50 protein-coding genes and 2 tRNA genes (1 of these 52 cut by a window edge) are annotated in these 56,473 nt (G+C 63.7%); 14 read left to right on the top strand and 38 right to left on the bottom strand.

The window, feature by feature from the left end; translation table 11 throughout:
* From AB5Y51_RS17740 to AB5Y51_RS17720, 5 genes are all read right to left on the bottom strand, one after another.
* Window positions 1–395 carry the 5' portion of a hypothetical protein gene (locus AB5Y51_RS17740; protein ID WP_039039859.1) on the bottom strand. Its footprint begins 196 nt before the window's first position, so 395 of the gene's 591 nt are visible here — the first part of the coding sequence; the start codon lies at window positions 393–395; its stop codon lies off the left edge, out of view.
* An 11-nt stretch (window positions 396–406) separates the two neighbouring features.
* Window positions 407–1,753: an MATE family efflux transporter gene (locus AB5Y51_RS17735; RefSeq protein ID WP_010674075.1), complete on the bottom strand. Its 1,347-nt coding sequence runs from the start codon at window positions 1,751–1,753 to the stop codon at window positions 407–409.
* A 122-nt stretch (window positions 1,754–1,875) separates the two neighbouring features.
* Window positions 1,876–3,699 (bottom strand): SulP family inorganic anion transporter, encoded by a 1,824-nt coding sequence (locus AB5Y51_RS17730; RefSeq protein ID WP_039039857.1) that lies wholly within the window; start codon window positions 3,697–3,699, stop codon window positions 1,876–1,878.
* Between the two features lie 70 nt (window positions 3,700–3,769).
* A complete protein-coding gene (locus AB5Y51_RS17725) occupies window positions 3,770–4,354 on the bottom strand; it encodes a nucleotidyltransferase family protein (RefSeq protein ID WP_324045046.1) in 585 nt (194 codons plus the stop codon).
* A complete protein-coding gene (locus tag AB5Y51_RS17720; protein ID WP_041212700.1) occupies window positions 4,344–4,601 on the bottom strand; it encodes a GNAT family N-acetyltransferase in 258 nt (85 codons plus the stop codon). The genes AB5Y51_RS17725 and AB5Y51_RS17720 overlap by 11 nt, the downstream gene beginning before the upstream one ends.
* A gap of 154 nt (window positions 4,602–4,755) precedes the next feature.
* Here AB5Y51_RS17720 and cysM point away from each other — a divergent pair, with 154 nt between their 5' ends.
* Window positions 4,756–5,646 carry a cysteine synthase CysM gene (cysM, locus tag AB5Y51_RS17715; RefSeq protein ID WP_323941750.1) on the top strand — a complete coding sequence of 297 codons (891 nt, stop codon included), beginning with the start codon at window positions 4,756–4,758 and terminating at the stop codon, window positions 5,644–5,646.
* Between the two features lie 18 nt (window positions 5,647–5,664).
* Here cysM and AB5Y51_RS17710 read toward each other — a convergent pair whose 3' ends face one another.
* The 4 genes from AB5Y51_RS17710 to AB5Y51_RS17695 are packed head-to-tail and all read right to left on the bottom strand — an operon-like array spanning window position 5,665 to window position 9,409.
* Window positions 5,665–6,846 carry an iron-containing alcohol dehydrogenase gene (locus AB5Y51_RS17710; RefSeq protein ID WP_368178848.1) on the bottom strand — a complete coding sequence of 394 codons (1,182 nt, stop codon included), beginning with the start codon at window positions 6,844–6,846 and terminating at the stop codon, window positions 5,665–5,667.
* Between the two features lie 16 nt (window positions 6,847–6,862).
* The gene (locus tag AB5Y51_RS17705) at window positions 6,863–7,390 is read right to left on the bottom strand and encodes a hypothetical protein (protein WP_041212703.1); all 528 of its coding nucleotides are present in this window, start codon (window positions 7,388–7,390) and stop codon (window positions 6,863–6,865) included.
* On the bottom strand, window positions 7,380–7,970 hold the full coding sequence (locus AB5Y51_RS17700) for a TetR/AcrR family transcriptional regulator (RefSeq protein WP_010674082.1): 591 nt from the start codon (window positions 7,968–7,970) through the stop codon (window positions 7,380–7,382). Before AB5Y51_RS17700 ends, AB5Y51_RS17705 begins: the two co-directional genes overlap by 11 nt.
* A gap of 8 nt (window positions 7,971–7,978) precedes the next feature.
* Window positions 7,979–9,409 (bottom strand): coniferyl aldehyde dehydrogenase, encoded by a 1,431-nt coding sequence (locus tag AB5Y51_RS17695; RefSeq protein ID WP_368178846.1) that lies wholly within the window; start codon window positions 9,407–9,409, stop codon window positions 7,979–7,981.
* A 212-nt stretch (window positions 9,410–9,621) separates the two neighbouring features.
* Between AB5Y51_RS17695 and AB5Y51_RS17690 the strand changes: the two genes are divergently transcribed.
* On the top strand, window positions 9,622–9,915 hold the full coding sequence (locus AB5Y51_RS17690; protein WP_010674084.1) for a hypothetical protein: 294 nt from the start codon (window positions 9,622–9,624) through the stop codon (window positions 9,913–9,915).
* A 54-nt stretch (window positions 9,916–9,969) separates the two neighbouring features.
* On the opposite strand, the gene AB5Y51_RS17685 is transcribed toward AB5Y51_RS17690, so the two are convergent.
* The 8 genes from AB5Y51_RS17685 to AB5Y51_RS17650 all read right to left on the bottom strand — a co-directional run bounded on the left by AB5Y51_RS17685 (window position 9,970) and on the right by AB5Y51_RS17650 (window position 17,990).
* Entirely contained in the window at window positions 9,970–10,419 is a 450-nt protein-coding gene (locus AB5Y51_RS17685; protein ID WP_029314241.1) for a C40 family peptidase, read from the bottom strand.
* A 106-nt stretch (window positions 10,420–10,525) separates the two neighbouring features.
* Window positions 10,526–11,440, bottom strand: coding sequence for a hydrogen peroxide-inducible genes activator (locus tag AB5Y51_RS17680; RefSeq protein WP_010674086.1), 915 nt, complete (start codon window positions 11,438–11,440; stop codon window positions 10,526–10,528).
* Window positions 11,441–11,737: 297 nt separating this feature from the next.
* Complete coding sequence (locus AB5Y51_RS17675) at window positions 11,738–12,703, bottom strand: alpha-L-glutamate ligase-like protein (protein WP_039039849.1); 966 nt, start codon at window positions 12,701–12,703, stop codon at window positions 11,738–11,740.
* A gap of 3 nt (window positions 12,704–12,706) precedes the next feature.
* On the bottom strand, window positions 12,707–14,245 hold the full coding sequence (locus AB5Y51_RS17670; protein ID WP_010674088.1) for an inactive transglutaminase family protein: 1,539 nt from the start codon (window positions 14,243–14,245) through the stop codon (window positions 12,707–12,709).
* A gap of 3 nt (window positions 14,246–14,248) precedes the next feature.
* The gene (locus AB5Y51_RS17665; RefSeq protein ID WP_010674089.1) at window positions 14,249–15,007 is read right to left on the bottom strand and encodes an ATP-dependent zinc protease; all 759 of its coding nucleotides are present in this window, start codon (window positions 15,005–15,007) and stop codon (window positions 14,249–14,251) included.
* Window positions 15,008–15,089: 82 nt separating this feature from the next.
* Window positions 15,090–16,067, bottom strand: coding sequence for a tRNA 5-methoxyuridine(34)/uridine 5-oxyacetic acid(34) synthase CmoB (cmoB, locus tag AB5Y51_RS17660; protein ID WP_368178844.1), 978 nt, complete (start codon window positions 16,065–16,067; stop codon window positions 15,090–15,092).
* Between the two features lie 3 nt (window positions 16,068–16,070).
* Window positions 16,071–16,808: a carboxy-S-adenosyl-L-methionine synthase CmoA gene (cmoA, locus tag AB5Y51_RS17655; RefSeq protein WP_039039846.1), complete on the bottom strand. Its 738-nt coding sequence runs from the start codon at window positions 16,806–16,808 to the stop codon at window positions 16,071–16,073.
* 333 nt (window positions 16,809–17,141) lie between these two features.
* A complete protein-coding gene (locus AB5Y51_RS17650) occupies window positions 17,142–17,990 on the bottom strand; it encodes a DUF72 domain-containing protein (protein WP_368178842.1) in 849 nt (282 codons plus the stop codon).
* 428 nt (window positions 17,991–18,418) lie between these two features.
* On the opposite strand from AB5Y51_RS17650, the gene aspS reads away from it, so the two are divergent.
* From aspS to AB5Y51_RS17635, 3 genes are all read left to right on the top strand, one after another.
* Window positions 18,419–20,185 (top strand): aspartate--tRNA ligase, encoded by a 1,767-nt coding sequence (gene aspS / locus AB5Y51_RS17645; RefSeq protein WP_045525291.1) that lies wholly within the window; start codon window positions 18,419–18,421, stop codon window positions 20,183–20,185.
* A gap of 100 nt (window positions 20,186–20,285) precedes the next feature.
* Window positions 20,286–21,026, top strand: a complete 741-nt coding sequence (locus AB5Y51_RS17640; protein ID WP_039039845.1) for a YebC/PmpR family DNA-binding transcriptional regulator — start codon at window positions 20,286–20,288, stop codon at window positions 21,024–21,026.
* A 444-nt stretch (window positions 21,027–21,470) separates the two neighbouring features.
* Complete coding sequence (locus AB5Y51_RS17635) at window positions 21,471–23,096, top strand: phosphoethanolamine transferase (RefSeq protein WP_042017349.1); 1,626 nt, start codon at window positions 21,471–21,473, stop codon at window positions 23,094–23,096.
* A 193-nt stretch (window positions 23,097–23,289) separates the two neighbouring features.
* Here the strand turns inward: AB5Y51_RS17635 and AB5Y51_RS17630 are convergent, their stop codons facing one another.
* The 3 genes from AB5Y51_RS17630 to nagB are packed head-to-tail and all read right to left on the bottom strand — an operon-like array spanning window position 23,290 to window position 26,464.
* Window positions 23,290–24,504, bottom strand: a complete 1,215-nt coding sequence (locus AB5Y51_RS17630) for an ROK family protein (RefSeq protein WP_010674096.1) — start codon at window positions 24,502–24,504, stop codon at window positions 23,290–23,292.
* Window positions 24,505–24,508: 4 nt separating this feature from the next.
* Window positions 24,509–25,654: an N-acetylglucosamine-6-phosphate deacetylase gene (nagA, locus tag AB5Y51_RS17625; RefSeq protein WP_039039842.1), complete on the bottom strand. Its 1,146-nt coding sequence runs from the start codon at window positions 25,652–25,654 to the stop codon at window positions 24,509–24,511.
* A gap of 9 nt (window positions 25,655–25,663) precedes the next feature.
* A complete protein-coding gene (nagB, locus tag AB5Y51_RS17620) occupies window positions 25,664–26,464 on the bottom strand; it encodes a glucosamine-6-phosphate deaminase (protein ID WP_010674098.1) in 801 nt (266 codons plus the stop codon).
* Between the two features lie 272 nt (window positions 26,465–26,736).
* Between nagB and nagE the strand changes: the two genes are divergently transcribed.
* The 3 genes from nagE (at window position 26,737) to glnS (ending at window position 32,981) form a co-directional block, all read left to right on the top strand.
* Window positions 26,737–28,191: an N-acetylglucosamine-specific PTS transporter subunit IIBC gene (gene nagE / locus AB5Y51_RS17615; RefSeq protein WP_039039841.1), complete on the top strand. Its 1,455-nt coding sequence runs from the start codon at window positions 26,737–26,739 to the stop codon at window positions 28,189–28,191.
* A gap of 122 nt (window positions 28,192–28,313) precedes the next feature.
* Window positions 28,314–30,977 (top strand): beta-N-acetylhexosaminidase, encoded by a 2,664-nt coding sequence (locus AB5Y51_RS17610; protein ID WP_039039840.1) that lies wholly within the window; start codon window positions 28,314–28,316, stop codon window positions 30,975–30,977.
* Window positions 30,978–31,319: 342 nt separating this feature from the next.
* On the top strand, window positions 31,320–32,981 hold the full coding sequence (glnS, locus tag AB5Y51_RS17605; protein WP_041215537.1) for a glutamine--tRNA ligase: 1,662 nt from the start codon (window positions 31,320–31,322) through the stop codon (window positions 32,979–32,981).
* Window positions 32,982–33,080: 99 nt separating this feature from the next.
* Here the strand turns inward: glnS and fur are convergent, their stop codons facing one another.
* Window positions 33,081–33,509, bottom strand: coding sequence for a ferric iron uptake transcriptional regulator (gene fur, locus AB5Y51_RS17600; protein ID WP_010674102.1), 429 nt, complete (start codon window positions 33,507–33,509; stop codon window positions 33,081–33,083).
* 231 nt (window positions 33,510–33,740) lie between these two features.
* On the opposite strand from fur, the gene AB5Y51_RS17595 reads away from it, so the two are divergent.
* Entirely contained in the window at window positions 33,741–34,214 is a 474-nt protein-coding gene (locus AB5Y51_RS17595) for a DUF4442 domain-containing protein (protein WP_010674103.1), read from the top strand.
* Window positions 34,215–34,282: 68 nt separating this feature from the next.
* Here AB5Y51_RS17595 and fldA read toward each other — a convergent pair whose 3' ends face one another.
* From fldA to AB5Y51_RS17575, 4 genes are read right to left on the bottom strand one after another with little or no spacing between them, the layout of a single operon-like run.
* A complete protein-coding gene (gene fldA, locus AB5Y51_RS17590; RefSeq protein WP_010674104.1) occupies window positions 34,283–34,807 on the bottom strand; it encodes a flavodoxin FldA in 525 nt (174 codons plus the stop codon).
* Window positions 34,808–34,847: 40 nt separating this feature from the next.
* The gene (ybfE, locus tag AB5Y51_RS17585; RefSeq protein ID WP_005325670.1) at window positions 34,848–35,144 is read right to left on the bottom strand and encodes a LexA regulated protein; all 297 of its coding nucleotides are present in this window, start codon (window positions 35,142–35,144) and stop codon (window positions 34,848–34,850) included.
* Between the two features lie 20 nt (window positions 35,145–35,164).
* Window positions 35,165–35,386 carry a DUF2788 domain-containing protein gene (locus AB5Y51_RS17580; protein ID WP_010674106.1) on the bottom strand — a complete coding sequence of 74 codons (222 nt, stop codon included), beginning with the start codon at window positions 35,384–35,386 and terminating at the stop codon, window positions 35,165–35,167.
* Between the two features lie 55 nt (window positions 35,387–35,441).
* Window positions 35,442–36,206: an alpha/beta fold hydrolase gene (locus AB5Y51_RS17575; protein ID WP_201925366.1), complete on the bottom strand. Its 765-nt coding sequence runs from the start codon at window positions 36,204–36,206 to the stop codon at window positions 35,442–35,444.
* Window positions 36,207–36,497: 291 nt separating this feature from the next.
* On the opposite strand from AB5Y51_RS17575, the gene seqA reads away from it, so the two are divergent.
* Both seqA and pgm read left to right on the top strand, forming a co-directional pair.
* Window positions 36,498–37,007: a replication initiation negative regulator SeqA gene (gene seqA / locus AB5Y51_RS17570; RefSeq protein ID WP_010674108.1), complete on the top strand. Its 510-nt coding sequence runs from the start codon at window positions 36,498–36,500 to the stop codon at window positions 37,005–37,007.
* Between the two features lie 53 nt (window positions 37,008–37,060).
* A complete protein-coding gene (gene pgm, locus AB5Y51_RS17565) occupies window positions 37,061–38,710 on the top strand; it encodes a phosphoglucomutase (alpha-D-glucose-1,6-bisphosphate-dependent) (RefSeq protein WP_010674109.1) in 1,650 nt (549 codons plus the stop codon).
* A gap of 74 nt (window positions 38,711–38,784) precedes the next feature.
* Here pgm and AB5Y51_RS17560 read toward each other — a convergent pair whose 3' ends face one another.
* A complete protein-coding gene (locus tag AB5Y51_RS17560; protein ID WP_368178840.1) occupies window positions 38,785–39,666 on the bottom strand; it encodes a DMT family transporter in 882 nt (293 codons plus the stop codon).
* Between the two features lie 94 nt (window positions 39,667–39,760).
* Between AB5Y51_RS17560 and AB5Y51_RS17555 the strand changes: the two genes are divergently transcribed.
* Complete coding sequence (locus AB5Y51_RS17555; RefSeq protein ID WP_201924985.1) at window positions 39,761–40,243, top strand: MarR family winged helix-turn-helix transcriptional regulator; 483 nt, start codon at window positions 39,761–39,763, stop codon at window positions 40,241–40,243.
* Between the two features lie 45 nt (window positions 40,244–40,288).
* On the opposite strand, the gene mltB is transcribed toward AB5Y51_RS17555, so the two are convergent.
* The 10 genes from mltB to AB5Y51_RS17505 form a co-directional block, all read right to left on the bottom strand.
* Window positions 40,289–41,386 (bottom strand): lytic murein transglycosylase B, encoded by a 1,098-nt coding sequence (gene mltB / locus AB5Y51_RS17550; RefSeq protein ID WP_045525304.1) that lies wholly within the window; start codon window positions 41,384–41,386, stop codon window positions 40,289–40,291.
* Window positions 41,387–41,481: 95 nt separating this feature from the next.
* Window positions 41,482–42,084, bottom strand: a complete 603-nt coding sequence (locus tag AB5Y51_RS17545) for a CDP-alcohol phosphatidyltransferase family protein (RefSeq protein ID WP_202014268.1) — start codon at window positions 42,082–42,084, stop codon at window positions 41,482–41,484.
* Complete coding sequence (locus AB5Y51_RS17540) at window positions 42,077–42,739, bottom strand: ATP-binding cassette domain-containing protein (RefSeq protein ID WP_368178838.1); 663 nt, start codon at window positions 42,737–42,739, stop codon at window positions 42,077–42,079. The genes AB5Y51_RS17545 and AB5Y51_RS17540 overlap by 8 nt, the downstream gene beginning before the upstream one ends.
* A 4-nt stretch (window positions 42,740–42,743) precedes the next feature.
* Entirely contained in the window at window positions 42,744–44,354 is a 1,611-nt protein-coding gene (locus AB5Y51_RS17535) for an ABC transporter permease (protein WP_368178836.1), read from the bottom strand.
* Window positions 44,355–44,402: 48 nt separating this feature from the next.
* Window positions 44,403–45,572, bottom strand: coding sequence for an ABC transporter substrate-binding protein (locus tag AB5Y51_RS17530; RefSeq protein WP_368178834.1), 1,170 nt, complete (start codon window positions 45,570–45,572; stop codon window positions 44,403–44,405).
* Between the two features lie 19 nt (window positions 45,573–45,591).
* Window positions 45,592–47,748, bottom strand: a complete 2,157-nt coding sequence (locus AB5Y51_RS17525; protein ID WP_368178832.1) for an FAD-dependent oxidoreductase — start codon at window positions 47,746–47,748, stop codon at window positions 45,592–45,594.
* Window positions 47,745–48,320, bottom strand: a complete 576-nt coding sequence (locus AB5Y51_RS17520) for a carboxymuconolactone decarboxylase family protein (RefSeq protein ID WP_039039829.1) — start codon at window positions 48,318–48,320, stop codon at window positions 47,745–47,747. The genes AB5Y51_RS17525 and AB5Y51_RS17520 overlap by 4 nt, the downstream gene beginning before the upstream one ends.
* The gene (locus tag AB5Y51_RS17515; RefSeq protein WP_368178830.1) at window positions 48,310–49,020 is read right to left on the bottom strand and encodes a DUF1499 domain-containing protein; all 711 of its coding nucleotides are present in this window, start codon (window positions 49,018–49,020) and stop codon (window positions 48,310–48,312) included. The genes AB5Y51_RS17520 and AB5Y51_RS17515 overlap by 11 nt, the downstream gene beginning before the upstream one ends.
* Before the next feature lie 127 nt (window positions 49,021–49,147).
* A complete protein-coding gene (locus AB5Y51_RS17510) occupies window positions 49,148–49,426 on the bottom strand; it encodes a peptidylprolyl isomerase (RefSeq protein ID WP_039039827.1) in 279 nt (92 codons plus the stop codon).
* A 59-nt stretch (window positions 49,427–49,485) separates the two neighbouring features.
* Window positions 49,486–49,881, bottom strand: a complete 396-nt coding sequence (locus AB5Y51_RS17505; protein WP_042878109.1) for a hypothetical protein — start codon at window positions 49,879–49,881, stop codon at window positions 49,486–49,488.
* A gap of 536 nt (window positions 49,882–50,417) precedes the next feature.
* On the opposite strand from AB5Y51_RS17505, the gene AB5Y51_RS17500 reads away from it, so the two are divergent.
* Window positions 50,418–52,193 (top strand): autotransporter assembly complex family protein, encoded by a 1,776-nt coding sequence (locus AB5Y51_RS17500; protein ID WP_104452689.1) that lies wholly within the window; start codon window positions 50,418–50,420, stop codon window positions 52,191–52,193.
* A gap of 76 nt (window positions 52,194–52,269) precedes the next feature.
* Window positions 52,270–56,043, top strand: a complete 3,774-nt coding sequence (locus AB5Y51_RS17495; protein ID WP_368178827.1) for a translocation/assembly module TamB domain-containing protein — start codon at window positions 52,270–52,272, stop codon at window positions 56,041–56,043.
* Between the two features lie 204 nt (window positions 56,044–56,247).
* Here AB5Y51_RS17495 and AB5Y51_RS17490 read toward each other — a convergent pair.
* Both AB5Y51_RS17490 and AB5Y51_RS17485 read right to left on the bottom strand, forming a co-directional pair.
* Window positions 56,248–56,332 (bottom strand) — tRNA-Tyr (locus AB5Y51_RS17490).
* Between the two features lie 43 nt (window positions 56,333–56,375).
* Window positions 56,376–56,460: transfer RNA gene (locus AB5Y51_RS17485), tRNA-Tyr, on the bottom strand.
* Between the last annotated feature and the right edge of the window lie 13 nt (window positions 56,461–56,473).

Genomic DNA, 56,473 nt, shown 5'->3' with positions numbered 1-56,473 from the left:
TGACCGATGTGGGCCACCAGGGTGCCGTTCATGATGAGCTCGCCGACGATCTCCTGGGTGGGGATGCCCTTGCCGTAGGTGAGGCCCTGCGGGTGCTTCTTGCCGACCAGGGGCTCTTGGCTTGCGGGCATCAGCTTGGTGCGGATCAGCCACTTGGGCGATTTGGTCTTGCCCACCGCCTTGCCGGTCTGGTACTCGTTGATCTTGATGGTCTTGATCATCTGGGCCGTGAACTCCTTGGTCAGGGCCTTCTGGGCTTCGCTGGTCTCGTCGATGACGATGGGGGCCACATACCAGGTCTGGGGAGCCTGCGCCTTGGGGGTCGCCGGGGCGGTTTGCGCCATGGCGAGCGGGCTGAGCAGGATGGCCGTCAACAAGAGTCCGATTTTCTTCATGGTGATTCCGCTTATGTTTCGACAAGAATTTTGTTTTGCCAGCGACGACTGCGCCAGCGCCAGAACATGGCCAGACCGCGCACCCACTCGTCGCAGGCGAGGGCCAGCCAGATGCCTACCAGGCCATAGCCCTGCATGATACCAAGGAAATAGGCCAGGGGAACGGCAATGCCCCACATGGAGACGAGCGCCATGTAGAGCGGGAAACGGGCATCCCCGGTGGCGCGCAGGGCGTTGATCACCACCAGATTGAAGGTGCGACCGGGTTCGAGGATGAGGCTGATGAGGAAGAGCTGCGCCACCTGGGTGATGATGTCGGCGTCGTCGGTGAACAGGCTGATGATGGCGCGGCCGTTGAGGGCGGCGGCGATGGCGATGGCGGCGGTGACGATGAGGCCGAGTTTCAGGCTCTTCATCAGTTGGCGATAGGCCTGATCGAAGCGTCGGGCCCCCGCCAGGTGGCCGATGATGATCTCGTTGCCAAGGCCGATGGAGAGGCCGAACAGCAGGATGAACAGGCAGATCTGGAAGAAGTAGGACTGGGTCGCCAGCGCCTTGTCGCCGAGCAGGCCGACGAAGGCGGTCACCACCATGAACTGCAGCATCCAGGAGAGGTTCTCCCCCGCCGCCGGCAGACCGATGTGCAGCACCTTGTCCAGCATGGCGCGGCTTGGGCGGACGATCTCGGGCAGACGCAGCCGGATGCCGGTCTTGCGCGCCACCAGCCACACCAGCAGCACCACCCCGACGATGCGCCCCGCCACCGTGCTGATGGCGACCCCGGCGACCCCGAGCTGGGGCAGGCCGAACCAGCCATAGAGCAGCAGCAGGTTGCCGACGAAGGTGATGAGGTTGACGATGAGGGTCACGTACATAGCCTGGCGGGTGTGGCCGTGGGCACGCAGGGTGGCGGCCAGGCAGAGGGCCGCCGCCTCCGGCAGCAGGCAAAGCCCGATGATCTGCAGGTAGAGGCTGCCGTCGCTCATCAGGTGGGCAGGCAGGTTCATCAGCGCCAGCATGGTGCCGGCCCCCGCCATGACGCCGACCGCGGCCACCAGTCCCACCAGCAGGTTGAAGCCGATGGCGGTGTGGATGACGACGCGGGCTTTTTCCTTGTCTCCCGCCCCCAGATACTGGGTGATCACCACGCTGGTGCCGATGCTGACGAAGCTGAACAGGGTGATGGCGAGATCGAAGACCTGGTTGCCCACCGCGAGGGCCGCCACCCCCTGATAGGAGACATGGCCCACCATGAAGGTGTTGAGGGCCCCGGTCAGAAAGTGAAGGGCCAGATCGATGAACAGTGGCCAGGTCAGGGCGAAGAGGGAGCCCGGGCCCGCGTGGGATTGAGTCTGCATGGGATATCCAGGTGCTGGCGATGGCCCTCGTCAGGGCCAACTGGAGGGGCATTTAACACCAAGCGGGGGCGGGGTGCAATCCTGGTCGCAGGAGGAGGGGACCTGCGACCAGGGGATGTGTCTCAGACCGGCGTGGCGCCGGCCTCCTGCTCGCTGGGGCGGGTGAGGCGCGCCGAGTCGGGCAGGTCGTCATCGTGCGGCCAGCGGGTGAGCAGGGCATCCGTGGTGCTCTCCACCCCCTCGTCGTCCCGGAACACCGGCTCCCGGTAGCAGCGGGTCATGCGCAGGGCCTGGTACATGTCGGGGCAGAGGATGATGCCATCCTCGCCGACCCGGATCCCCGCCTGTTTGAACCACTGGCTCATCTGGCCGTGCCGACCGGCCATCACCATGTGGATGCCGCGCCGCTTGAGCTCCTTGTGCAGCTCTCCCACCATGCTCATGACGCTGATGTCCTGATGGGTGAAGCAGGCCACCGCATCCACCACCAGGCACCTGGGATTGTGGGGATCCTGCACCAGCAGTGCCAGCACCCGCCGCTTGAAGTAGGGGGCGTTGAAGTAGGTGAGCGGGGAGTTGAAGCGGTAGACCAGGATGCCGGGAATCGCCTTGGCCTGCTCGTTGTCCCCCAGGGTACGCACCACGCCCTCGTCGTCCATGCCGAGCAGTTGGTCGGTGGGGCGCATCACGTTGCGCAGGAACTGGAACAGCCCCAGCAGGACCGCGAGGGTGATGCCCGGAATGACCCCCATGGTGAGCACGCTGACAAAGGTCACCAGGGCGAGCCAGAAGGCGGCGCGGTCCGAGTCGCGCAGGGCCCAGAGGCCGCGAAAATCCGTGAGCGACAGGGAGGCCATCACCAGCACCACGCCGAGGGCGGCGGTGGGAATGTACTGCAGCGGCGCCGTCAGGTAGAAGGTGACCAGGGCGATGACGGCGGCGGCGATGATGGAGACCAGCTGGCTCTTGCCGCCGTTGGCGTCGTTGACCGCGGTGCGCGAATCCGCCCCGCTGATGGCAAACCCCTGGGAGGCGGCGGCGGCCAGGTTCGCCATGCCCAGCGCCCTAAACTCCTTGTCCGCATCAATCTCGTAGCCGTTCTTGGCGGCAAAGCTGCGGGCGGTGAGCATCATGGAGACGAAGCTCACCATGGCGAGGTTGAGGGCGGGCAGCACCAGCTCACGGATAAGCCCGGGGGGAAAGTCCGGCATCTGGAAGGCGGGCAGCCCCGAGCCGATGGTCCCCAGGGTGGCGATGTCGACGCGGCCGAGATTGAACAGCCACACCAGGGCCGCCGTCACCACCATGGCCACCATGGAGGAGGGCCAGGCCGGTCTGTAACGCTTGGCCAGCAGCAGGGTGAGCAGGGCCGTCAGGCTCATGGCCAGGGTGGGCAGATGGGTCTGGGTAATGTAGCTGGTGCCGTTCAGGATCCGCTCTATCAGGTAGCGCTCGCTGAAGGTGAAGCCGAAGATCTTGGAGAGCTGGCCCACCATGATGGTGATGGCCACCCCGTTGAGCAGCCCCATCAGGATGGGGCGGGAGAGAAAGTCTGCCAGCACCCCCAGTTTGAAGCGGCTGGCGATGAGGCACCAGAAGCCGGTCATGGCGGTCATGGTCATCACCAGTTGCCAGTGACGGGTGGGATCCCCGGCGGCGAGCGGCGTTACCACGGCGGCGATCACCGCGCAGGTGGCGGCATCCGGACCGACGATGAGCTGACGGGAGGTGCCAAAGAGGGCATACACCACCATGGGCAGGATGCAGGAGTAGAGGCCGACGATGGCGCCCACCCCGGCGAGCTCCGAATAGGCGATGGCCACGGGCAGGGCCACGGCGGCGACCGAGAGGCCAGCGCGAAGATCCGGCATCAGCCAGGCCCGCTGGTATTGCAGCAAGGCGGCGAGCCCCGGCAGCCAGCGCTCGAGAGAGAAGAAGTCGCGCATTATTTAACCCATTGAGTTACAAACATCTTTTTCTTAGTGTGCCCAAGGTTGTCGACCCTTTGCAATCCGCTCATGGCCAGTTCACCACAAGGTCAGGCCAGATGCGTTGCCACTCCTTGGCCCTGACCCGTTCGCTAAAGATACGGCTCTCCTGGCGACAGCGCGGATTGGGGCTCACCACCAGGGACCAGTTGGGGGCAAAGCCGTAGGGGGCCAGCCACTCGAACGCATCATCTGCCAACAGGCGGACCCCGATGCAGGTGGGTATCTCCACCCAGTGGCTGAGGGCCGAGAGCGAGCTGGCAAAAGGAGGCACCTGCTGGCGCAGATGCATGCGGGCCTGGTTGCGCACCTCCCACAACTGGCCCGGCATCCTGGCGGCGAGCCAGGCTTCGTGATCGGCCTCCTTCAATCCAGTCGGATCAGCGCTGTCCAGATAGATAAGATCGATGTCGTTGAGTGGGGTGGGCTCGGCCTTGTCATGGAGGTGATCCCAGATGAGGTTGCGCACGAAGCCCGCCCCCAGGGCCCAGTCGGGCAGGGCCAGCTCCCGCGCAGCCCGGAGGCAATCCATGCGCGGGTGATCAGCCCGCAGCAGGGCCTCGGTGCAGGCCCGCAGGTGCGCCTCCCGCAGCGCCCCGGCTTCAACCGGCATTGCGGCGCAACCAGACGTCGATGTAGCTGCAGCTCGGCACTATGGTGAGCCCCTCAGAGAGGGTCCAGTCGTAGAAGCGGCGGGCCAGCTTGTCGGCAATTCCCTGTCCGCGCAGCTCGGGGGGAACCTGGGTGCTGTAGGCGTCCACCGTGGTGGCGTCCAGCCGGCGATAGGCAAGGCGGGAGAGCTTGCCGTCCACGGTGCAGACAAACTGCTGCTGATCGGCCTGGTGAAGGATGTCGCTCATCGGGAGTCCTCTCTGGGTGAATGGGAAGATCAGAACATGGCGGACAGGGTTTGCCAACGCCATTCTTTGCGCCCATGGCGGGCTCGCTTACACTGGCCGGCCTGCGAATGGTCGCAAGGCAAGGTATAGAACATTGAGAGAGGATGGATCCGTCATGGCCTTCGCCACCCTGGACGATCTGATAGGCAACACCCCGCTGCTGGCGCTGCGCCGCATCAATCCGCACCCCGGCGTCACCCTGCTGGTGAAGCTGGAGGGCAACAACCCCGCCGGCTCCGTCAAGGACAGGGCGGCGCTGAACCTCATCAGGCAGGCAGAGGCGAGTGGTCACTTAGTGCCAGGAGCCCGGCTCATCGAGGCCACCTCCGGCAATACCGGCATCGCGCTGGCCATGGTGGCGGCGTCCCGGGGTTACCGGATGCGGCTCATCATGCCGAGCAACATGAGCCAGGAGCGGCGCGATGCCATGCAGGCCTACGGCGCCGAGCTGGTGCTGGTGGAAGAGGGCATGGAAGCGGCGCGAGACCTCGCCCTGGTCATGCAGGCGCGGGGGGAGGGGCTGGTGCTCGATCAGTTCAACAACCCCGCCAACCCGGATGCCCACTACCGCTCCACCGGCCCCGAGATCTGGCGCCAGAGCGGCGGGGCGGTCACTCACTTCGTCTCGGCCATGGGCACCACGGGCACCATCATGGGGGTCTCCCGCTACCTCAAGGAGCAGAACCCGGCGGTGGCGGTGATCGGCCTGCAACCGGCCGAGGGGAGCCAGATCCCCGGCATTCGCCGCTGGCCCGAGGCCTACCGGCCCGCCATCTTCGAGCCTGCGCGGGTCGATGGGGTGCTGGATGTGACACTGGAAGAGTCCCTCGTCATGATGCGCCGCCTGGCGCGGGAAGAGGGCATCTGCTGCGGCGTCAGCTCGGGTGGCGCCGTGGCCGGGGCCTTGCGGGTGGCGGCAGAGATCGGGCAGGGGGTGGTGGTGGCGATCATCTGCGATCGGGGGGATCGCTATCTCTCCACCGGGGTCTTCACCCCCGATGTCTGACGGGCAAGGGACCAGCTACTACCAGGCCCGCTCCAGCAGGGCCAGCAGCTGGTCCCTGTCTGCATCCTTGCGGTTGTAGAGCAGGGCGCCGTCGTTGATGGCGAGATCCCGGATCCCGGGCAGCAGCGCCTTGTCGGTGAGGCCCGCCTCCCGCAGGGTGCGGGGCAGCTTGACCGTCTGCCACAGGGTATCGCGCAGTGCCTGCAACGCCTCGATGGTGGCCTGGGGTCTCCCCTCGGCCGGGGTCGCGGCAAAGCGCTCCGGCCCCACCAGGGGCAGCAGCAGGCGGGCCAGCTCGGGGTCGATGCCGGGCCGGTTGTAGTCGAGCACGGTGGGCAGGAAGAGGTTCATACAGAGGCCATGGGGCAGGTGGCAGCGCGCCCCCAGACTGTGGCCGAGGGCGTGCACCAGCCCCACCATGGAGTTGGAAAACGCCATGCCCGCCAGGGTGGAGCCCTCCGCCAGTTGCAGCCGCAGGCCCTTGTCCGTCGGGTGGGCCAGCACCCTGGGCAGGGCGGTGGCAATCTTCTCCACCGCCATCAGGGCCAGGGCGTCACTGACCGGGTTCTTGCCGTTGCCGATGAAGGCCTCGATGGCGTGGGTCATGGCATCCATGGCGGTGGCGGCGGTGATGGGCAGCGGCAGCCCCAGGGTGAAGCGGGGATCCAGCACCGCGAGCCGGGGCAGCAGGAAGGGGGAGGTGAAGGGCACCTTGCGCCCGCTCCCTTCGTCCTTGATCACCGCCACCAGGGTCACTTCGGAGCCGGTCCCCGCCGTGGTGGGGACCACCGCCAGGGGGTTGAGGGGACGGGTCAGACAATCCGCTCCTGCATAATCGAGCAGCCGCTCGCCCCCCAGGGTCGCCAGTATGTTCACCGCCTTGGCGGTGTCGATGACGGAGCCGCCGCCAAGGGCCAGCAGGCTGTCACAGCCCAGCTCCCGGTAGTGGCGTGCGATCCGCTCCACCACGGTGGTGGAGGAGTCCGCCGGGATCTCGTCCCAGATGGCGGCGACCGGCAAGGCCCCTTCGGCCATCACATCGGCCAGCAGGGTGACGAGCCCGCTGCCGCTGACCCCCTTGTCGGTGAGCAGCAGCGGGCGGCCAGCTCCCAATCCCCTCAAGGCATCCGGCAACTGTTCCAGTGCCTGCTCCCCCGCCATCAGCTTGACCGGGCAGAAAAAATCGTAATAACGGCTCATCCCGTTCTCCTCGTGTTCAACCGGTCAGAAGACCCAGATAGATGTGGCAGGCCCGCGCGAGCTTGCGATGCGGGTCCGGGTAGTGGCGAAGCAGGGGCCGCGCGATGAAGGCGGGCAGGATCAGGCTCTGCAACTGCTCAAGCGCTCGCACCAGGTGCATGGCCGCGTCGAGATCCCCCTCCACCAGCAGCCGGTTTTCGCAAAAGGCCTGGTTGATGCCGAGGCGAAAACTGAGGGCGCGAAAGGCGACGGCGGGGTGCTTGAAGCGCACCCGCAGGGGGTGGGGGCCGTCATGGGCACAGGTCGAATGCGCCCTGCCAGCCTCCTCACCGCAGTGCCAGCGCCCCGCGAACTTGTAGAGACTCAGCCCCCGGGTCATGCCGTTTACCTCCAGCCTGATGGTGAGGCCATCCGGCAGGGGGGCAAGCTCGCGGCGCACCGCCTCGTCGACCCGGGCGGCGCGGCACAGGGTGCGGCCGATGATCCAGAGCAGGCTGCCAATCCAGAGGCGCCTGCCGGTGGCAAGCAGGGCGTCAGGGCGCATGGGAACCTCCGCTGATGGCGGACCAGAAGAGGGTGAAGGCGCTCTCCTGCCAGTGGGGGTCTTCTCCCAGTTCAGGCTGATCGACAAAGAGGGAGGCGCAGGCCAGAAACTGGCCCTGGCACACCTCCAGCATCAGGGCCGGCGGGGCCGACATCAGCTCGCCGCTGGCCTGGCCCCGGGCGAGCAGGCTCGGCAGAAAATGCAGGGTCTCTGCCAGGATCTGGCTGCGCAGGGGGCGGGCCAGCAGGGGGGAGTGGAAAAAGCCCAGCACGAACCTGAGCTCACGGGGGTGGGCCTGCATCCAGCCCATGGCCTGGTGCCAGTAGTGGCGGGCCTGCTCCTGGAGCGGCAGGGCGGCATCGGCCTCGGTGATGGCGGCGCCAAGGCGCAGCTTGATGTCCTGGTAGAGGCTCTGGATCAGCACCTCCTTGCTGGGAAAGTGATGAAACAGGGTGCCATTGGCCACCCCGGCCGCCTTGGCGATGCGGGCGGTGGCGGCGCCCTGCAGGCCATCCTCCGCGCACAGGGCCAGGGCGGCATCCAGGATCTGGCGGCGTTTGTCGGTCATGGTTTCTCGCATCTCGCCTCCTAACGCAGGAACAGGGCCATCATCAGCCGCTGGTACCAGCGCCGATAGGGGGGGTGAATGAGGGAGCCTGTGCTGAAGCGCCCGCGGCGCAGCACGGTCTTGGCCTTGGAGAAGGTGAGAAACCCCTCGCGGCCGTGATAGTGGCCCATGCCGGAGGGACCGATGCCGCCGAAGGGGGCATCGTCCGCCGCCACCTGGAACAGGCTCTCGTTGATGGCCATGCCCCCGGCGTGGGTCTCCCGAATGAGGCGGCGCTGCAGCGTCTCGTCCAGGCTCATGAGATAGAGCGCCAGGGGGCGGGGCCGGGCCGCCACATAGGCCAGGGCCTCCTCGATGTCGTCATAGGGCACCAGGGGCAGCAGGGGGCCGAAGATCTCCTGCTGCATCACCTGGCAGTGGCCGGGCACCTCGGTCAGCAGGTGGGGCACCAGTTTGCGGGTGGCGTCATCCCGGGTGGGCGTGACGCAGGGGTGGATCTGGGCGCCGGCCTGCCTCGCCTCCTCCAGCCAGGCGGTGAGCCGCTCGTACTGGGGGGCGTTGATGATGGCGCCATAATCCGGGCTCTCGAGCCCTTTGGGGTAGAGGCGGCGAAAATGGGCCTGATAGGCCTCGATGAAGGCCTGCTCCTGCCCCCTCGGCAGCAGCACGTAGTCGGGGGCCACGCAGATCTGGCCGGCGTTGAGGCTCTTGCCGAAGATCATCCGCTCCACCGCCAGGGCCAGGGGCATGTCGGGGGCGATGAGACAGGGGCTCTTGCCGCCGAGCTCCAGGGTGAGGGGGGTGAGCTGGGGGGCGGCCGCGGCCATCACCAGCCGACCCACCGCCGTGGAGCCGGTGAAGATGAGATGGTCGAAGGGGAGGGCGCTGAAGGCGGCCGCGATCTCCGCATCCCCCTCGATGACCACCACCTCGTCACCGCCGAGGGCCTCATCGAGCAGGGAGCGCAGCACGGCGTTGGTGTGAGGGGTGAACTCGGAGAGCTTGATCATGGCGCGGTTGCCGGCGGCGAGGGCGCCGATGAGGGGCCCGAGGCTCAGCATCACCGGGAAATTCCAGGGCACCATGATGCCGACCACGCCGAGGGGCTGATAGTGCACCTCGACCCTGGCGGGGGCCAGCAGCAGGCCGGAATGACGGCGCTCCGGTTTCATCCACCCCTTGAGCCGTTTCAGGGTGTAGTTGATCTGCATGACGCAGGGGAGCACATCGGCGATCAGGCTGTCGTAGTCGCTGCGCTGGCCGTAGTCCCGGGCCAGGGCCTGACACATTGCCTGTTTGTGGCGCAGCAGCCCCTGCTTGAGGGCGTCAAGTCTGGCGCGGCGGGACGCCAGATCCGGCATGGGAGTGGCCTGGCTGGCCTGCCTGAGCCGATGCAGTTGCTCGGGGAGGGAGAACTTGTCCGTTGAGGCGGGGGTGACGGTGGTGTCCATGGCATGCTCCGCACGAAAAGTGACCGACTGATTAGTCGGTCTAAATCTAGCGATTCGTTGCCGACTTGTAAACCGGGCGAGGGCAGAGGGTGGCTACCAGTGGGGAGCGTTGTCCGGAACTGTGTCCGGGCTCCCATTTTTGAGGCATCCAGATTGGTCTTCTATCTAATAAGGGGTAATTGTGGGTCACCAACTCGGAGGGAGAACCGCACATGACCAGGGAATTGCATAGCCTGCTGGCCCGGCTGGATGACGTGATCGCGCGCATGCCGGACAGTTTCAATACCTATGAGTTTGCCCAGAAGCTGGCGCTGCAACATCAGCAGGAGTATTTCGCCGCAGGCCACTCCCTGGCGGGCCAGGAGAAGAACCTGCTGCGCCTGCTCCACGAGAAGATTGCCCTGGCGCTGGCGAGCCATGAGGGCGTCATCGAGGGGGCCCTGCTGCCCTGCATGACCCCCTGGGGAGAGCGCGCCACCTCGCCCCGCTGGCACCGCAAGCACTGACCCGGCAACAACATGAAAAGGCCCCTCGGGGCCTTTTCATGTTGGGGGTCGCACCTACTGGACCAGCCTGCGGGCCTGCCAGTAGCGGCTGTTCCAGTAGACGTTGTCGAGGCGCGAGCGGATCACGCCCTTGCTGGTGGAGGCGTGGATGAACTCACCTGCCCCGGTGTAGACCCCGACGTGGTACTGCTGCCAGCCGGTCTTGAAGAAGACCAGGTCCCCGTGCTGGAGACGGTATCTGTCCACTGGGCGGCCGAGGCTCGCCTGGGATTCCGTGGTGCGGGGCAGGGTGAAGCCCAGCACCTGGCTGTAGGCGAGCTGGGTGAAGGCGGAGCAGTCGAGACCGGCGCGGCTGGTACCGCCCATGCGATAGGGCACGCCGCGCCACTGCTGATAGAAGTTGTCGAATGCGCCGCTCTGGCGCACGGGAGGGGGAGGCTCCGGCGTGCTGGAGCAGGCGGCGAGAAGCAGGGCCAGCAGGGGCAGCAGCAAGGTGCGAAACATCTCAACTCCTTGATAGGGCACGGGGTTCATCATAGACGATGATCCTGCCTGGAACCTGAATGACAACGGCATTGAGGAATGGCCGCCTGTGGGGGCAGCCACTGGATCACCCCGCCGGTTTGGGGGTAATGAGCGGCGTCAGCAGCTCGGCAATCTTGTAGAAGGTCTGCACCCGGGTGGTGCTGGGACGCCACACCAGGCCTATCTCCCGATAGGGTTTCTCCCCGGGCAGGGGGATAGCCACCAGGTCCGTGTTGTCGAGGATGCCCGCATCTATGGCCATCTGGGGCAGGAAGGTGGTGCCAAGACCGGCCCCCACCATCTGCACCAGGGTGTGCAGGCTGGTGGCGGCGAAGGGGTTGATCTTGCTCTTGTCCCGCAGCCGGCAGGCGCTCACCGCGTGCTCCGTCAGGCAGTGCTCCCGCTCCAGCAGGAAGATGCTCTGGTTGGGCAGCTCCTTGTAGTCGAACGGCATGTGCAGGCCCGCAGCCATGTGGGAGGGCATCACCATGTGGAAGGGATCCTGGCCGACGGTCTTGCTGTGGAAGCCGCCGATCTCCACCGGCAGCGCCAGGATCAGCAGATCGAGCTGCCCCTGCTCCAGCTGCTTGAGCAGATTGGTGGTGGTGTCTTCCCGCAGCAGCAGCTCCAGATCCGGATAGGCCTTGCCGCACACCTGCAGCAGCTTGCTCAGCAGGAAGGGGGCGATGGTGGGGATGCAGCCCAGGCGTACCGTGCCGTGCATGACGCCCCCCTGCTGCTGCCCCAGCTCCATCAGGTCCCGGGCATCGGAGAGCAGGTTGCGCGCCCGCGCCACGATTTCCATGCCGACCGGCGTCATGATGAAGCTCTTGTGATCCCGCTCCACCAGTTGCAGGTTCATCATGTCCTCCAGGGTCTGGATCCCGGTACTCAGGGTCGACTGGCTGACATGGCAGGCCTTGGCGGCGCGGTTGAAATTCTTGTGCTCGTCCAGAGCGACCAGATACTGGAGCTGCTTCAGGCTGGGCCAACGTTGCATAGGAGAAACCCGATCGATGCTATCTATTTGATTTGATTAATCTACCATCGAGAAGCCCCGTTGTCGCCGACAAATCGGTGCCCCCTGGCAGGCGCACTGCCTCACGCACATGGGGTGGCCTGCGCCGATGAGCTGGCGACCCCTGATGCGTCAGGAGCTTATCCCCTTGTGCCGCGCCATTGAAGGGGCGCCGCCATGGGATGTGACGGGGATCGGCCTTCGGGCGGGGCGCCCTGCGCGCAGGAGCGGCCATAAAAAAACGCGCCGGTGGGCGCGTTTTTGCAGAAGGGGGGCGGACTATTCGTCGAAGATACCGAAGTGATCCTTGGCGAAGTTGACCCGCTGCTCCACGTTCATCTTGACCTGACCCAGCTTCTCGATGGTCTTGAGGTTGGGCACCAGGCCGCGACCGTTGGCGATCTGGATGGCAAGGCCCGGACGGGCGTTGAGCTCCAGCAGCATGGGGCCGCGGAACTTGTCCAGCACCATGTCGGTCCCGATGTAGCCGAGACCGGACATCTCGTAGCAGGAGGCCGCCAGGTTGAGCAGGGTGTCCCAGTGGGGCACCTTCAGATCATAGAGATCCAGGCCGGTGTCCGGGTGGTGGCGCAGCGGGTTGCCAAACTGCACCGCCCGCAGGGCGCGGCCGGTGCGCAGGCACAGGCCCACCCCCACGGCGCCCTGGTGCAGGTTCGCCTTGCCATCGGAAGCCGAGGTGGAGAGGCGCATCATGGCCATCACCGGGAACCCCTTGAAGATGATCACCCGGGCATCGGGGACCCCTTCGAAGGAGTAGCCGTCGAACACGTCGTCGAAGTTGATGAGCCCTTCCACCAGCGCCACGTCGGGCTTGCCGCCGAGGGAATAGAGCCCCGCCAGGATGTTGGAGACATGGCGCTCCAGATCCTGGCCGTTGGCGGCGCTGCCGTTGGGCTTGTAGAAGAGGCCGTCCTCCTGGCGCAGGATCACCAGGATCCCCTTGCCGCCGGAGCCGCGGGCCGGCTTGATGCAGAAGCCCGGCCAGTCCTTCACCAGCTCGGTGATGCGAGTCACGTCGTGCTGCTCGCGGATGGTGCCGATGAGTTCAGGCACCGTCACCCCCGCATCCAGCGCGATGCGCTTGGTCTTGAGCTTGTCATCCACCAGCGGATAGAGGCGGCGCGGGTTGTAGCGGCTGATGTAGGAGTGGTTGCGCTTGTTCATGCCGAGGATGCCTGCCTGGGACAGGCTCCACGGACTGGTGTATTTCTGCCAGAACCACATCTGTTACTTGTCCTTACCCGGGGTGGCACCAGACTTCATCTCGTCCACCAGCGGCTTGAAGCGCTTGAGCTCGCTCAGCTTGTAGCCGGTGTAGTTACCCATCAACAGCACGGTCGCCATCAGCACCAGCTGCAGGCCGAGGAAGTTGAAGGTGAGGTGACGAATGAGCTCGTTGTCCATGGCCAGGTAGGCGATGACCGCCACCAGCAGGGAGCCGCCGCCCTGGCGGAACACCTCTTTGGGACCCTCTTCTTCCCACAGGATGGACATGCGCTCGATGGTCCAGGAGAGGATGATCATCGGGAAGAAGGTGATCTTCATGCCGTCGGTCAGCCCCAGCTTGAAGGCGAACGCCGAGAAGATGCCGATCATCGAGATCACCATGATGATGATCGCCGATATTCGGGCGACCAGCAGCAGGTTGAGCCTCGAGAGGTAGGAGCGGATCACCAGGCCGGTGCCGACGATCAGCAGGAAGCCGATGAGGCCGGTGACCAGCGAGGTCTGGATGAAGGCGACCGCGATCAGCACCGGCATGAAGGTGCCGGAGGTCTTGATCCCCACGATGACCCGCAGGAACACCACCATGAGCACGCCGATGGGGATGAGCAGCAGACCCTTGAACAGGGCTTGCTCTTCCAGGGGCAGGCTGTGGATGGAGAAGTTCATCATCTCGGATTTTTCGAACTTCTGGGCCAGGGCCACGTTGACCGGTTGCTCCTGCTCGATCATCGAGAAGGTGACGCGGGAGTTGTGACCGCCGGTGACGTCCAGGAGGGCGCCGGAGTTGTACTCCCACAGCAGCAGGTTGGCCGGTTGACCCTGTTCACCGCTTTGCGGGTTGAACAGCTTGTAGTCGGTCGGGCTGTTGAAGACCTGCAGGTAATCCACCAGCTCCTGACGGCGGCGGCCATCTTCCAGACTGAGGGCGTGAACCACCCGGGCCGGGACGTCCGCGTTGTTGAGCAGCTCGGCAATCAGATTGGCGCGGCTCTTGTGGGACTTGAGCAGCTCGGCGTTCTGTTCCTGCTTCTCGATCTCCTTGATGATCTCGCGGGTCAGGGTGTAGCCGTCGGCGGAGCGCTCCTGGGCGCGCTCCAGGATCTGCTTCATGGCCGTGGCGTAGGGCTCGCTCTCGATCTGCTTCTCGATGGCGGGCGGCTGCGGGTTGGCGGCGGGCTTGGCATGGGCATCGGCCATCATGTCGACCCGGTAGTAGAGCTCCTGACGGCCGGAGGCGGTGCGGATGGACCACTCGGCGCGGGCATCCCCGTCTTTTTCCACGAACGACAGGCCATAGCCCGGGCTCGCGGCGTTCTCGTTCATCAGGGTGAAGCCGGGCTGGGTGCCCGGAATGGCCAGGGAGGCGATGACCGGCTCGCCGGTGGCCTCGAATTCGAGCTTGGCTTCGATGGACCAGATCTGGCGCTTTTCACCCGGCGTGAGCGGGACGTCCAGCGCGATGTGATGATAGAAGGTCATCCCCAGGCCGACGATGTAGAGCAGGGCGACCAGCAGATAGAACGGCTTACGGGAAACCATGGATTATTTCACATCCTTGAGCTTGGGTTTGGGTTGGATATATTCGCGGGCCACGTCGACCACGGCGATGTCTTTGAGGAATTCACGGCCCAGCAGCACGGGGAAGGTCATGTCGCTGCGGTCCTTCAGGGTAAATTCGGCCTTCTCGGTCATGTCGCCGATGCGCACGGCGAGGCGGACCACGGGGCGACGGTCGAGATCGTCGGCGGAAGCCTGACGGACCCGCACGTGACGCACCAGGGGCGCTTCAATCTGGATCTTGTCGTCCATCTCCTGGTGGCTCAGGAAGAAGCGCACCCAGTTCTTGCCGTTGCGCTCGAAGATGGTGATCTCCTGGGCGCTGATGGAGGAGGTGGTGGCGCCGGTGTCGACCCGGGCCTGGAAGGCGTCGTTGGCGGCGTCAACCCAGATCCACTCCGCTTCACCCACCAGCAGCTTGCCATCGACGGTGTGGCCCTGGCTCGGCGCCGGGCACTTCTCGGTGGGAATGGGCATGGCCTTGGGCGGCTCGGGAGGCAGGGTAGCCAGCTTGCTGTCGACTTTCTTCACGGACTCTTTCATGTTGGTGACATCGGTGTTGAGCTGAACCAGCAGGTGCTGTTGCTGCACATACTGCTTCTGTTGCTGTTCCATGGATGTTTGCAGACGTTGCTCGCTCAACGAGATCTCGTTGCGCAGCTCGGCCAGCGTCAGGGTCGGGGCCGGGGGGGCTTTTTCCATACTGACACACCCGCCGAGACTGAGCAGGGAGAGCAGGGTCATTCCTTTTAATTTGCTTTTCATGTCATTCATTTAACTGTGCTTCCTGGAATTGGGTCAGTGTAACTTCCACAGCCGCCATCGGCTAGTCTTTGGCCTTTCTGGCGATCAGTACGGCACGTTTGGGTGCCGGGTATCCTTCGACCGTGAGTGCAGGATTGTGTGGATCCAGATAGTCACTCAGGGACTCGTTAATCATCCAGTCGGTACGACGCTGTTCGTCGGTGCTGGTCATATTCTCGTCGACGATGCGCACCTCGGTGAACCCGCAGCGCTCGACCCAGCGTGTGAGGGCCGCGCTCGAGGGGAGGAACCAGACGTTGCGCATCTTGCCGTAGCGATCGGAAGGCATCAGCACCTGGTTTTCGTTGCCGTCCACCACCAGGGTCTCGAGCACCAGCTCCCCATCGTCTTTGAGCTGGTTGCGCAACTGCTCGATGTGCTCGATGGGGGACTTGCGATGATAGAGCACCCCCATGGAGAAGACGGTGTCAAAGGCGCGCAGCGCCGGCAGCTCCTGGATACCGAGGGGCAGCAGGTGGGCGCGCTGGTCGTTGCCTGCGAAGTGGCGAATGGCTTCGAACTGGCAGAGGAACAGCGGGCTCGGGTCGATGCCGACCGCCAGTTTCGCCCCTTCCCCCACCATGCGCCAGAGGTGGTAGCCGCTGCCGCAGCCCACGTCCAGCACGTAGCGGCCCTGGAGCGGGCTGATGTGGGGCAGCACCCGATCCCACTTCCAGTCGGAGCGCCACTCGGTGTCGATGTGGATGCCGTGCACATGGAAGGGGCCCTTGCGCCAGGGCATGAGCTGGCGCAACAGGCTCTCGGTCTTCTTGCGCTCACCCTCTCCCAGGCTATCGGGGCCGCCGATGGCGACCCGCTCTTTGAGCTCGATCCGGCCGGGGGCCACGACGGGCAGCTTGGCGAGGGCGCGGTTCCAGCGCGGCAGATCCCCGTGCAGGTTGTCGTGCTGCCAGGCGTGCAGCTGGGCGGGCAGGGTGTGCAGCCAGTGGCTCAACCGGTTCTTGGCGATCAGTTGATAAAAATGGGCGAAATCGATCATGGCTTAGTTGGTGTCGCTGGCTTTGATGGCAATCATGGAGCCGAAGTTGAAGCACTGGAACCAGAGGTCCAGGTGGGTGAAGCCGGCGTCCCGCAGGCGCGCCTGATGGACCGCCAGGGTGTCGGTGCGCATCACGTTCTCAAGGGCGGTGCGCTTCTGGCTGATTTCCAGCTCGCTGTAGCCGTTGGCCCGCTTGAAGTCGAGGTGCAAGTCGATGAGCAGCTCGTTGACCTGCTCGTCATCGAAGCGGAACTTTTCGCTCAGGATGAGGATGCCGCCGGGGCGCAGACCGTCAAAGATGCGCGCGATGAGGGCGGCCCGCTTCTCGGGGGCGACGAACTGCAGGGTGAAGTTGAGCACCACCACGGAGGCGTTCTCGATGGGGATGTCGCAGATGTCCGCCTCGATGAGTTCCACCGGCACCTCGGACTTGAAGCCCGAGAGGTGAGCGCGGGCCCGCTCGATCATGGGGTGGGAGAGATCCACCGCCGTGATGTGGCAGCCGGGCTGGGTGACGTGGCGGCGCATGGCCTGGGTCGCGGCGCCGAGGGAGCAGCCGAGATCGTAGAGGCGGCTCTGGGGCTGGGCGTAGCGGGCGGCCATCATGCCGATGGCGGAGATGATGTTGCTGTAACCGGGCACCGAGCGCTGGATCATGTCGGGGAAGACATCGACGACCTGCTCGTCAAAGCAGAAGTCTCCCAGACGGGCGATGGGGGCGGCAAAAATCTGATCGTGCATGCTGACGCAACCTGACAGCCGGTGTGGTAGGCGGCTGTTTTATTCAATTGAATCTTGGGTGGACGGGCATCGAAATGGCGTCGTCACCGGTTGACGAACGGGGTGGCTTGCTCCGGGATCCTTCGGGCTGCCCCTGTTCGCAACGGGCCATGGTCCGGGCCCTCAGGGTGCCGGGCTGGGGTGGGCAACGCATTGCCATGCACCCAGGCCCGGGACCTTACTTGGGGCGCTAGTGTAGAGGAAAGGCGGGCGTTTGTCTTGACGCCAACCCCGGTGGGACCACAAAAAAAGCGGCTTTTTTTGGGGACGGAGAAGGGGCGGGGAGGGGGCCGCTCAAAAGGGCAGCACCCCCTGGCGGGCGCGATCGTTTTCTCCCGGCCAGGGGGCCATCTCCTGGCCGAGCAGGCGGCTGATCTGCCGTGCGAGTTCGGGGGCCAGGGCATTGTCTGCGGTGTGGACAAAGAGGTAGAGATCCTTGCCCTCCTGGAGCCATTGTTTCCAATGTGGCAACCATGGTGGCAAAAAAGGGTGATTGTCCTCGATTTGAGGCAAACCAATCAGGCGCACCACCGGGGCACCCCCCGTGGCCAGCAGATGGACCGGCAACCTGGGTTTCTTGCCCTGGGCATCGATCATGGCGGCCGTGGTGGCGGGCACCGAGAAGAGCGGACGGCTGTCGAGCATGATGCGATTGATGCCCCGCGCCATCAGCATCCGGTTGAGGGCCCGTTCCGCCTCCCCCTTGGCGAAGAAATCGGGGTGGCGCACCTCGAGGGCATAGGTGAAATCCTGGGGCAGCCGCGCGAAGAAGGCATCCAGACGGGCCAGCCCCTCTGGCCCGAAGCGGGCGGGCAGTTGCAGCTTGAGCAGCCCCAGCTTGTCATGCAGGGGGGCCAGCAGGCGGATGAAGTCGCTCACTTGCTTGTCCGCGCTCACCAGATCGCTCTGGTGGCTGATCTCCTTGGGAAACTTGAAGCTGAAGCGAAAGTGGTCGGGGACCGCATCGGCCCAGCGCTGCACCGTCTCCGGGGTCGGCGAGGCGTAGAAGGTGGTGTTGCCCTCCACGGAGTTGAACACCCGGGCATAGTCGGCGAGGTGCTCGGCGGGCCTGGCATTCATCCCCAGCAACTGGCCGGGCCAGGCCGGGTGTGACCACTGGGGCAGGCCCAAATAGAGGCTCATGATGGTTCCTGTCGGCAGGTTGGCGCACTTTTGCCCTCCTTTTTGCGCCAGAACAACAAAAAACAGGGTAAAGGGGGCTGCGGGCCATTTTACCCAAATGGAGGTTTTCCTCTATAATGCCAACCCTTTTGTTTGCCACATTGTCGTAATGCGCGCGACCGAGCCCCCGGGTGACGATGATCGCGGCCCGGCAGTGGCCAGACAACGACGCCAGCCGATACCCCGGCGCCCACTCGTCATCCCGGTCGGGATCGGGGGCATGCCTGGGGCGGCGGCAAGAATCCGGCTCGGGGAGCCGGATGACCCGAGACAGATTTCAAACCGGGCAAGAAGCAGGATCTGGCCAGCTGTGAGACAGACGGTGCTTGCCAGTCGTGCCCGGCGACCCAGGATGAACCGTCTCTCTACCATTTCGAAGGAAGAAGTCCATGCGCTCTATCTATTGCGGACAGGTCAATGAGGCCCATGCCGGGCAGACCATTACATTGTGCGGTTGGGTCCATCGTCGTCGTGATCTCGGCGGCCTCATCTTTATCGACATGCGCGACCGCGAGGGCATCGTGCAGGTGTTCTTCGATCCGGACAAGCCGGACGCCTTTGCCCTGGCCTCCGAGCTGCGCGGCGAGTTCTGCATCCAGGTGACCGGTGTGGTGCGTACCCGCCCCGACTCCCAGCGCAACAGCGACATGGCCACCGGTGCCATTGAGGTGTTCGCCCACGAGCTCACCATCATCAACCGTGCCGAGCCGCTGCCCCTTGACTTCAACCAGGTCAACAGCGAAGAGGTGAGCCTCAAGTACCGCTACCTGGACCTGCGTCGTCCCGAGATGGCCAAGTACCTGAAGACCCGTGCCAAGGCCAGTGCCTTCGTGCGCCGCTTCATGGACGAGCACGGCTTCCTCGACATCGAGACCCCGATGCTGACCAAGGCGACCCCGGAAGGGGCCCGTGACTACCTGGTGCCGAGCCGCGTGCACAAGGGCAAGTTCTACGCCCTGCCGCAGTCCCCCCAGCTGTTCAAGCAGTTGCTGATGATGTCCGGCTTCGACCGCTACTACCAGATCGTCAAGTGCTTCCGCGACGAAGACCTGCGTGCCGACCGCCAGCCGGAATTCACCCAGATCGACGTGGAGACCTCCTTCATGACCGCGCCCCAGGTGCGTGAAATCATGGAAGAGATGATCCGCAAGCTCTGGCTGCACATCCTGAACGTGGACCTGGGCGACTTCCCCATCATGACCTTCGACGAGGCCATGCGCCGCTTCGGCTCCGACAAGCCGGATCTGCGCCTGCCCATGGAGCTGGTCGATGTGGCAGATCTCTTGACCGAGGTGGAGTTCGCCGTGTTCGCCGGCCCCGCCAAGGATCCGAAAGGCCGTGTGGCGGCTCTGAAGGTACCGGGCGGCGCTGAGCTGTCTCGCAAGCAGATCGACGAGTACACCAAGTTCGTCGGCATCTACGGTGCCAAGGGCCTGGCCTGGATGAAGGTCAACGAAGCCGGGAGCGGCCTCGAAGGGGTGCAGTCCCCGGTGGCCAAGTTCCTCTCCGATGCCATCGTGCGCGAGATCCTGGCCCGTACCGGCGCGATGGACGGCGACATCATCTTCTTCGGGGCCGATTCCAAGAAGGTGGTGTGCGATGCCATGGGCGCCCTGCGCCTGAAGGTGGGCCGCGATCTGGGCCTGGTGGAGAACGTCTGGAAGCCGCTCTGGGTCATCGACTTCCCCATGTTCGAGGAAGATGGCGAAGGCGGCCTGGCGGCCATGCACCACCCCTTCACCGCCCCGAGCAACCTGGGCCCGGCCGAGCTGAAAGCGAACCCGGTGGGCGCTTACGCGAACGCCTACGACATGGTGATCAACGGCTACGAAGTGGGTGGCGGCTCTGTGCGTATCCACAACAGCGAGATGCAGTCCACCGTGTTCGACATCCTGGGGATCACCCCGGACGAGCAGCGCCTGAAGTTCGGCTTCCTGCTGGATGCCCTGAAATACGGCACCCCGCCCCACGCCGGCCTAGCCTTCGGTCTGGACCGCCTCAGCATGCTGCTGACCGGCACCGACAACATCCGGGATGTCATCGCCTTCCCGAAAACCACGGCGGCCGCCTGTCTGATGACAGACGCCCCGAGCTTTGCCAACCCGGCCCAACTGGGCGAGCTGGCGATTGCGACCACCGTCAAGGGTGACGAATAAGCCGTTATCGGCAACAAAGGCCGCAGCGATGCGGCCTTTCCCGTTTCCCTCTGGGCGCAACCAGTGTTACTGAAATTTCCAACTATAACGGAGAGTCCCTATGGCAGGTCACAGTAAATGGGCCAACATCAAACACCGCAAGGCGGCGCAAGACGCCAAGCGCGGCAAGATCTTCACCAAGCTGATCCGCGAAATCACCACCTCCGCGCGTCTGGGTGATGCCGATCCTGCCAACAACCCCCGCCTGCGTGCGGCGGTGGCGGCAGCCCTGACCAGCAACATGACCCGCGACACCATCAACCGCGCCATCCAGCGTGGCGCCGGCGGCGGTGACGGCGAGCAGCTCGAGACCATCGTGTACGAAGGGTACGGCCCGGCCGGTTCCGCCGTCATGGTGGAGTGCCTGACCGACAACCGCAACCGTACCGTGGCCGAAGTGCGTCACGCCTTCAGCAAGTGCGGCGGCAACCTGGGGACCGACGGCTCCGTGGCCTATCTGTTCACCAAGAAGGGGGTGCTGACCTTCGTGGGCGCCGATGAAGACGCCCTGATGGACGCCGCCCTGGAAGCCGGTGCCGACGACGTGGTGACCGAAGAAGATGGCACCATCGAGGTCTACACCACCCCGAACGACTTCGGCACCGTGCTGGACGGTCTGGAAGCTGCCGGCTTCAAGCCCGAGAGCGCCGAAGTGACCATGATCCCCTCCACCGAGGCGGAACTGGATGCCGAGACCGCGCCCAAGCTGATGCGCCTCATCGACATGCTGGAAGATCTGGACGACGTGCAGGAGGTGTACCACAACGGCTCCATCTCCGACGAGATCGCCGCGACCCTGTGATCCCCCAGAGCAAAGGGGAGGGCGACCACAACGGTCCTCTTCCCCGGCTCCGACGAGATTGCCGCGACCCTGTGATTGCCTCTCGGGAGCGCTGTGATCCCCCAGGGCAAGGGGAGGGCGACCACAACGGCCCTCTTCCCCGGCTCCGGCGAGATCGCCGGCCGCTCGCGACCCTGTTCAGGTTCGCGAACACACAGGTGCAACACCTTGTTCACCTTCGCAAAAACGGCAGCCCGGGCTGCCGTTTTTTTATGTGCCAGACCGCGCACCTCCCCTTGTGGTTCGATTTCCTCTCTTAATGTTCGCTTAAGTTTGCCGTCCTAGGATGACCCCGTATCTGGACCTCCCTGGCTCTTTTCCTGTTTTTCAGGGCCGAGTGTCGGGATGGTCACCACGAAGCCTGCTGGCAGGTTGTTAGTTCCACTGGTTTGTCGGAGTCTCTCTATGCGTCTCACTCTGGGAGTGATGAAGGTCAATCTGTTGCTGGTGCTGCTGTTTGCACTGGTCTTCAACTGGCCCATTTTCCTGCACTTTTATCGCATTCTCAGCGCCCTTGAACACGTCAAGGCGGGGTTTGTCCTTTCCATTCCCCTGGTACTGGTGGCGGCCCTCAACGCGGTGTTCCTGCCCTTTACCTTCCGTTATCTGCTCAAGCCCTTCTTCGCCTTGCTCATCATGACCGGCTCCCTCGTCAGCTACGCCATGCTCAAGTACGGGGTGATCTTCGACATGGGCATGATGCAGAACATCATCGAGACCAACAGCGGGGAGGCGGGCTCCTACCTCAACGGCTCCGTGGTGCTCTGGTTCCTGCTGACCGGCCTGCTGCCGGTGCTGGTCCTGCTGTGGGTGAAGATTGAGTATCCCCGTCCCTGGTACAAGGGGCTGGGTCTGCGCCTCGGCTCCATCGCCCTCTCCTTGCTGTTTCTGATGGGGGCTGCCGCCCTTTATTACCAGGATTACGCCTCGGTCGGGCGCAACAACAAGTCCCTCGGCAAGGAGATAGTGCCCGCCAACTATGTGCACGGGCTCTACAAGTACGCCCGGGATGTGGTCTTCGCCACTCCCATTCCCTACCAGCAGATCGGCACCGATGCCAGGGTGATCGGCCAGCACGAGAAGCCGACCCTGATGTTCCTGGTGGTGGGGGAGACGGCCCGCAGCCAGAACTACTCCCTCAACGGCTACACGAAGGAGACCAACGGCTTCACCGAGAAGGAGGCCAATGTGGTCTCGTTCAGGAACGTGCGATCCTGCGGCACCGCCACGGCGCTCTCCGTGCCCTGCATGTTCTCGAACATGACCCGGCGTGGCTATGACGAGGCCAGGGCCCAGTCCCAGGATGGCTTGCTGGACGTGCTGCAACATGCCGGGATCTCGGTGCTCTGGAAGGAGAACGACGGCGGCTGCAAGGGGGTGTGCAAAAACGTCCCCACCATCGAGATTGAGCCCAAGGCATTCCCCGCATACTGCTCCGGCAATGCCTGTCATGACGAGGTGCTGTTGCAGGGGCTGGATCAGCAGATCGCCGACATGCAGGGCAAGCAGGGCAGCAAGCTGGTGGCCTTCCACCTGATGGGCAGCCACGGTCCGACCTACTATCGCCGCTACCCGGCCGCCGATCGCGTCTTCCTGCCGGACTGCCCGCGCAGCGACATCGAGAACTGCAGCAACGAAGAGCTGGTGAACACCTATGACAACACCATCCGCTACACCGACAAGGTGCTGGCCCAGCTCATCGACAAGCTCAAGAGCCTGGAGAGCCAGTACAACGTGGGGCTGGTCTATCTGTCGGATCACGGCGAATCCCTCGGTGCCATGGGGCTCTATCTGCACGGCACCCCCTACAAGTTCGCACCGGACGATCAGACCCGGGTGCCGCTCCTGACCTGGTTCTCTCCCCAGTTGCAGGCAGACCGTCAGCTCAATCTGGATTGCCTGCAACAGGAGGCAGCCAGCAAGCGCTTCTCCCACGACAACCTGTTCCACTCCATGCTCGGTATCATGGACGTGCAGACCCAGGTCTATGACGGCAAGCTGGATCTCTTCAAACCGTGCCGGGCGGGGTGAATGGGCCAGAACGGTTGAGCGGCACGACAACCTGTTGCCCCGCACCATGCTCGGCATCATGGATGTGCAGACCCAGGTCTATGACGGCAAGCTGGATCTGTTCAAACCGTGCCGGGCGGGGTGAACCGGCGAAAACAGACCATAAAAAAACGGCAGCCACTGGCTGCCGTTTTCGTATCCGAAGGGGTGGAGCTTACTTTTGCTCCATGATGATCTGCAGCAGATCCCCTTCCAGCAGGGAGCGCTTGACCAGGGCGAAGCCGCCGATGGTGGGCTGATTCTGGAAGCGCGCCTTCACGATGGGCAGGCCGCGATGGAAACTTGGCAGAGACTGGTGCTCGACACAGCGGCGGATGGCCGGGATCAGGATCTCTTCGGCGGCGGTGATTTCACCGGCGATGAGCACCTTCTGGGGGTTGAACAGGTTGACCGTGATGGCGATGGCGCGCCCCAGGTGCTCCCCCACGTTCTCGATCACGCTGCGGGCCAGCTCGTCACCGGCCACCGCCGCCTTGCACACCTCCTGGATGGTGATGTGCTTCTCTTGCAGCGAACTCAGGTGACCGCGGCTGATGAGCTCCTTCACCTTGTCGACGATGGCCTCGTTGGAGGCGATGGTCTCGAGGCAGCCGAAGTTGCCGCAGTGGCAGCGCTTGCCAAGGGGTTCGACCTGGATGTGGCCTATTTCACCGACGTTGCGGTTCTGGCCGAGAAACACCTTGCCCTTGGTGATGATGCCCGAGCCCGTCCCCTGGTGGACACTCACCAGGATGGAGTCCATGCAGTCACGGGACTCGCCGAAGAAGTGTTCGGCCAGCGCCAGCGAACGGGTGTCGTTGCCCACGTAGCAGGGGAGGTTGAAGTGGTGCTCCAGGAGCTTGGCGAGCCCCAGGTTGCGGATCTGGTAGGTGGGGGTGTAGATGACCATGCCGGATTCCGGGTTGACCAGACCCGGCATGGTCAGCGCGATACTGATGAGGTTGCGGCTGCGATCCTGATTGGCGTCGATGAAGGCGCCAATCTCCCGCAGCAGCATGTCCACCACCGGTTGCTGCTCGATCTCGGTCACCTGGGTGATGTGCTGATCGAGCTCCTTGCCGTCGAGGTCATACAGGGAGAGCTGCAGGTAGCCGCGACCCAGCTTGGCGGACACAAACTGGAAGCGATGCTTGATGGTGGTCAGGGAGATGGCGCGGCGCCCGCCGGTGGAGGCTTGCGGCGAGGTTTCCCTGATGAGGCCGTGCTCGATCAGTTGCCGGGTTATCTTGGTCACGCTGGCCGGGGCCAGCTGACTCAACTCGGCAATTTTGACCCGCGAGATGGGCCCCTGCAGGTCAATGAGGCGATAGACGACCGCACTGTTTACCTGCTTGATAAGATCTACGTTTGCTATTTGTCCGCCAGTCATAGTGTCACTGTGTTGTGTAGTGTCCGTTAACCACGGTCCCGCAGACCGCGAAGGCCTGATCAAAGACGGTGAGGTTGGCAATTTTTCCGACCTGGATACTACCGAGACGCGAGTCCCATCCAATGGCGCGAGCGGGGTAAAGGGTGGCCATTCTCAGTGCTTCGTCGAGCGGCAATCCGACCTGTTTGACCAGATTTTCCACCCCTTCGATCATGGTGAGGGCGGAGCCGCCGAGTGTACCATTCTCATCGACGCACTGACCATCGCGGAAATAGACGGTTGCGCCGCAAAAATCAAATTTCTCAAAGCCTTCCGGTGCGCCCGCCGCCGCGGTGGCATCGGTGACCAGCACCAGCCGCTCCCCCAGCATCCTGTGCGCCAGACGCACGTTGGCCCAGTGTACGTGGTGGCCGTCGACGATGATGCCCGCATAGACATCCTTGCGATCGTAGATGGCACCGACCACGCCGGGCTCGCGACCATTCAGGGTCGGAGTCATGGCGTTGTAGAGGTGGGTGGCAAAGCGCATGCCGTTGTCAAAGCCCGCCATGGCCTGGTCGTAGTTGGCGGCGGTGTGGCCGGCGGAGACCAGGATGCCGGCCTCCACCAGACGGCGGATGTGCTCGGGCTTGTTGCGCTCCGGCGCCAGGGTGATCTTGGCGATGGCGTCCGCGTTGTCGCAGAAGAAGTCGATCATCTCGTCGGCGGGCTGGCGGATCTGTTCGGCCGGGTGGATCCCCTTGCGCTTGAGGTTGGTGTAGGGCCCTTCCAGATGGACGCCAAGCACCTCGTTGGGGTGGGCGGCCATGTAGTCGCGGGTGACGGCGACGGCCTGCTTCATGTCCGCATCCGGGCTGGTGATCAGGGTCGGCAGGAAGCTGGTGGTCCCGGATTTCAGGTTGGCCGCCTGCATGGTGGCCAGGGTGTCCGTGGTGATGTGACCGTTGAACATGACGCCACCGCAGCCGTTGAGCTGCACGTCGATGAAGCCGGCGCTGAGGTTGGCGCCCTGGAGGTCAATCTGCTCGATGCCGGCGGGCAGTTCTGCCTGGCGGGAGATGGCGACAATCTTGTCGCCATCAATGACCACGCCATAACCGGTCAGCACGCAGCTGCCGGTGTAGAGAGTGCAATTAGTCAGAGCGTACATGGGAGCTCCTCAGAGGTGCTTGATGTTGTCGGCTTCCAGTTGCTGGAAGTAGCGCACCGTCTTGACCTTCAACTCCATGGTGGAAGGTTCGTCGCACACCACAATCCCTTTCGGATGCAGTTGCAGGGTGGAGATGGTCCACATGTGGTTGACGCTGCCCTCCACGGTGGCCTGCAGGGCCTGGGCCTTGGCGTGACCGACCACCAGGATCAGGATCTCTTCGGCGTCCATCAGGGTGCCGACACCCACGGTCAGAGCCAGCTTGGGCACCTGCTCCATGTCGCCGCCAAAGAAGCGGGAGTTGGCGATGCGGGTGTCTTCAGTCAGGGTCTTGACCCGGGTACGGGAAGCCAGGGAAGAGGCCGGTTCGTTGAAGGCGATGTGGCCGTCATTGCCGACGCCGCCCATGAACAGGTGGATCTTGCCGTAGGACTTGATCTTGTCTTCGTAGCGCTGGCACTCGGCCACCAGATCCTCGGCGTTGCCATTGAGGATGTTGATGTTTTCCGGGCGAATGTCCACGTGATTGAAGAAGTTGTTGTGCATGAAGCTGTGGTAGCTCTCCGGGTGTTCCTTGGGCAGCCCCACGTACTCGTCCATGTTGAAGGTGACCACGTTCTGGAAGCTTACCTCGCCGGCTTTATGCAGCTCAATCAGGCGCTTGTAGGTGTTGAGCGGGGTGCCGCCAGTGGGCAGACCCAGCACGAAGGGGCGCTCGGCAGTGGGTTTGAACGCATTGATGCGGTCAACGATGTAACGGGCAGACCAGAGACCCACCTGGCTGGCAGACTTCAACGGGATCAGGCGCATTCTATATACCTCAGTACGGTTGCCGCACAGGGAGTGACGGCAAGGGACCAGACACGGATTCAAGTTGTTTTATAGCGTAAATAAAGATTGCGAACTAAGCCACATCTATCGGCTACCTTTATCTCTGTTGAGTGATAATGATCACGAAAGCTGGTTTATTAATTTGCGCAGCGAAATAAAACACATAGACTGCCAATCAAGCCTTGATGGCTTATGCGTCGAACGTGATAAGCACTTAATTTCTAGAAAAACACCAACTAAGGAGAGGAACCGTGAACATTCTCGGTTATTTGCAAAAGATCGGCCGTGCCCTGATGGTGCCGGTAGCGGTATTGCCTGCCGCCGCGATCCTGATGGGGATTGGCTACTGGATTGACCCGAACGGTTGGGGTGGCGGAAGCCCTCTGGCTGCGTTTCTGATCAAGGCGGGTGCCGCCATCATCGACAGTATGCCCATTCTGTTCGCCGTCGGCGTCGCTTACGGCATGTCCAAGGATAAAGACGGTTCCGCCGCGCTGGCCGGTCTGGTCGGCTTCCTGGTGGTCACCACCCTGCTGAGCCCGGGCGCCGTGGCCCAGATCAAGGGTATCCCGGCCGACCAGGTGCCGGCAGCCTTTGCCAAGATCAGCAACCAGTTCGTCGGCATCCTGTGTGGTGTCATCGCTGCCGAGCTCTACAACCGCTTCAGCAGCGTGGAGCTGCACAAGGCGCTGGCTTTCTTCTCCGGTCGTCGTCTGGTGCCGATCGTGACCTCCGTGGTGATGATCGTCGTCTCCTTCATCCTGATGGCCGTCTGGCCGGTCATCTACGGTGGCCTGGTGAGCTTCGGTGAATCCATCGTCAGCATGGGCTCCACCGGTGCCGGCATCTATGCCTTCTTCAACCGTCTGCTGATCCCGGTCGGTCTGCACCACGCCCTGAACTCCGTGTTCTGGTTCGACGTGGCCGGCATCAACGACATCCCGAACTTCCTGGGTGGCCAGTCCTCCATCGACGCCGGCAAGGCTGTCGTGGGCGTGACAGGCATGTACCAGGCCGGCTTCTTCCCCATCATGATGTTCGGTCTGCCGGGTGCCGCACTGGCCATCTACCACAGCGCGAAGAAAGAGAACAAAGAGAAGGTTGCGTCCATCATGATCGCTGCCGCCTTTGCCGCCTTCTTCACCGGGGTGACCGAGCCGCTCGAGTTCTCCTTCATGTTCGTGGCGCCGGTACTGTACGTCATCCACGCCCTGCTGACCGGTATCTCCGTGTTCATCGCAGCCTCCATGCACTGGATCGCCGGTTTCGGCTTCAGCGCCGGTCTGGTGGATATGGTGCTCTCCAGCCGCAACCCGCTGGCGACCCAGTGGTACATGCTGCTGGTACAGGGTCTGGTCTTCTTCGGCCTCTACTACGTGGTCTTCCGCGCAGTGATCGCCAAGTTCAACCTGAAAACCCCGGGTCGTGAAGATGACGAAGCCGTGCCGGTACAGGCTCAAACCACCGACCGCACCGAGCTGGCCAAGCAGTATCTGGAAGTGCTGGGTGGTCAGGAGAACCTGGTGACCATCGATGCCTGCATCACCCGTCTGCGTCTGACCCTGAAAGACCGCAGCATCGTCGATGAGCGCAAGCTCAAAGCTCTGGGCGCGGCCGGTGTGGTCAAGCTCGGTGAGCAGAACCTGCAGGTGATTCTGGGCCCATTGGCCGAGATCATCGCCGGTGAGATGAAAGCCCTGCGTTAATCGAGCGACTCGCTCACCTCAAGTCTAAGTCCATTGTTGACATAACTAAGGGCCCCGCCTCGGGGCCCCATATAAAAAAAGCCAAGAAAATCCAACCTTTACTTCAAATGAGAGCAGCAGTTATGAACTTGAAACATTCTCTGTTAGCCATTGCCATGTCTACCGTTTTCGCCGGTCCCGCACTTGCAGCCGATGCTGCCAGGCAAGCGGTGGTCGACGCCCTCGCCAGCAACCTCGTCGTCAAGTACGAAGTCGTCACCAATGACGGTGCCGGCGCCGGTCTTGATTGCCAGGCGCTGGGCTCCGAGTGGGCGAGCTGCGGCGTTGCCAAGCTGCACCTGACCAATACCGGTGCCGACGTCACCTCCAAGGACTGGAGCATCTATGTCTCCTCCATCCGCCGCATCCAGCGGGTGGACAACGACCAGTTCACCATCACCCACCTGACCGGCGACCTCTATCGTTTGACGCCGACCGAGAAGTTCCAGGGCTTTGCCAAGGACGCCACGGTCGAGGTGCCCCTGGTGGTGGAATACTGGGTATTGTTCGAATCTGACATCATGCCGAACTGGTATGTCGCCAGTGAAGGGGCCGAGCCGAAAGTGCTGGCCAGCATGAGCAACATCGACGATGCCAGCACCTACGAGAAGCCGATGCCTGCCGATGGCTGGAAGCGCACCAAGGATGACAACAACATCCTGATGAACAGCGAGACCCGTTTCGCCGCGAACCAGACCAGCACCCTGCTGCCTGCCGGCAAGATTGACGACCGCATCCTGCCAAGCCCCATGAAGCAGGTGGTCAAGGCCGGCCCGCAAATCGACTTCTCCACCATCAAGCTCAATGCCCTTGACCTGCCGAGCGATCGCGCCGAGGCCCTGAAGGCGCAACTGACCAAGCTGGGTGTTACCCTCTCCGACACCGGCTACCCGGTCACCATCAAGCTCGGCAGCAAGCTCAAGCAGGCCGAAGGCTACGACATGACCATCGGCAAGAAGGGCACCGTCATTCAGGGGCACGACGTTGACGGCGCCTTCTGGGGCGCCCAGTCTCTGATCTCTCTGCTGGGGGTTGACGACAAGCTGGTGAGCCAGATGAGCGTCGAGGATGCGCCGCGCTTTGAATACCGTGGCATGCAGACCGACGTGGCCCGTCACTTCAGAAGCCCGGAGACCATGAAGAAGCTGGTGGATCAGATGTCCGCCATGAAGCTCAACGTGCTGCACCTGGGGCTGACCAACGATGAAGGCTGGCGTCTGGAGATCCCGGGCCTGCCGGAGCTGACCGACGTCGGCAGCCAGCGTTGCCATGACGAGTCCGAAACCAAGTGCCTGATGCCGCAGCTTGGCTCCGGCCCCACCAGCGACAACCAGGGCTCCGGTTTCTACAGCAAGGCGGACTACATCGACCTGGTGCGTTACGCCAAGGCCCGCGGTGTGACCGTGATCCCCGAGATCAACATGCCGGCCCACGCCCGTGCCGCCGTGGTCTCCATGGAGGCACGCTACAAGCGTCTGATGAGCGAGGGCAAAGAAGCCGAGGCCAACCAGTTCCGTCTGACTGACCCGGCCGATACCTCCAACGTCACCTCGGTACAGTTCTACGACAAGATGTCCTTCATCAACCCCTGCCAGCCGGGTGCCGCCACCTTCGTGGCCAAGGTGATGGACGAAGTGGCCCAGATGCACCAGGCCGCCGGCCAGCCGCTGACCGCCTGGCACTACGGTGGTGACGAGGCGAAGAACATCATGCAGGGCGGTGGTTACCAGGATCCGGCCGTCACCAAGAAAGAAGACCTGGTGGCCTGGAAGGGCAACGTCGACTCCAGCAAGCAGGACAAGCCGTTCGGCAAGTCCCCCATGTGCCAGAAGATGATCGACGATGGCAAGATCAAGGACGTGGCCGAGCTGCCGGTCTACTTTGCCAAGGAAGTGAGCGAGATGGTCAAGGGCCACGGCTTCTCCACCCTGCAGGCGTGGGAAGATGGCCTGAAGTACGCCACGGATGCCAGCGTATTCGCCACCGACAAGACCCGGGTCAACTTCTGGGAAACCCTCTACTGGGGTGGTTTCAACGAGGCGATGAAGTGGGCGCACAAGGGCTATGACGTGGTGCTCTCCAACCCGGATTACCTCTACTTCGACTTCCCGAACGAGGTACACCCTGCCGAGCGCGGCTACTACTGGGCAACCCGCTTCAACGACACCCGCAAGGTGTTCGCCTTCGCCCCGGAAAACCTGCCGCAGAACGCCGAGACCTCGGTTGACCGCGACGGCAACGCCTTCGTGGCCAAGGGTGACCAGGATCCGGTCAAGTTCAAGGGGATCTCCGGTCAGCAGTGGAGTGAAACCGTGCGCACCGATGCCCAGTACGAATACATGGTCTATCCGCGCATCTTCTCCGTGGCCGAGCGCGCCTGGCACAAGGGCGGCTTCGAGCTCGATTACGTGAAGGGTCGCGAGTTCTCCGGCACCACCAAGCATGTCAACAAGGCCACCCTGAACAAGGAGTGGAACCAGTTTGCCAACGTGCTGGGTCAGCGCGTGCTGCCGAAACTGGACCAGGCCGGGGTGGAATATCGCCTCTCCGTACCGGGTGCCAAGGTGGTGAACGGTGTGCTGGAAGCGAATGTGGATCTGCCGGGTCTGCCCATCCAGTACAGCCTGGATGGCAAGAGCTGGAGCGCCTACGACGCTGCCGCCAAGCCGACCGTGGATGGCAAGGTCTACCTGCGTACCACCAGCTTCGATGGCAAGCGCACCAGCCGCGTCACCGAGCTGAACTGATAGCTAGCCTTCAATCCATAACGCAAGGTGGGTCGCAAGACCCGCCTTTCCCAAGGTCGATGGCCATCGGGTTTGGGAAAGGTTGACTCTGCGTGTGAACCTTTGTTGTGTGTGTTTTGTCTGTTTTTCATCACTTGAGACCCCGCCCCGTGCGGGGCTTTTTTTGACCAGGATCTCTGCAATTTCTCTCGTTTCGCCGTTTTTGGTGCGCCAATGACCCGAATTGGCCAAATTCAGGTTGAGGCAGGGCGCGTAATGAGGGATCATACCCGGCTTGACGGCGGGGGTATGAGGGTGCCAGCCGGCACAACGTCCGCCAGTGACGCATTTTTGAGGTGAGCCATGAGTCAGGCGAACAGCCCAACTAACTTTATTCGTCAGATCATTGATGAAGATCTGGCCAGCGGTAAGCACAGCAGCGTGCATACCCGTTTCCCGCCGGAGCCGAACGGTTATCTCCATATCGGCCACGCCAAATCCATCTGCCTGAACTTCGGCATCGCCCGCGACTATCAGGGTCAGTGCAACCTGCGTTTCGATGACACCAACCCGGCGAAGGAAGACATCGAGTTCGTGGAGTCCATCAAGCAGGACGTCCAGTGGCTGGGCTTCCAGTGGAGCGGCGAGATCTGCTACTCCTCCGACTATTTCCACAAGCTGCACGGCTATGCCATCGAGCTCATCGAGAAGGGACTGGCCTATGTGGACGAGCTCTCCCCGGAGCAGATGCGCGAATACCGCGGCACCCTGACTGCCCCTGGCAAGAACAGCCCGTTCCGCGATCGCAGCGTGGAAGAGAACCTTGCCCTGTTCGCCAAGATGAAGAACGGTGAGATGGCCGAAGGCTCCGCCTGCCTGCGCGCCAAGATCGACATGGCATCCCCCTTCATGGTGATGCGCGATCCCGTCATCTATCGCATCAAGTTTGCCCACCACCACCAGACCGGTGACGAGTGGTGCATCTACCCGATGTATGACTTCACCCACTGCATCTCGGACGCCCTGGAGGGGATCACCCACTCCCTGTGTACCCTGGAGTTCCAGGACAACCGTCGCCTGTATGACTGGGTGCTGGACAACATCAGCATCGACTGTCACCCCCGTCAGTACGAGTTCTCCCGTCTGAACCTCGAATACACCGTCATGTCCAAGCGCAAGCTGAACCTGCTGGTGACCGAGGGGCACGTGAACGGCTGGGATGATCCGCGCATGCTGACCGTCTCCGGTCTGCGCCGCCGTGGTTACACCCCGGCCTCCATCCGCGAGTTCTGCAAGCGCATCGGTGTGACCAAGCAGGACAACATCGTCGAGATGAGCATGCTGGAAGCCTGCATCCGCGACGATCTCAACGAGAACGCCCCGCGCGCCATGGCCGTGCTGCACCCGGTGAAGGTGGTGATCGAGAACCTGGCGGCGGACGAGGTGCTGACGGCGCCTGCGCACCCGAACAAGCCGGAGATGGGGACCCGTGAGCTGCATTTCTCCCGCGAAATCTTCATCGACGAGGCGGACTTCAAAGAGGAAGCCAACAAGCAGTTCAAGCGGCTGGTGCTGGGCAAGGAAGTGCGCCTGCGCAACGCCTACGTCATCAAGGCCGAACGGGTCGAGAAGGATGCCGACGGCAAGGTCACCTGCATCTACTGCTCTTACGACCCCGAGACCCTGGGCAAGGATCCGGCGGACGGCCGCAAGGTGAAAGGGGTGATCCACTGGGTCAGCGCCACTCACTCCCTGCCGGCCGAAGTGCGTCTCTATGACCGTCTGTTCAAGGTGCCGAACCCGGGCGCCGAGGATGACTTCGAAGCGGCCCTGAATCCGGAATCCCTGGTGATCATCGAAGGGGCCCGGGTGGAGGCTTCCCTGAAGGATGCCAAGCCGGAGTTTGCCTACCAGTTCGAGCGTGAAGGTTACTTCTGCGCCGACAACAAGCTCTCCAGCGCCGAGCACCTGGTGTTCAACCGCACCGTGGCCCTGCGTGACGTCTGGGGCAAGGCCGAGGCCTGATAGAAGAGGGCAGGGGAGACCCTGCCGCTTCTGGTCCGGATTGCGGACACAAAAAAGCCAGCATCATGCTGGCTTTTTTATTGCGCCGACCCGGCCGAATCAATCGTCGTGCTTGCAGTCACCGTTGGCGCAGTGGCCATACAGGTAAAGGCTGTGGTTGGTCAGGCGGATGTTGTGCGCCTTGGCGATGTCGCGCTGGCGCTGTTCGATCACCTCGTCGGAGAACTCGATCACCTTGCCGCAGTCGAGGCAGACCAGGTGGTCGTGGTGCTCCTGGGTGGCGAGCTCGAACACCGACTTGCCCCCTTCGAAATGGTGACGGGTGACGATACCGGCATCATCAAACTGGTTGAGAACGCGATAAACGGTAGCGAGACCAATCTCCTCGCCCTGATCGATCAGCCGTTTGTACAGATCTTCCGCACTGGTGTGCTGGCAGTCCGGCTGTTGCAGGATTTCCAGGATCTTGACACGGGGCAAGGTGATCTTGAGCCCGGCCTTTTTTAACGCTTGGTTGTTGTCTGCCATTTCTATTTATTCGCATTCTCGAAGGTGTGGTTATTCTGATTGACTGCCGCTGTAATGGCAACCACGAACTCGCTTGGCCTGTCATTATAGGTCGTAGCCAAGTTAAAAATAAACCCAGCAATTCAAGGGCTTTAGCTCATCAAGCCCATCATGGGAATATTCAGGTCCGCTTGCTCGACCAGAGAATGTTGATACTATGTGACTTCTTTATAGTCTGGTCGGATGAGATCCATGGATTGGCTTTTCGGCAATGCCGCTTGGGTGCGCTGCGCCCTCAACGCCTGGCCCCCCTTCTGGGGCGCAGGCATCAAGATAGAAACCCTGAGCCCCGATTTCCGCTTCTGCCGGGTCACTCTCAAGTCCCGCTGGTGGAACAAGAATGCCAACCGGACCCAGTTCGGCGGCAGCATGTTCGCCATGACGGATCCCATCTACCCGTTGATGCTGATGGGCTATTTCAAGAACCGCTACTACGTGTGGGACAAGGCGGGCAGCATCAATTTCATCAAGCCGGGCAAGGGCAAACTGGTGGCGGAGTTCACCCTGAGCGACGCCAAGCTGGCATCGATCGTGGCGGCGACCGAGGGGGGAGAGAAGCACTTTCCCGAGTTCGAGGTGCAGGTGCAGGATGGCCAGGGCGAGCTGGTGGCCCAGGTGAAGCGCACCCTCTATGTCAGATCCAAGCCCCAGCACAGGGGGGGCTGAATGCCTGCTGCAGATGCAACAAGGGCCCCGTCGGGGCCCTTGTTGCATGAAGAGGGAGGGAGATCAGATCACTCCAGCTCGCCCAGGCACATCTCTTCGTGCAGCTGTTTGCACCAGCCCTTGACGCGCTCTGCAGTCAGCTCGGGTTGGCGATCTTCGTCGATGCCCAGGCCCACGAAGTGCTTGTCATCCACCAGTGCCTTGGAGGCTTCGAACTCGTAGCTCGCGGTCGGCCAGTGGCCGATGATGATGGCGCCCTTGGCTTCGACGATGTCACGCAGGGTGCCCATGGCGTCGAGGAAGTACTCGGCATAGTCTTCCTGATCGCCGCATCCGAAGATGGCCACCAGCTTGTTGTTGAAGTCGATCTCTTCGAGTTCGGGGAAGAAGTCGTCCCAATCGGCCTGGGCTTCGCCGTAGTACCAAGTCGGGATGCCGAACATCAGCAGATCGAAGCTGTCGATGTCGGCCTTGCTGCTCTTGGCAATGTCACGGACTTCAATCAGTTGTTTGCCCAGTTCTTTCTGGATCATCTTGGCGACAGCTTCGGTATTACCGGTATCGCTGCCGAAAAACAGACCTACACTAGCCATAGTGTTTCGTTACCCGTATCTGGTGTTGATGCTTGACGGTTCAGATTGCGATGCCTGCTGCATGAGCAGACTCGATCTGTTGCTTCAGGATAGATTGGATCAGCTCGGCTCGGCTGACGTTCTGTTGCAGCGCAAGTTGGTTCAGGCGCTCCAGCAACTCGGCTTCCACCTTTAACTCGACCCGTTTCAGCCCGTTCTCACGATCGCGCTTGAGCTGGTTGCGCTTGTTGATCTTGAGCTGGGTCTCGCGGGGGAGTGGATTGGTCTTTGGCCTGCCGGGGCGCTTCTCAGTTGCGAACAGATCCAGTGTTGTTCGATCAGTTTGCTGTTTGGCCATACATCACAGATGAAAAGTAGTTAGCCGATCCCTGAGCCTTCCCAGCCCATTTCGATCAGCCCCTTGGCGACAAAACCCGCGCAACCCAGAAACAGCACCAGCCAGACGATGAAGCGGCCGAAGCGGGGCACATTGCCCCGTTTGAGCACGTCCTGAATGGCCAGACCAATCAGCAGGAAGATGGCCACGAAGAACAGTTTCAGGCCCAGACTCTCGATGAGATCGATGTGTTCACTCAGCATGGATTGCGCGCACTCCTTAAGACGGGCGCACTATATCACAAAGGATTTGAAACTGTTAACCGCCTGTCGACAGGAAATCCACAACCAGTTTGTTGAACAAAACCGGCTTTTCCGCGTGCAACCAGTGGCCGGTGCCGGCGATGACGCGGGCCCTGGCGGCCGGGAACTGGGCCATCGCGGCCCCGGTGTATTCGGGCAGCATATAGTCGGAGTCGCCCCCCTTGATGAAGAGTGTCGCGCCTTCGAAGCGGCGTTCATCGTCGGGCCAGCCCATGATGTTGGCGTAGTTGCGCTCAAGGGCCGGCACGTTGAAACGCCACCCCCATCCAGACTCCCCTTTGGCGAAGGACTTGAGCAGGAACTGGCGCACCCCGGCGATCTCGATGTGCTCGGCCAGCATGGCTTCCGCCTCGCTGCGGCTCTGGGGGGGCGTGGCCAGCGTGGCATTGAGCCCAGCAAACACGTTCTTGTGGCGGGCGTGGGGATAGGCCACCGGGGCGATGTCCGCCACCACCAGCTTGCTGACCCTGTGAGGGGCCTGCTTGGCGACCTGCATGGCGACCTTGCCCCCCATGGAGTGACCCACCAGGGCCACCTGTTCAAGTCCAAGATGGTCCAGCAGGGCCAGGATGTCCGCCGCCTGGGCCGGGTAGCTCATCTCGTCCGAGTGAAAGGAGGCGCCGTGATTGCGTAGATCGACGCTGATGACCCGGTATTGTTCGCTGAGGGGGCGTGCCAGCAGGCCGAGGTTGTCCAGGCTGCCAAAGAGGCCATGGATCAGCACGACAGTCGGGCCTTCGCCCTGATCCTTGAAGTTCAATCGTGGGTATTGTTGCAAAATGACACCTTATCGGTCGTGGGCTCTATCGCCATAATTTTTAACACACTGAAAGAAAAGGATTTCATTCCTGATGGGGGGATTTTTTTGTGGTTTTTTTTCAAAAATATCGCCCCGGGATCGGCTATCAGTGCGGGGGATCACACACTTGGCCCGTCATTATGCCGTATTCTCAAGGAGATTCATGCACATCTGTCCGCCCCTTGCTTGGGCTGCCGGGTCTGCCTATGTATAATCGCCGCATCCGAATTTCGACGAGTCCAGCGCATCCCTATGAAAACCATCGAGCTTGATGACGATCTCTACTTCTTTATCGCGAGCCAGACCCGGCACATCGGCGAGAGTGCGTCCGATATCCTGCGTCGCCTGCTGGAGCAACCCGCCCAGGCTGGCACGGCAACCGTGGCGGCCGCGCCTGCGATGCAACCGCAACCCGTGGCCGATGCCATGGGGCTGGAGGCACTGCTGGATTCTGGCGAGCTGCAGAAAGAAGAGAAGTCCATCAACCGCTTCATGCTGGTATTGAGCACCCTCTATCGGGACAACCCGGAAGGCTTCACCCAGGCGACCGAGATAAAAGGGCGCAAGCGCGTCTACTTCTCCCGTGACCCGGAAGCGCTGCGTGCCAGTGGCAGCACCACCAAGCCCAAGCCGGTACCGGAGACCCCGTTCTGGGTGATCACCAATACCAATACCAGCCGCAAGCAGAACATGGTGGCCCAGCTCATGAACAGCATGGGTTATGACGAGGATCTGACGGCTCGGGTGTGCGGCGCCGTTTAACCCATCAATGACTTCAGGCCTTGCCGGGCAAGGCTCAGCTCAAGGAAAACGCCATGGCACAGCATTCCCACGCCGGTCAGCCGGCTCGTCTTTGCGATCTGACCAACATTCCCCGTCTGGTCAGCGCCTACTACCTCAACAAGCCGGACATGAGCCGCCCTGAGCAGCGGGTCGCCTTCGGCACCTCCGGTCACCGCGGCAGCGCCCTGCACAGCGCCTTCACCGAATCCCACATTCTGGCGGTGACCCAGGCGCTGGTGGAGTACCGCCAGCAGGCCGGTATCACGGGGCCGCTGTTCGTCGGCATGGATACCCATGCGCTGTCCGAATCCGCCTTCGCCAGCGCGGTGGAAGTGCTGGCGGCCAACGGTGTCGAGACCCGCATTCAGGCTGGCCTCGGCTTCACGCCGACCCCGGTCATCTCCCATGCCATCCTGCGTCACAACGCAGGCAAACCCGTGGCCCAGGCGGACGGCGTGGTGATCACCCCGTCCCACAACCCGCCGGAAGATGGTGGCTTCAAATACAACCCGCCCCACGGCGGTCCTGCCGAAGGCGAGATCACCAAGTGGGTGGAAGACCGCGCCAACGCGATCCTAGAAGCGGGCCTGGCCGGCGTGAAGCGGATGCCGTTTGCCGAGGCCCTCAAGAGCCCGTTCGTGGTGGAACACGACTATGTCACCCCTTATGTGGATGATCTCGAAAACGTGCTGGATCTGGCCGCCATCAAGCAGGCTGGCATCAAGATCGGCGTGGATCCGCTGGGTGGCTCCGGCGTCGCCTACTGGGACGTCATCGCCAGGCGCTACGGTCTGGACATCGAGGTGGTGAACTACAAGGTCGACCCGACCTTCTCCTTCATGACCCTGGACAAAGACGGCAAGATCCGGATGGACTGTTCCAGCCCGTTCGCCATGGCGAGCCTGATTGCCCTGAAAGACAAGTTCGACATCGCCCTTGGCAATGACCCTGACTACGATCGTCACGGCATCGTCACCAAGGCGGGCCTGATGAATCCGAACCACTATCTGGCGGTGGCCATCCAGTATCTGTTCACCCACAGAACCGGCTGGCCCAAGGGGGCGGCCGTCGGCAAGACGCTGGTCTCCTCTTCCATGATCGACCGGGTAGCCGGCGAGATCGGTCGCACCCTCAAAGAGGTGCCGGTCGGCTTCAAGTGGTTCGTGGACGGTCTCTACAGCGGCGAGTTCGGCTTTGGCGGCGAGGAGAGCGCGGGTGCCTCCTTCCTGCGCAAGGACGGTACCGTCTGGACCACTGACAAGGATGGCTTCATCCTGGCGCTGCTGGCGGCCGAGATCCTGGCGGTGACCGGCAAGGATCCCCAGGCCCACTACGATGCGCTCGAAGCCAGATTCGGCCGCTCCAGCTACCGCCGCATCGATGCCCCGGCCAACAGCGCCCAGAAGGCGGTGCTCTCCAAGCTGGATCCGGCCCTGGTGGAAGCCTCCACCCTGGCTGGCGAGCCCATCCTCGCCAAGCTGACCAAGGCGCCGGGCAACGATGCCGCCATCGGCGGCCTGAAAGTGGTGACCGAGAACGGCTGGTTCGCGGCGCGCCCCTCCGGTACCGAGTCCATCTACAAGATCTACATGGAGAGTTTCAAGGGGGAGGCGCACCTGGACCTCATCCAGCAGGAAGCCCAGCAGATCGTCTCCGCCGCCCTGGCCAAGGCCGGCGTCTGACCCTTACGGCAACAACCCATGTGAAAGAGGAGCCCTGGTGGCTCCTCTTCTTTTTGTGTCGGGTTGACTGCGGATCAGCCGTTGTCGACGCTGCCGGTGGCGGCTTTGCGGTTCTGCCAGCGCTTGAGGAAGGGGCGGGCAGGCAGCTTCATCAGGAAGAGAGAGAGCAGGATGGTGCCGATGCCGAGCCACTGACGGCCATCCAGGGTTTCTCCCACCATCAGCACACCGCAGGAGACCGCCACCATGGGGTTGGTGAGGGCCAGCATCCCCATCACCTCCGGGCCATGGCGTTTGAGTCCCCAGAGCCAGGCCCAGTAGGCCAGAGCCGTATTGAGGATCACCAGCCAGATAAGCCCGGGAGTGGCGTCAGCCCGGGGCAGGGGCATGGGGCCGGCCAGCCACCAGGCCAGCGGGATCAGCATCAGGCCGCCCAGCAGCAGCTGCCAGGCGGTCAGGGCCAGCAGATCGTCCACCGGCCAGCGTTGCATCCAGCGGCTCGACTGGCCGATGAGCAGGGTGGCGAGCAGGGCGCACGCCACGCCGACGGGATCCAGATTGGCAGAGGGATTGAGCAGCAAGAGCACCCCGACGAGCCCCATCACCCCCAGCAACAGCCACTTGAGCGTCGGTCTGACACCGTCTTGCAGCCAGGCCAGCCCCATCAGGATGAGGGGCAGCGTCGCTCCCAACGTACCCGCCACGGCGCCGGGCAGGCGAAACGCCGCCACGAACAGCAGGGCGAAGAAGGCGGTGATGTTGCAAAACGCCAGCAGGAACTGCTTGCTCCAGACGAGAGGCGGTCTGCGGGGATGGAGCAACAGCAGCAGCACCCCGGCGGGGAGGGCGCGCCACACGGCCACCCAGTAGGGGGAGTAGTCGGTCAGGTAGAGACTGACGACGGCATAGGTGCTGCCCCAGAGCAGGGGGGCGAGCAGGGCGATCAGCAGCGGCATGGTTATCTCGCAAAAAAGTATCTTTAAGTAAAGATACATTAGCCGCGAGTTGGTTTATTATCAAGTATCTTCATGTAAAGATAATGGAGCCCGAATGGAGAGTGATCATGTAGATCAGCTGCTGGCCCAGTGGGCCCGGCAGCGCCCGGACCTCGACTGCACCCCCATGGGGGTGCTGGGGCGGGTGGCGCGCATGGCGGCGATCGCCGGGCGCGAAGTGAGCGAGACCCTCAAGGAGTGCGGTCTGCTGGGGTCTGATTTTGATATCCTGGCGACCCTGCGTCGGGCCGGCGAGCCGCTGACCCCGACCGCGCTCTACCAGTCCGCCATGCTGAGTTCAGGGGCTATGACGGCCCGGCTCGACAAGCTGGAGCAGCGTGGTCTGATAAGACGTGAAGCCTCCCCCGATGACAGGCGCAGCCTGCTGGTCTGCCTGACGGAGCCGGGGCGGGAGCTGGTTGACCATGCGGTGGAACAGCACGTGGCGAACGAGCGCCGCCTGCTGGCCCCATTGACCTTGGCCGAACAGGAGCTGCTGGCAGCCCTGCTCAAGCGCTGGTTGTTGGAGAACGAATAGCAAAACGGGCCCATCGGGCCCGTTTTCGTTGGCATTGAGACTGACTCAGTAGCCGCCTCTGGCATCCCTGACGGCAAGGCCAAGCTGCCATACCGCCATGGCGTAGTGGGTGCTGTGGTTGTAGCGGGTGATGGCGTAGAAGTTCGGCAAGCCGTACCAGTACTGGTAACCGGTGCCGACATCCAGACGCAGCAGGCTCGCCTCCTTGTGATTGCCAAGGGAGCCGGTGGGAGCCAGCCCGGCTCCGCGCAGGGTGGCCACCGGGTAGCGGGTCTGGAAGCCGTGCTCGTAGCCGGGCAGCTGACCCTGACCGCGCACCGCCACCGGTTGCCCCTTTTCCCAGCCGTGGGCCTTGAAGTAGTTGGCCACGCTGCCGATGGCATCCACCGGATCCCACAGGTTGGTGTGGCCGTTGCCGTTGAAGTCCACCGCGTAGTTGCGAAAACTCGACGGCATGAACTGGCCGTAGCCCATGGCCCCGGCATAGGAGCCCTTGGGTTCGGTGGGGTCCATCCCCTCATCCCGGGTCATCACCAGGAAGGCTTCCAGCTCGCCGGTGAAGAAGTCGGCGCGGCGCGGGTAGTCAAATGCCAGGGTCGCTAGGGCGTCGAGAATGCGGGTCTTGCCCATCACCCGACCCCAGCGGGTTTCCACCCCGATGATGCCGACGATGATCTCGGGTGGCACCCCGTAGATCTGCTGCGCCCGGTTGAGTTCACTCTCGTATTCACGCCAGAAGTTGACGCCGTTTTGCACGTTGTCCGGGGTGATGAACTTGGCGCGGTAGCGATTCCAGGCGCCGGTCGGGCCGGTGGGCGGTCTGGTGGTGGGGGCCTGGGCGTCCATCAGCTTGATGATCCAGTCATAACGCTCGGCCTGGGCCAGTACCCGGTGCAGCTCGGCGCCGTCGAAACCGTGCTTTTGCACCATCCGCTGCACGAAGTTGTCCACGTTGGAACGATTGGCGAAGTCCCCCTTGCTGACCCCGGGCTGGCTCACCTGTCCGTAGAAGGGTTTGCTCGGCGGCGTCTGGTTGATGAAGGCGCTGTTGGGTTGGGGTTTGACCACGGGCTTGGGCGCCGGCGTGCTGCTGCAGCCGTAGATCAGGGGAAACAGGGAGAGGACACAGACAAGGCGACGCATAGGGTTCTCGTGAGCCTGAAAAAGAGTGCCGTCATGGTAAAACATTGGCGTGCAGGCGCAAGTGCTCCGTGCCGGCGCGTCCCCCCCGGATCCCGTCAGCGCAGGGAGTGGTAGCCGCTCCAGATCCGGGTCAGGGTCGTGATGGCACAGAGCAGGGCAAAACCGTAGGCCAGTGGCACGAAGGCGGCGGGCCAGAGGCACATGAGCACGAAGAGGGCGATGGTTTCGCTCCCCTCGGTGAGCCCGCCCAGATAGTAGAGGGATTTGTGGTGGTAGACGGGGCTCTCGATGCCCCGCTTGCCCGCCATGATGGCAAAGGCCAGAAAGCTCGATCCCGTGCCCATGAAGGCGAACAGCAGAGTGGCGGCGGCCAGGGCGTTGGCCGGGTCGGCGAGGGCAAAGCCCAGCACCACGGCGGCGTAGAAGATGAAATCCAGCGTGATGTCGAGAAACCCGCCGCAGTCGGTGATGCCCATTTCCCGCGCCACGGCGCCATCCAGCCCGTCCAGCAGCCGGTTGAGCAGAATCGCCGCCAACGCCCATTGATAGCAGCCAAAGGCCAGCAGCGGCAGCGCCAGCATGCCGATGAGAAAGCCGGCGAGGCTCACCTGGTTGGCGCTCACCCCGGCCCGGCACAGGGGGCGGGCGAGCGCGGCGAGGGGGCGGCGGATAACCGGGATCAGGTGGCGATCAAACAAGGTGGTGCTCCTCTTCTGGGATGGCTGGGGGGATCAGCTGCAAGATGGTGCCCGGCGCATCCTCTTCGTCGTGGGTCACCAGCAGCGCGGGGATGGCCTGCGTGCGCAGGCGCTCGAACACCAGGGTTCTGAATGCCGCCCGCAGCGGCTTGTCGAGGCGGGAGAAGGGCTCGTCCAGCAGCAATACCCTGGGCTCGGCCAGCAGGGCACGCAGCAGGCTGACGCGGGCTTTCTGGCCACCTGAGAGCGCCCCGGGCAGCTTGTCCGCCTGAGCCTCCAGCCCGACCTCGGCCAGCGCCTCGCGGGCCCGGGTCTGCCTTGCCGCCATCCCCTTGAGATGCGCCGGCATGCCGAACATCAGATTTTCTGCCACCGTCAGGTGGGCAAACAGCAGGTCATCCTGAAACAGGATGCCGACCCCCCTCTCCCGGGGGGGCAGCGGGGTGAGGCGATGTGTGCCGAGCAGGATGTCCCCGGTCAGCCGGATGGGGCCCCCGGGTGGCAGCACTCCCGCCAGGGCTGCTAGCAGGGAGCTCTTGCCACAGCCGCTCGGTCCCATCAGGGTGAGCACCTCGCCCGGGGCCACCCTGAGGGGGGGGAGCGTCAGCAGGGGGGCTCCGTCGAGGAAGAGGGTGAGTGCGGAAGTGTGCAGCATCGGGTCAGGACCTCAGGGCGGGGTTGATGCGCCGCGGCAGCCAGAGCGCCAGGGCATAGATGAAAAGGGGCAGCAGCAGTTGCAGCAGGCCGTAGAGCCCCGCCAGCCGCCGGTTGAGGCCGCTGCCGATGGCCACCGCCTCCGTGGTGATGGTGACGACCCGCCCGCCCCCGAACAGCAGGGTCGGCAGGTATTGGGCCAGGCTCACCGCCGCCCCGACACCGAAGGCGAACAACAGGGGACGGGCGAGCAGGGGGCCCTTGACTCGCCACCAGGCCCCCCAGGGGCTGGCCCCGAGCGTGAGGGCCACCCGGGTGAGGCGCTCGTCGAACTGGCGATAGGGGCCGTGCAGGCAGAGATAGACGTATGGAAAGACGAAGATCAACTGGCTCCAGAGTACCCAGCCAGGGCCTATGCCAGTGAATCCCAGCCCGTCGGTCTGAAGGCGCAATCCAAACAGCAGGCTGGCCTGGGGCAGCAGCAGAGGGAGGCAGACAAGCCAGAGGGTGCGTGTGGCGCGGCGTGCAGGCAACGCCTCGAGGCAGAGCACCGCCAGCAGCAGGGAGAGCGCGGCGCAGAGCAGGGCCAGCCACAGACTCTGCCACAGCAGCGGGCCCAGGCTCGGCAGCAGAGCCAGCCAGTGGTGGCTGCTCCATTCACTCGGCCAGAGGGCGGGAAAGGACCAGCGCCGGGTCAGGGACCAGAGTAGCAGGGCGGCGAGCACCAGCAGATTGGTCAGGAGCAGCCCCCACACGCCGATGCGGGCAATGAGTGCGGGCCAGGGCGAGGCGGGGGCGCGTCGCCCATCCAGCCAGCGTGCCTTGCCGAGGGTGAGGTGGGTCCGCTCCAGCAGCCTGAGGGCGCCAAGCAGCAGCAGGTTGAGGGCGAGCAGCAAGAGGGCGCCACTGGCACTGGCGCCGCGCCAGGCGGGGTCGGCATCCTGATACCAGAGCCAGAGTCGCACCGCCAGGGACGGCGGGGCATCCGGCCCCAGCAGCAGGGCGAGATCCACCACCGCCAGACCATAGGCGGCCACCGCGTAGAGGGGCAGTCGCAGGGCGGGCCAGAGGGCGGGCAGCAGCAGGCGCCACCAGATCCGGGGGGCACTGAAGCCGAGGCTGGCCCCCAGCCACTGCTGGCGCGCCACCTTGGCGGGATCCAGTGCCGCCAGCGCCATCAGCAGCAGGAAGGGAGTCTCCTTGAGGATGAGCACCACGATGAGGCCAAGGCCCCAGGGATCCTTGAGGGTTTGCCAGTCCGGGGGCTGATGGGTGAGGTCAAGCAGGGGGGCGACGAGGCGCAGCAGCCAGCCGGAGGGAGCGATCAGAAAGGCGATGCCAATGGCAAAGGCGACGTGGGGAAGCGCCAGCAGGGGGGAGAGCAGGCGGCGCAGCCAGCGCATCCAGGGACGCCCGTCCCCCTGGGCGAGCAGCAGGACGGTGGCGCCGAGGGCCCCCAGGGTGGAGGCCCCCGCCACCCACAGGCTCAACCCTGCGGAGTGCCAGAGTCCGGGCTGGGGGAGCAAGAGGGATAGATTGGCGGGGGTGAGCCCCTCGATGACCAGCAACAGCAGGCCCCCGGCGAGCGGGATCCCCAGCAGCAAGGCTCCCAGCATCAAAAAGGGCAAACGGAGGAGAAGAGGGGTGCGCGCCTGCATGATGGATCAGTGGCCGTAGCGCTCGGCCCAGGCCGCTTCCAGCCGGGTCTGCCAGCTGGGGTGGGGCTCTGCCACTCCCTTGAAGCGCAATGCCGGACGGGTCTGGCCTGGCAGCGCCTCCTGGCGCAGCACGCTGGGATCCCCCCAGAAGGCGGGGTCGCTCTTGCGCGCCTGGGCGGCGGGGCTCAGCAGGAAGTTGACCACCACCTTGGCCCCGGCCCGGGCGGAGGCATTGAAGGGGATGGCGAGGAAATGGCTGTTGGTGAGCGCCCCTTTCTTCATGGCGATGGCATGGACGGTGGGGGGCAGGGTGGCGTTTTGCACCGAACTCTGGGCTTCCCCCGGGTTGAAGCTGATGGCCATGGCCAGCTCGCCGTCATCGAGCAACTGCCTGGTTTCGGCGGCGCCGGTGGGGAAGAGCCTGCCCTTTCGCCAGAGCGCGGGGTGAAGCTGGTCGAGCCAGGCCCAGAGCGGGGCGGTGATGCGAAGGAAGTCGGCATCGGTCGCCTCCCGATAGAGGGGCGCCGGATCCGGTGTCAGCTCCAGCAGGATCTGCTTGAGAAAGCTCGAGCCGTGAAACTGGGGAGGCTTGGGGTAGGTGAAGCGGCCGGGGTGAGCCTTGGCCCAGGCCAGCAGGGCGGCCGCCGAGGTGGGAGGTGCGTCTACCTGGTCGCCATCCACCATCAGATTGAGCTGGCCTATGCCCCAGGGGGCCTCCAGCCCCTCTACCGGCACGGTGAAGTCTTCACTCACCGGCAGGGCGGTGTCCACCAGGGCCATGTTGGGCAGCTCGTCGGTAAAGGGGGCCCCCAGCAGCCCCTGCTCCTTGAGCGCCTTGAAGTTCTCGCCGTTGACCCAGAGCAGGTCGATGGGGCCGTTCGACGTCTTGCCAGCCTGCTTGCCGGCCAGCAACTGGCTCACGCTCTGGGCGATGTCATCCACCTTCACCTGCACCAGCTCGACCTGGTACTGGCGAGCGATCTCCTGCCTGGCCCACACCAGGTAGGCGTTGATCTCGGGGCTGCCCCCCCAGGCGTTGAAGTAGACGGTCTGCCCCCTGGCGGCCAGCAGGGTCTGCTGCCACGATGCGTCATTGGCGTGGAGCGAGGAGGTCAGCAGCAGGGGGACAGCGGCCATCAGGGGACGGAGCAGGGCGCGAAGTCGGGTCGTGAACATGATGGTTGCCTCGTCAGAGTCAGGCGCCGCGGCGCCAGCGGTGATAACGGGCCAGCAGCGCCAGCAGGCGCCCGGGCTGGCGGGCACGGCGCCAGGCGCCAGCCACGTACTTGTTCCCCTCCATCAGGGTGGGGTAGGGGTGAACGGTGGCGAGGATCTTGCCAAGTCCCAGGCGGTGGCGCATGGCGAGGGCAAACTCGGCGATCCGCTCGCCAGCGTGAGCACCCACTATGGTGGCCCCGAGTATCCTGTCACGACCCGGCACCGTCAGCACCTCGACAAAGCCCCCTGACTCGCCGTCGGCGATGGCTCTGTCCAGCTCGGCCATCTCGAAGCGGGTCGACTCGAAGGGGATGCCTCGGGCCCGAGCCTCTTTCTGGTTGAGGCCGACCCGGGCTATCTCCGGACTGGTATAGGTGGCCGCCGGCATGACCCTGTAGTCTGCCCGAAAGCGCCTGAACTGGCCAAAAAGGGCGTTGATGGCGGCATACCAGGCCTGATGGGCGGCAAAATGGGTGAACTGGTAGGGGCCGGCAACGTCCCCCACCGCCAGGATGCTGGGGTAGTTGGTGGCGAGGAAGCCGTCGATGGCCAGGGTGCCGCCGGGGGCCAGTTCAACCCCCAGCGCCTCCAGCCCGAAACCGCTCACGTTGGCCTCCCGGCCAAGGGCCAGCAGCAGCTGGTCCCCCTCAACCACCAGCGTCTCGTCCCCCCGGCGCAGGTACAGCCGGATGGGCAGGTTGGCGCCTTTACCGTCCATATACCCGGCCGAGGTAGCCTGCCAGCCGAGGTGCAGGGTGACGCCGTCGTGCTCCAGCTGCGCGGCCAGGGCCCCGGCGACGTCCCTATCTTCCCGGGGCAGCAGCTGAGGGCCTTGCTCCACCAGGGTGACGGGGATACCGAGCAGGGCCAGGCTCTGGGCCAGCTCGCAGCCGATGGGGCCTCCTCCCAGCACCAGCAGATGGCGGGGGGGCTCGCGCAGTCGCTGCCAGAGGGTGTCGGAGGTGAGGTAGGGAACCCTGTCCAGCCCCGGCAGTGCGGGCACCCGGGGGCGGGCGCCGGTGGCGATCACAATATGACGGCTGGTCAGGCGCTTGCCGTTGACCTCCACCTCCCAGGGGGAGGTGACTCGCGCCCGCCCCTGGATGCACTCCACCCCAAGTCCTTCATAGCGCGCCACCGAGTCGTGGGGTTCGACCTCCTCGATGACCCGGGCGACCCGCGCCATCACGGCGGCGAAGTCGGCGCGGCTCTGGCTCGGGGTAAAACCAAGCTCTGTGGCCTTGCGCTGTTCAATGGCAAAGCGGGCGCTTCGGATCAGCGCCTTGGAGGGGACGCAGCCGGTATGGAGGCAATCCCCCCCCATCCTGTGCTGCTCGATGAGGGCCACTCTGGCTTTCACCGCGGCGGCGATGTAGCTGGTGACCAGACCTCCGGCACCGGCGCCTATCACCAGCAGGTTGTAGTCAAAACGCGCCGGCTTGCGGTAGGGGGCGTGCAACCGGTAGAGGGCGAGACGGCGCTGCAAGGCACGCATCAGCCAGGGCATCAGGCCGAGCAGGGTCAGGGCGGCCAGCAGGCCGGGGGAGAAGAGGTTGCCTGTGCTGGTGAGGGTAGCCAGCTCGCTTCCCGCCAGCACGTAGACGAGGGTGCCCGGCAGCATGCCGAGCTGGCTGACCCAGTAGTAGGTGCTGACTCTGATGGGGGTGAGCCCCATCACCAGGTTGACCAGAAAGAAGGGGAAGAGGGGGATGAGGCGCAGGCTCAGCAGATAGAAGGCCCCCTCCTTTTGCATGCCGGCCTGAACGCTCGCCAGCTTGTCGCCAAAGCGCGTCTCGACCCAGTCCCGCAGCAGGAAGCGGGCACTGAGAAAGGCCAGGGTGGCGCCGAGGGAGCTGGCAAAGGAGACCAGCAAGAGCCCCCACAGGATGCCGAAGACGGCGCTGCCCGCCAGGGTGAGCAGGGCCGCCCCCGGCAGGGAGAGGGCGGTGGTGAGCACATAGATCACCAGAAACAGCACGCTGGCTGCGACAACATGGCGGTCGACCCAAAGGGCCAGGCGCTCCTGATGAGCCTGCAACTGGGTGAGGCTCAGATAGTGGTCAAGGTCGAGGGCAAAGAAGGTGCCGACCAGGGCCCCCATCGCCAGCAACAGTAGCAGGCGTGCCTGGTTCATCCCTGCCCCTTGTCGAGGGGGCGCTCGGGTTGCACCGGCAACTGGCAGAACCCCTGGGGAGCGATGTCGAGAGCGGCATTGAACTTGGCGGACATGTTCTGGAAGGCGATGAGGCCGGTGAGCTCCACCAGGGCGTCGTCATCGAACCAGGGCTTGAGGCGGGCGGCCTGCTCGTCGCTCACGCCATCCAGCCCGGTCATGGCCTCGGCATAGTCCAGCACGGCCCGCTCCCGCTCGTCGAACAAGGGGCTGTCGCGCCACCGGGCCAGCGCCTCCACCTTGTCGCTGGAGCCTGCCCGCTTGACGAGGGTCATGGCGTTGATGTCGACACAGAAACGACACCAGTTGAGCTGGGAGACCCGCACCGTCACCAGGGAGCGCAGCACGGGGTCGATGGGGGAGCGCTTGCGGTTGATGACGCCGTAGAGGGTGGCGACCGCGGCGAACAGCCTGGGGGAGCGCCCCCAGCACTTGCCCGGGATCAGCACCTGACCATAGTTGCGTTTCTGCAGCCAGAAGAAGGGGCGGATGAACCAGGCGTAGGCCCGGTCCGGTTTGACCTCAATGCGCATCTTGTTCCTCTTTGAGCTTCTCCATCTTGGGCTTGTAGGCCCCGCCCAGACGCTCGTTCAACCGATTCAGGAAATCGATGATCCGTGCCCGGTTGACCCCCAGATCGCTGCGCCCCTGGCGCGAGGCGGAGCGCATGTCGATACGGGTCTCTTTGGGCCCGGCAAAGACCCGCAGGGCCACGTCATCCTGAAACCCGAACCAGCCGGTGGTGACGACGGCATCGATACCCTCGCTGCCCGGATGAACCTGCCAGCCCAGCTCCGTCATCAGTTCCTCTGCTTCCGCGAGCACTTCGACCGGGGATGCCCGGGTATAGAGAGGACCGGGGTTGCCTGGAAATAGTTGCAGGGGCGGGGGGGAGATCGGGAGATCCTCCGGGCTTCTGAGCTGCTCGGCCCACTGGAGCCGTGGCGGATGGTAGGGATCCGTGCTGACGTCGTTGGTGAGGGGGGAGCGCAGCGCCTGGACGAGAAACAGCAGGGGCAACAGCAGGGGAGTGATGCCCCAGATATCCGGCCAGAGGTTGGTGGTGCGGCGATAACGCCAGGGCAGGCGCAGCAGCAGCACGAGGCTGAGGAGGGCGCTGGCGAGACAGAGGATGAAGCCGAGCCACCAGGGCCAGAGATGGGCGCGGCTGCCAAGGGCCCCGCAAAGGGGCAATAGCCAGGTCAGCAGCGGCCACCACAAAGAGCTGTGCATATGAGGGATCCACGGGACAGGATGGAACTATGCCCAGAAGGATAAACTTAATTGCCTGATAACGTTAGTAAATGATCATCAATCCCAGGCGTGCGGCTCAGAGAACCGATGGCCTCGTCGCCCTGGATCAGTTGCGATAGAGCACCTTGATGAGGTGGAAGCCGAACTTGGTGCGCACCGGCCCCAGCACGGTCAGCAGCTCCCCCTTGAACACGGCATCGTCGAAGGACTTGACCATGTCCCCCTTGGAGAACTCTCCCAGATCGCCGCCACGCTTGCCGGAAGGGCAGGTGGAGAAACGCTTGGCCATCTGGCTGAAATCGGCGCCCTTGGCGAGCTTCTCCTTGATCTCCAGACACTGTTTCTCGGTCTTGACCAGGATGTGCTGGGCACAGGCTTTTTTCATCGGAATACTCCTCGGCGAGGGGAAAGGGGGCGCAAGATTACTGCAATTGCGCCTCCACGTCAGCCCCTCGGGCGCGAGACCCGGCTCCGGGGGCCGGTGGCCAGGGGGACCCTGGCCCGGGATTGCCAGAGGATCTCCAGCCCCAGCAGGGCATAGAGGCTCCAGATGGCCAGGGGGTTGAGCCAGTTGCCCCCCATCTGCAGGGTGGCCAGGGCTGCGCTCACCAGCAGCAGGACTATGCCGGGCAGGCGCCAGTGGGCAGACAGGGGGGCGAGCAGGGCCATGCCCAGCAGCAGGGCCAGGCCAAAGGGCAGATTGAGCGCGGTGAAGGCGAGGGCCTGCTGGCCGTTCATGCCGGTCAGCAATGCCAGCAGGGCGCTGCAGCAGGCCAGGAAGGTGATGAACTCGAGTCGGTCGGCGATGTAGTCAGCCAGTTGTTCGCTACGTAGGTGCATGGGGTCTCTCCTGCGATGATTGGGATCAGTGTGGGACAGGCAGGAGCGCAGGGGCAGCGGGATAAATCGATTGAATTGAACGAAGCTTTAGTGCCATCTATTCAAGTGATTGATTTAAACTTATTTTCCTGTTCAATAGCAGGCAGGGTGGGGAAGAGGGCACGGAGCAAGTCGAGGGGGACGGGTTGACGAAACCCGTCGGATGCGGGGTGTCCGACAAGGGTTGTCGCGACGAGCCGGACCCTGCTGCCAGCCCAAGGCCGCCAGGGGAGATCCGGCGTGGCGGGGTCGGTGGTGGCGTTTTGTTCGCCCCTTGCCCGGATTGTGCGCAGTTTGGCTCCTCACACCCGGCTGGCTCCTTGCTGGGCCGAAGCGATCCCCGCACCGGGGGTGGCAGAGCGGCACGCAAAGGGGCCCCGAGCGTGGGATTTCGCCGTCGCGATTATGCTAGGATGAGCGGCACTCGCCCGGGATGAGTCTCGGTATCGTACTAAATAACACAATCTTTAAATCATGTTATTCGGGGAAACTGACGTTTGACAGGATGCTATCCTACTTTTCTCACCGGGAGCACTTCATCCGGGCGATCCCGTCGCCCCGGGCCCGGTCTCTTGCTGCTCGCCCTCGCTCTCTGGCTGATGGCGATGCCCGCCATGGCGGCCAAGTTGACCTACCAGATCAAGGGGGTCAGGGGAGAGCAGAAAGACAACGTCGAGGCCTACCTCAACGCCCTGCCCGTCTACCAGGAACGCCAGTACCGCCCCGCCCGCGCCAAGATCACCGAGAGCGTACAGAAGGCGCTGCAGGTCTATGGCTACTACCAGCCCAAGATCACCCTGAACCGCGACAAGAAGGCGCCCGCCAAGGTGGTGATCGAGATTGAGCGGGGGGAACCCGTGATCATCTCGCGCCTCGACATCCTGCTGGAAGGGGATGCGGGGAGCGACGAGGTGTACAGCGAGCTGCTGGACAAGCTGCCCCTGAAGGAGGGAGATCCCCTCAACCACGGCAAATATGAATCCATCAAGGCGGATCTCGGCAGTCTGGGGCTGGCCCGCGGCTATTTTGACGCCAAGATCAGCAAGAGCCAGGTCAAGGTTTTCCCGGAACAGGGCAAGGCGGAGATCTACATCCTGTTTCGCTCTGGCCCGCGCTACCATTTCGGCGAGATCCGCTATGACGCGACGCCGGAGGCACTGCACCTTATCCGCCCGCTCATCAACATCAAGAGCGGCGACCCCTATCTGGCGATCCGTCTGGCGGAGATGTCCCAGGATGTCTCCTCCACCAAGCTGTTCAAGCAGGTGGACATCAAACCCCTGATCAGCCAGGCCGAGGGCAACCGGGTGCCGGTGCAGGTGACCCTCTCCAACCGGGTCGATCACGAGATTGAGACCGGTATCGGTTATGCCACGGACGTGGGGCCGCGCCTGAGTGCCACCTGGGAGAAACCCTGGGTGAACCGCTATGGTCACCGCCTCTCCAGCACCGCCAAGATCTCGGCGCCGGAAGCGGAGCTCAGCTTCGACTACCAGATCCCGGTGGGCAACCCGCTGCGGGATTACTACTCCCTGCAGGCGGGCTATCAATACACCGACAACAACGACACCCGCTCCGATCTGGCCACCTTCGGGGTGCACCGCTGGACACGCCGACCGGAGAGCTGGGACAGAGACGTCTTTGTGCGCCTGGAGAACGAGCGCTACGTCCAGGGTCAGGACGAGGGGAACAGCCTGCTGCTGATCCCCGGTGTCTCCTGGTCACGGCTGCGGGTGCGCGGCGGTCTGGTGCCGGATTGGGGGGATCGCCAGCAACTGACGATGGAGTTCTCGAGCCCCTATTGGGGGTCCGACATCAGCTTCATGCGGGTGTGGGGGCGCAGCAAGTGGCTGCGCACCCTGGGCGAAGATCACCGTTTCCTGATGCGGGCCGAACAGGGGGCCATCGTCGGGGATGATTTCTCCCTGGTCCCCCCCTCCCTGCGCTTCTTCACCGGCGGCGATCAGACGGTCCGGGGCTACGGTTACGAGACCATTTCGCCACGGGGGGACGATGGCAAGCTGACCGGCGGGCGCTACGCCAGCGTCGGCAGCCTGGAGTACAACTACCGCTTCAGCGAGAAGTGGCTCGGCGCCCTGTTCGTGGACGCCGGGACCGCCACCGTCGACTACAGCGAGGCCTGGAAGATAGGCACCGGGGTCGGGGTGCGCTGGGTCACCCCCATCGGTCAGGTCAGGCTCGATCTGGCGGTGGGCATCTCCGAGGAGGACAAGCCGCTGCGGCTGCACTTCGCGCTGGGGCCGGAACTATGACCCGGCAACCAGGCGCACATCCTCTTCTTTCTCTTTTCTGGCCGCTGCGGCTGCTTTCCTTGCAGGGGTCTGCATCGTGATCTGGGTAAAACGCATTTTCTTGTGGCTCATGGGCCTCTTCTTCCTGCTGCTCATCGGCGTCAGCCTGCTGGGCTTCACCCATCAGGGCAACAAGTGGCTGTGGCAACAGGCCAGAGCCGCGCTGCCCTCCCTCAAGGGGGAGCTGGTGGCGGGGCAACTCGGGTATGGCTGGACCTTCGAAGGGGTTGGCTGGCAGGACGAGCTGGTGGATGTCACCGTGGAGCGGGCCGTGCTGGACTGGGATCTGGGCAAGCTCCTGCAGGGCAAGCTCTGGATCAAGACTCTGGCGGTGACTCGCCCCGTGGTCCGGGTGGCGGAGTCCGAGCCGGTGCCGGAAGAGCCGTCGGAGCCCTTCGTCTGGCATCCGTTGCCGCTCAAAATCCAGGTCGACAGCCTCAAGGTTGTCGATCTCGATGTGGCGGTGCCCGGCGTGACGATCACCCTCAAGGATCTGGATATTGGCGCCGCCCTGGATCGCGCCGGGCTCATCGTGCGCGGCCCCGTGTTCGATGGCCTGAACGTGGTGGTGGCACCGTCCCCGGTGGAGGCGGCCAGTGACAAGGGCGCCAAACCGGCGGATGAGAAAAGCGCCACCCTGGCGGCCGGCGAGGGCAAGGCTGCCCCCGGTGACAAGACGCAGGCCGCAAGCAAGCCCGAGCCCATGGTGCTGCCGGCGGTGCGACTGCCTTTCCCCATCCAGCTGGAGGGGCTGAAAGCCACGGCGTTCCGTTATCAGCAAGGTGAGCTGGTGGAGGGGCTAGACAACCTCTTGCTGTCGGCCACCGCCGAGGAGGAGCGCATCGACATCCGGGAGCTCTCCTTGCGCCATGCCATGGCGGATCTGGCCTTGCGTGGTCAGGTGCGCCTGCACGAGGATTACCCCCTCGCCCTGACTCTGGATGCTAAAGCGCGTCAAGGGCTGCTGGACGGGGAGCTCAAGGGGGAGCAGGTCAATCTCGTCCTGGACGGTTCTGTGGGCAAGCTTGGGCTGGCACTCAAGGCCAAGGGGCCGGTGGGCGCCAATCTCAAAGGATCCCTTGCGGCCCTCGACCCGGATCTGCCCTTCGATCTGGCGCTGGACTGGAAGAGCCTCTCCTGGCCCCTGCACAAGCCCGCCAAGGATGAGCCCAGCTATCGGCTGGACAAGGGCACCCTGAGCGCCAAGGGCAAGCTCTCCGGTTACCAGTTTGCGCTCAACACCGCCGGCAAGGGGACCGATGTGCCCCCCTTCAAGGTGGCGCTCTCGGGCAAGGGGGATCTCAACCAGCTGAGCCGTATCGAGCTGCTGCTGGGGGCCCTCAAGGGGGAGCTCAAGGTCGACGGCAAGCTGGCCTGGAGCAAGGGGGTCCAGTGGCAGGGGACGACCGAATTCAAGGGGATCAACCCGGCGGAGCTGGTGCCCGAGATCAAGGGGGCACTGGCGGGCAAGATCACCAGCCGCTTCGATCTGGATGAGGCGGGCCACTGGCAGCTGGCCCTGCCCGAGCTCAAGGTGGATGGCAAGCTCAACCAGTATCCCCTGGCCTTGCAGGGCAGGCTCAGCGGCAACGACAAGATGGAGTGGACCATCCCGGCCCTGGCGCTGCAAAGCGGCCCCAACCGGCTGCAGGCCAAAGGCTCGCTCACGACCCAGGCCTGGAAGCTGGATGCGGATCTGGATGCGCCCAAGCTTGGGGGTATCTACCCGGGTCTGGGAGGGGACATCAAGGGCCAGGTGCGCGTCACCGGCAACCAGCAGGCGCCGCGCGTGAATGCCGATCTGGTGTCGGGCCGACTCGCCTACGCGGGCACCGTCCTCAAGGAGACCGTCCTCAAGGCCAACGCCCTGGTCGGGGAGAAGCCCGCCGGTGAGGTGGCGGTGACGGTGGCGAGCCTGGCACAGGGGGAGACCAAGCTCTCGCAAATCGCCCTGAACCTGAGCGGCGATCTCGAGCGTCACGGGCTCACCTTGACCATGAAGGGGGATCCCCTGGCGGCAGACCTCAGCCTGAATGGCAGCCTGCGCGGTGACCACTGGCGTGGCGCCCTTGCCGAGCTGAAGCTCAAGACCCCCCTCAAGCGCTGGGCGCTGACCGCCCCCTGGTCTCTGGACCTGGATCTGCCGAAACAGCAGTTGACCATGGGGGATCTCTGCCTCGCGTCCCAGAAGGCCAGTCTCTGCGTCAAGGGGAGCCGGATAGCCCAGTCCCAGGGCAATCTGGAATTTGCCCTGAACGAATTTGATCTCAAGCGGCTGCGCCCCTGGTTGCCGGACAATTTCCGCTGGCAGGCGGTGCTGTCGGCCGACGGGCGCGCCAGCTGGCGCGGCAACCAGCCGACCCTGCACGCCACCGTGCGTACCACGCCTGGGACCTTCGTCGCCGACGAACTCAAGACCGACTACCAGCGCCTCGAGCTCGGGATCGATTTCGAGCGCCAGCAGGCCGCCATCCGGGTCGATTTCGCTTCCGAGCAGATCGGCAACATCGACACCGATCTGCTGATCCGGGATCCCGCTGGCCGCGGCAACCTCGGCGGTCAACTCAGGTTTGACGATCTGAAGCTGGCGACCTTTGCGCCCCTCATTCCCGAAGTGCGCTCCCTGCAAGGGGTCATCTCGGCGGATGCCCGCTTCGACGGTACCCTGGCTGCCCCCCTACTGTATGGCGAGCTGAACCTGAAGGAGGGGGAGGTTCAGACCCACTCCGACATGGTGACCCTCTCCAAGCTGGTGACCCGCCTCAAGATAGAAGGCAACCGGGCCGAACTCGACGGCTCCATGATGGTGGGCAAGGGCCCCCTGGTGCTGGGGGGCTGGCTGAGCTGGGCCCAGCAGCCGGTGACCGGCAGCCTCACCATTCAGGGCAAGGAGCTGGAGGCCCAGTACCCGGGCATGGGCCGGGTCAGGGTGACCCCTGACATCGCCATCTCTCTCGGGGAGGAGACCAGGGTGACCGGGCAGGTGGACATCCCCTGGTCGCGCATCCTGGTCAAGAGCCTGCCAGACAGCGCGGTAGCGGTCTCCGATGACGTCACCGTCATCTACGACGATCTGCCGCCGGTCCCCAAGGCGGCACCGCTGCCCATGGAGATCAGGCTCGCCATCCGGCTCGGGGACGACGTCCGCCTCGAAGCCATGGGACTCAAGACCAAGGTGGGAGGGGCCCTCAACATTCGCCAGGATCCCTCCAAGCCGCTCTCGGGCAACGGGCAACTGGAGCTCAGGGACGGGCGCTTCAAGGCCTATGGCCAGAACCTCATCATCAAGGAGGGGCGGATCCTCTTCTCCGGCCCCATCGATCAGCCCTATCTCAACATCGAGACCTATCGGGATCCGGATACCATCGAGGACAACGTGACCGTCGGGGTGCGGGTGACGGGGCCGGCTACCAAGCCGAAGATCACCGTCTATTCCGAGCCGCAGATGGCGCAGTCCGAACAGCTCTCCTATCTGTTGCGGGGCAAGGGATTGCAGACCAGCGGCGAGGATGGCGGCTTCAACGGCTTGCTGGTGGCGGGGGCCGTGAGCCAGGCGAGCGGCGTGGTCTCCAGCATCGGGGAGTCCCTCGGCATGAGCGACGTGGCCCTCGATACTGCAGGCAGTGGCGATGACACCCAGGTGACCCTGTCGGCCTACCTGCTGCCCGGCTTGCAGTTCCAGTACGGGGTCGGGGTGTTCAGCCCCATCGCCGAATTCAAGCTGCGCTACGAGCTGATGCCAAGGCTCTATCTGCAGGCCATGAGCGGGGTGGCCCAGGCGGTGGATATCTTCTATCGCTTCACCCTGTAAGGGGCGCGGATGACAAGACAGATGCCTGGGGAGACGTTTATCCCCCTCTGCCCGACCTGCTGATGACAGCTGTCGCCAGCAGGTTCGGGGTGAGAGCGTGCATATATTGACGGGAGGCTTGGCCTCCCGTTTTTTTGTAGAAGAAGGGGATTTGTGGAAGGCAGAAAAGCGAAAACCCGGCACAAGGCCGGGTTCTCTGAAAGATGGTGGAGGGAGAAGGATTCGAACCTTCGAAGGCAGAGCCGTCAGATTTACAGTCTGATCCCTTTGGCCGCTCGGGAACCCCTCCACGGGGTATTTTCCTGATTTTTCACTTACTTGACGCACTTGAATGGTGGAGGGAGAAGGATTCGAACCTTCGAAGGCAGAGCCGTCAGATTTACAGTCTGATCCCTTTGGCCGCTCGGGAACCCCTCCCCAAGTGCGAGGC

Source organism: Aeromonas sp. R7-1 (genome assembly GCF_040908115.1).
In the GTDB taxonomy this organism is placed as follows: domain Bacteria; phylum Pseudomonadota; class Gammaproteobacteria; order Enterobacterales; family Aeromonadaceae; genus Aeromonas; species Aeromonas caviae.
Note: the sequence above shows the minus strand (reverse complement) of the source record. Positions and strands in the feature narration are given on the sequence as shown.

Bases quoted from the DNA above. Each gene is read 5' to 3' on its own strand.
- AB5Y51_RS17720 (WP_041212700.1), bottom strand. From the start codon at position 4,601: ATGAGCGACATCCTTCACCAGGCCGATCAGCAGCAGTTTGTCTGCACC.
- fur (WP_010674102.1), bottom strand. From the start codon at position 33,509: ATGGCAGACAACAACCAAGCGTTAAAAAAGGCCGGGCTCAAGATCACC.
- AB5Y51_RS17675 (WP_039039849.1), bottom strand. From the start codon at position 12,703: ATGTGGTTCTGGCAGAAATACACCAGTCCGTGGAGCCTGTCCCAGGCA.
- AB5Y51_RS17520 (WP_039039829.1), bottom strand. From the start codon at position 48,320: ATGCGCATTGAGGTCAAACCGGACCGGGCCTACGCCTGGTTCATCCGC.
- AB5Y51_RS17690 (WP_010674084.1), top strand. From the start codon at position 9,622: ATGACCAGGGAATTGCATAGCCTGCTGGCCCGGCTGGATGACGTGATC.
- AB5Y51_RS17640 (WP_039039845.1), top strand. From the start codon at position 20,286: ATGGCAGGTCACAGTAAATGGGCCAACATCAAACACCGCAAGGCGGCG.
- AB5Y51_RS17730 (WP_039039857.1), bottom strand. From the start codon at position 3,699: ATGCGCGACTTCTTCTCTCTCGAGCGCTGGCTGCCGGGGCTCGCCGCC.
- AB5Y51_RS17705 (WP_041212703.1), bottom strand. From the start codon at position 7,390: ATGCGCCCTGACGCCCTGCTTGCCACCGGCAGGCGCCTCTGGATTGGC.
- fldA (WP_010674104.1), bottom strand. From the start codon at position 34,807: ATGGCTAGTGTAGGTCTGTTTTTCGGCAGCGATACCGGTAATACCGAA.
- mltB (WP_045525304.1), bottom strand. From the start codon at position 41,386: ATGCGTCGCCTTGTCTGTGTCCTCTCCCTGTTTCCCCTGATCTACGGC.
- AB5Y51_RS17725 (WP_324045046.1), bottom strand. From the start codon at position 4,354: ATGCCGGTTGAAGCCGGGGCGCTGCGGGAGGCGCACCTGCGGGCCTGC.
- AB5Y51_RS17700 (WP_010674082.1), bottom strand. From the start codon at position 7,970: ATGCGAGAAACCATGACCGACAAACGCCGCCAGATCCTGGATGCCGCC.
- aspS (WP_045525291.1), top strand. From the start codon at position 18,419: ATGCGCTCTATCTATTGCGGACAGGTCAATGAGGCCCATGCCGGGCAG.
- AB5Y51_RS17510 (WP_039039827.1), bottom strand. From the start codon at position 49,426: ATGAAAAAAGCCTGTGCCCAGCACATCCTGGTCAAGACCGAGAAACAG.
- AB5Y51_RS17535 (WP_368178836.1), bottom strand. From the start codon at position 44,354: ATGCTGGGAGCCTTGCTGCTGGGGATCCCGCTCGCCGGGGGCCTGCTG.
- glnS (WP_041215537.1), top strand. From the start codon at position 31,320: ATGAGTCAGGCGAACAGCCCAACTAACTTTATTCGTCAGATCATTGAT.
- ybfE (WP_005325670.1), bottom strand. From the start codon at position 35,144: ATGGCCAAACAGCAAACTGATCGAACAACACTGGATCTGTTCGCAACT.
- AB5Y51_RS17580 (WP_010674106.1), bottom strand. From the start codon at position 35,386: ATGCTGAGTGAACACATCGATCTCATCGAGAGTCTGGGCCTGAAACTG.
- cysM (WP_323941750.1), top strand. From the start codon at position 4,756: ATGGCCTTCGCCACCCTGGACGATCTGATAGGCAACACCCCGCTGCTG.
- cmoB (WP_368178844.1), bottom strand. From the start codon at position 16,067: ATGATCGATTTCGCCCATTTTTATCAACTGATCGCCAAGAACCGGTTG.
- AB5Y51_RS17610 (WP_039039840.1), top strand. From the start codon at position 28,314: ATGAACTTGAAACATTCTCTGTTAGCCATTGCCATGTCTACCGTTTTC.
- seqA (WP_010674108.1), top strand. From the start codon at position 36,498: ATGAAAACCATCGAGCTTGATGACGATCTCTACTTCTTTATCGCGAGC.
- AB5Y51_RS17515 (WP_368178830.1), bottom strand. From the start codon at position 49,020: ATGCACAGCTCTTTGTGGTGGCCGCTGCTGACCTGGCTATTGCCCCTT.
- AB5Y51_RS17680 (WP_010674086.1), bottom strand. From the start codon at position 11,440: ATGCAACGTTGGCCCAGCCTGAAGCAGCTCCAGTATCTGGTCGCTCTG.
- AB5Y51_RS17685 (WP_029314241.1), bottom strand. From the start codon at position 10,419: ATGTTTCGCACCTTGCTGCTGCCCCTGCTGGCCCTGCTTCTCGCCGCC.
- AB5Y51_RS17665 (WP_010674089.1), bottom strand. From the start codon at position 15,007: ATGACCCTGCTCTCCCTGCTCAGTCTCGGCGGGTGTGTCAGTATGGAA.
- AB5Y51_RS17525 (WP_368178832.1), bottom strand. From the start codon at position 47,748: ATGAACCAGGCACGCCTGCTACTGTTGCTGGCGATGGGGGCCCTGGTC.
- cmoA (WP_039039846.1), bottom strand. From the start codon at position 16,808: ATGCACGATCAGATTTTTGCCGCCCCCATCGCCCGTCTGGGAGACTTC.
- AB5Y51_RS17695 (WP_368178846.1), bottom strand. From the start codon at position 9,409: ATGGACACCACCGTCACCCCCGCCTCAACGGACAAGTTCTCCCTCCCC.
- AB5Y51_RS17650 (WP_368178842.1), bottom strand. From the start codon at position 17,990: ATGAGCCTCTATTTGGGCCTGCCCCAGTGGTCACACCCGGCCTGGCCC.
- AB5Y51_RS17505 (WP_042878109.1), bottom strand. From the start codon at position 49,881: ATGCACCTACGTAGCGAACAACTGGCTGACTACATCGCCGACCGACTC.
- pgm (WP_010674109.1), top strand. From the start codon at position 37,061: ATGGCACAGCATTCCCACGCCGGTCAGCCGGCTCGTCTTTGCGATCTG.
- nagA (WP_039039842.1), bottom strand. From the start codon at position 25,654: ATGTACGCTCTGACTAATTGCACTCTCTACACCGGCAGCTGCGTGCTG.
- AB5Y51_RS17670 (WP_010674088.1), bottom strand. From the start codon at position 14,245: ATGGTTTCCCGTAAGCCGTTCTATCTGCTGGTCGCCCTGCTCTACATC.
- AB5Y51_RS17540 (WP_368178838.1), bottom strand. From the start codon at position 42,739: ATGCTGCACACTTCCGCACTCACCCTCTTCCTCGACGGAGCCCCCCTG.
- AB5Y51_RS17635 (WP_042017349.1), top strand. From the start codon at position 21,471: ATGCGTCTCACTCTGGGAGTGATGAAGGTCAATCTGTTGCTGGTGCTG.
- AB5Y51_RS17560 (WP_368178840.1), bottom strand. From the start codon at position 39,666: ATGCCGCTGCTGATCGCCCTGCTCGCCCCCCTGCTCTGGGGCAGCACC.
- AB5Y51_RS17555 (WP_201924985.1), top strand. From the start codon at position 39,761: ATGGAGAGTGATCATGTAGATCAGCTGCTGGCCCAGTGGGCCCGGCAG.
- AB5Y51_RS17595 (WP_010674103.1), top strand. From the start codon at position 33,741: ATGGATTGGCTTTTCGGCAATGCCGCTTGGGTGCGCTGCGCCCTCAAC.
- AB5Y51_RS17630 (WP_010674096.1), bottom strand. From the start codon at position 24,504: ATGACTGGCGGACAAATAGCAAACGTAGATCTTATCAAGCAGGTAAAC.
- AB5Y51_RS17530 (WP_368178834.1), bottom strand. From the start codon at position 45,572: ATGTTCACGACCCGACTTCGCGCCCTGCTCCGTCCCCTGATGGCCGCT.
- nagB (WP_010674098.1), bottom strand. From the start codon at position 26,464: ATGCGCCTGATCCCGTTGAAGTCTGCCAGCCAGGTGGGTCTCTGGTCT.
- AB5Y51_RS17735 (WP_010674075.1), bottom strand. From the start codon at position 1,753: ATGCAGACTCAATCCCACGCGGGCCCGGGCTCCCTCTTCGCCCTGACC.
- AB5Y51_RS17710 (WP_368178848.1), bottom strand. From the start codon at position 6,846: ATGAGCCGTTATTACGATTTTTTCTGCCCGGTCAAGCTGATGGCGGGG.